Source organism: Pyxidicoccus sp. M15 (assembly GCF_056858435.1).
In genome coordinates this window covers 3944792-4002462 of the sequence record NZ_CM166495.1, presented here as the reverse complement: position 1 = coordinate 4002462, position 57671 = coordinate 3944792, and the positions used below count along the sequence as shown (strand labels likewise).

The window sequence follows — 57671 nt, the reverse complement described above, 5'->3', positions numbered from 1 at the left end:
CATCGCCGCCCAGCCCAGCCCGCTGTCGCCGTAGAGCGGCACGCCCAGCAGCACCCCGCCGCCAATGGCGTGGGGAGGCGGGCGGGGAAGCGGGCCCGAGGCGGCCTGTCCCCTCACCTGCGGCGGTGGGAAGCCGGGCCGCGTCAGCTCCACGCGGTACTCCACGATGCCCAGCCGGAAGGTGGCCGACAGCTGCCCCAGGTCGCCGTACGTGGCGCCGGGCAGGGACACCCTGTCCTCCACGGACAGGGAGGCGCTACCCGTGCCTCGCTCGGCCAGGTCGGTGAAGGGCAGTGGTCCTTGGGTGAAGAAGCCGTCCGGCCGCTCGGTCCTCGCGCTGGCCTCTCGGCCCTCGAACGTGAACCCGCCTGGCGCGGAAGCCAGGAAACCGGACAGAAGAAACGTGGTGAAGGGTCCCGCCATCGACGCTGCCTCCTTGTCTCACAAGGTAGGCAGCGGAGCGGGGAACGGCAGTCCCCTCTCCTGAAGGCTAGATGAGGCCCCGGGCGCGGCGGATCTGCTCCACGGTCTTGTTGTACTCGATGTCGAAGGCGCTGGTGCCCTCCTGCAGGTGCTTCAGCCGGGAGCGGGCCTCCTTGTCGATTTCGTCGTCCACGTCCAGGTGCCGCTTCATCACCGCGAAGATCTTCTGACGCAGCACGTTGTCGGCGGCGTACACCTCTTCGACGTTCCGGCTGATGAGGAGGAACTCAATCATCTGGTTGATGACGTACTCGATGCCCTCGTCGCCCATCTTGAAGCCGCGGACGTCCGCCATCTCGCGCTTCACCTGGTTGAACTTCGAGTAGTCATATCCGCGACGCTCCAGCGCCTCACGCGTCGCCTGGTTCACACGTTCCTCGTTGGCGAGGTACTCGCGCATGATGGCGGACAGGTCCATCTCGGCGTCAGCCACGCGCATCGGCTCCACCTCGATGTCCCCGTCCTGCATGAGCTGCTGAATTCCCTCGCGCGAGATGATCGGGATCACCTTCGGATACAGCCTCATGTCGGTCCCTCGCCCTCTCTAAAACATGCTCGGAATCGTGAACCGCTATAAATCAGCGCCGAGCCCAGTCGCAATGAAAAACCCCGGGAACTTCGCGGTTCCAGCGCGCTTCCCCCTCGGTTCTGCAGCGGAAATTAATCACGCCGCACCGGGTGGCGACCCTCCTTGTGATTTTTCGTTCACCGGTTCGCTGGCGTCGTCCAGGGACGCCTGACGTACGGGGTCCTCCGCGTCCTCCTCCGGATTCCCGTGGAGGCCCGCGTGGACGCGCTCGGCCACGGCGGGCCCCACCACCTCCGCCAGCTCCTCGATGGTGGCATCACCCACCCGTTTGAGCGAACCAAAGTGGCGCAGCAACATCTTCCGCCGCGCCTCCCCCACCCCGGGAATGTCCTCCAGCGCCGAGCGCACCCGGCTCTTTCGCAGCACCTGCTTCTGGAAGGTGATTGCAAAGCGGTGCGCCTCGTCCCGCATCCGCGTGAGCATGAACATCTCCGCGGAGTTCTGCTGGAGGACGATGGGGTCCTTCCGCCCCACCGTGAAGACGCGCTCGGGGCTCTTCGCGCTCTCCGCGTCCCGGTCGAAGACCTCCAGATCACGACTCTTGGCGAGGCCCACCACGTCCACCGTGTCCACGCCCAGGTCCTTCATGGCCGCATGGGCGCTGGCGAGCTGGCCCTTGCCGCCGTCGATGACGAGCAGGTCCGGCAAATCGTTGTCCTCCAGCCCTCGCTTGAGCCGGCGCGTCACCACCTCGTACATGCTGGCGAAGTCGTCCTGCTTCTCCAGCGTCTTGATCTTGTACTTGCGGTAGCGCGACTTGTCCGTCTCGCCGTCCGTCACCGCCACCTGCGACGCGACGATGGCGGAGCCCTGGAAGTGCGAGATGTCGAAGCACTCCATGCGGCGCGGGAAGTTGCGCAGGCCCAGCCGCTGCTGGAGGCGGGAGAGCACGCCGTCCGTCTCGTCCTTGGTGCGGCGGCGCTCCAGGAAGGCCTGCTCGGCGTTCTTCGCCGCCATCAGCACCAGGTCGTGCTTCTCGCCGCGCTTGGGCACAGCGAGCCGCACGCGCTCGCCCTTGCGCTCGGTGAGCAGGGCCTCCAGGCCTTCGGTGCCGTCGTCGGGCTCCAGCGGCAGCAGCACCTCCTCCGGCACGAAGCTGCCCTGGTCGTAGTACATGTTCACGAACGAGGAGAGCAGCTCCGCGTCGGGGAACTCCTGGCTGCCGAAGGGGAAGGCCTGCCCGCCGTTGAGCCGGCCCTGCCGCACCCAGAGGACGTAGAACAGGATGCGGTCCCCCTCGCGGTGGAGGGCGAAGACGTCCTGGTCCTTGAAGTCGGTGGTGGCCACCTTCTGCCGCTCCAGGCTGCGCTCAATGGCGTTCAGCTGATCCCTCAGCCGCGCGGCCTCCTCGAACTTCAGCTCCTGGGACGCGCGCTTCATGCGCAGGCGCAGGCCCTCCACCAGCTCGCTGGCCTTGCCCTCGAGGAACATCGTCACCTCGTCCACGCTGCGGCGGTAGTCCTCCTCGGGGACGGGGTGCACACACGGCGCGGGGCAGCGGCCAATCTGATACAGCAGGCAGGGCCGTTTGCGATTGGCCAGCACGTGGTCCGTGCAGGTGCGCAGCCGGAAGTAGCGGTTGATGATGCGCAGCGTCTCGCGGATGGCGCCCGCGCTGGAGTACGGGCCGAAGTAGCGCGCGCCGTCCTTCTCGTACTTGCGCACCACCTCCAGGCGCGGGTACGCCTGCGTCCTGTCCAGCCTCAAGGAGATGAACTGCTTGTCGTCCTTGAGCATCACGTTGAAGCGCGGCTTGTGCTTCTTGATCAGCTCGTTCTCGAGGAGCAGCGCCTCCTTCTCGTTGTGGACGAGCACCGTCTCCAGGTCGCCCAGCAGCTGATCCAACAGTGACACGAAGACGCGCGTGTCCCCGGTGCGCGTGAAGTACGAGCGCACGCGGTTGCGCAGGTTCACCGCCTTGCCCACGTAGATGACCGTGCCCCGGCGGTCCTTCATCAGGTACACGCCGGGCTCGGTGGGAAGGGCGTCCAGCTTCTCCTGGAGCTTCACGTCCATGTTCGCGCGGTCTCCCGACGACTACCGACGGCCCCGAGCCCGTGCCCCGGCTCCACCGCCTCCGCGCCCCCGACCCTTGCCGCGGCCGCGCGCCGGCTCGTCCTCCGCCTTCTTCGCGGGCGCCTTCAAGAGCGAGCGCGAGGCGGGCTTGAGCCCCAGGTCCATGTCCTTGAGCAGCTGCACCCTGTCGCGGTACTCGGCGGCCTTCTCGAACTGCATCTCGTCCGCGGCGGCGAGCATGTCCTTGGTGAACTCCTCGATGAGCCGCTTGATCTCCTTCGGCTGGAGCAGGTCGTCCTCGCCCTCGGCGGCCATGGGCAGGGCGCCCGCGTCCCCCGCGTCGTAGGCAGAGTGCTCGGACAGGTCGGTGATGTTGCTCTTGACGGAGCGCGGGGTGACGCCGTGGTCCTGGTTGTACTTCTTCTGGATGTCGCGGCGGCGCGTCGTCTCGTCGAGCGCCTTCTTCATGGAGTCGGTGATGCTGTCCGAGTACATGATGACGCGGCCGTTGAGGTTTCGGGCCGCGCGGCCGATGGTCTGGATGAGCGACACGTGGCTGCGCAGGAAGCCCTCCTTGTCCGCGTCGAGGATGGCCACCAGTGACACCTCGGGGATGTCCAGGCCCTCGCGCAGCAGGTTGATGCCCACCAGCACGTCGAACTCGCCTTTGCGCAAATCCCGGATGATGGCCATGCGCTCGATGGCGTCGATGTCCGAGTGCAGGTAGCGCACGCGCACGCCCACGTCGGCGTAGTACTCGGTGAGGTCCTCCGCCATGCGCTTGGTGAGCGTCGTCACCAGGACGCGCTCGCTGCGGGCCACGCGCAGGCGCACCTCCTCCAGCAGGTCGTCCACCTGGTTGCCCACGGGACGCGTCTCCACCTCCGGGTCGATGAGGCCCGTGGGGCGGATGATCTGCTCCACCACCACGCCCTGGGACTTCTGCAGCTCGTACTCGGACGGCGTCGCGGAGACGAAGAGGACCTGGGGCACCAGCTCCTCGAACTCGCCGAACTTCAGCGGGCGGTTGTCCAGGGCGCTGGGCATGCGGAAGCCGAAGCTGACCAGCGTCTCCTTTCGCGCGCGGTCTCCCCGGTACATGGCGCCAATCTGCGGCACCGTCTGGTGGCTCTCGTCGATGAAGACCATCAGGTTGCGCGGGAAGTAGTCGATGAGGCACGGGGGCGGCTCACCCGGGGCCCGGCCGGAGAAGTGGCGCGAGTAGTTCTCGATGCCGCTGCAGTAGCCGACCTGTTCAATCATCTCGAGGTCGAACATCGTGCGCTGCTCCAGCCGCTGCGCCTCCAGCAGCTTGCCCTCCTTCTTGAAGAGCTGGAGCTGCTCGGTCAGCTCGTCGCGGATGGTCGTCAGGGCGCGCTTGCGCACGTCCTCGCCGGCCACGTAGTGGCTCGCGGGGAAGATGACGATCTTGTCCAGCGCGCCAATCGTCACGCCGCGCAGCGGGTCGAACTCGGTGATCTTCTCCACCTCGTCGCCGAAGAAGGAGACGCGCACGGCGCGCTCCTCCTCGTAGGCGGGGAACACCTCGACGGTGTCGCCGCGGGCGCGGAAGGTGCCGCGGTGGAAGTCGAGGTCATTGCGCTCGTACTGGGCTTCCACCAGCCGGCGCATGAAGGTGTCGCGGCCCATCTCCTCGCCCACGCCGGCGCGCACCGCCAGGTCCACGTAGCTGCGGGCCGCGCCGAGGCCGTAGATGCAGGACACGGAGGCGACGATGATGACGTCGTCGCGCGTGCGCAGCGAGTGGGTGGCCGAGTGGCGCATCCGCTCGATGTTGTCGTTGATGGACGAGTCCTTCTCGATGAAGGTGTCCGTCGACGGGACGTAGGCCTCGGGCTGGTAGTAGTCGTAGTACGAGACGAAGTACTCGACGGCGTTGTTCGGGAAGAGCGCCTTGAACTCGCCGTAGAGCTGGGCGGCCAGCGTCTTGTTGTGCGCGATGACCAGCGACGGGCGCTTCACGTTGGCGATGACGTTCGCCATGGTGAAGGTCTTGCCCGAACCCGTGACGCCCAGGAGGGTCTGGTAGCGGTCGCCCCGCAGGACGCCCTCCGTGAGCTCTCCAATGGCCCTCGGCTGGTCGCCCTCGGGCTTGTGGTCACTGACGATCTGGAAGTCCGGCATATCCGTGAGGTTTAACACCGCACGGAGGGGAAGGCCGCTCGTTCGTGCCTGCTCGTCGGACGGAGGACGAAGCGCGTGCCTACTTCGGCGCGCCGGGTTTCAACGCCTCCAGGGACTCCAGGCGGGCGGCTTCGAATTCGTCGCCCTTGTTCCAGCGCGGCAGCTCCGGAGCCCGGGCGACATGGGCGCCCAGCAGGAAGAAGAGGCGCACGTCCTCCACCGCGCCGGTGAGGTCCCACTCCGGGCGCAGCTCGTCGGAGGGCTGGTGGTAGTGCTTCGCCTCCCACGCCTCGCGCTGCTGCTTGCCCCACCCTTCCGGCCGCCCCACGAAGTCCATGCCGCTGCCGAAGTAGGCGGCGGGGATGCCCAGCTTGGCGAAGTTGAATTGGTCCGAGCGGTAGAAGAAGCCCCGGTCGGAGAGCTGGTCCGCCTTCACCACCCGCCCCTGCGTTTTCGCCAGGGCGGTGATGGTGGCGTCCAGGTTGGACTTGCCCAGGCCGATGACGGTGAGGTCCTTCGTGCGGCCGTGGATGTTGGCGCCGTCGATGTTGATGTTGGCGGCGACGCGGCCGGCCGGCACGGGCGGGTGCGCGGCGAGGTACTGCGAGCCCAGCAGGCCCTGCTCCTCCGCGGCCACGGCGGCGAAGAGGATGGAGCGGCGCGGAGGCTGCGGCAGCTCGCGGAAGGCCTTCGCCACCGACAGCATCGCCGCCACGCCGGCCGCGTTGTCGAGCGCGCCGTTGTAGATGGTGTCCTCGCCCGGCCGCCCGCCCTGCTTCACGCCCAGGTGGTCATGGTGCGCGCTGTAGAGCACCACCTGCTGGGCCAGCTTCGGGTCGCTGCCGGGCAGCATCGCCAGCACGTTGGCGGTGGGCCGGCGGAGCACCTCGCTGGTGAAGCGCGCGGACACCTTCACGCCGAGCGGCACCGGCTGGAAGTCGCGCTTCTGCGCGGCGGCCCGGAGCGCGTCCAAATCCCTGCCCACGAGCTGCAACACGCGGCGCGTGGCGGCCTCGGTGGTCCACGCCTTGACCTGCGTGCGCGGCCCGTCGGCGGCGGGCAGCTCGAACTGCTCGCCCGTCCACGACGCCTGCACCACCTGCCACGGATAGCCCGCGCTGGGGGTGGTGTGGATGATGATGGCGCCCGCCGCGCCCACCCTGGCGGCCTGCTCGTACTTGTAATCCCAGCGGCCGTACCAGAGCCGCGTGCGGCCGGCGAAGAGCTTGGGGTCGTCCTCGGGGTCGTTGTTGAGGATGAGCAGCGTCTTGCCGCGCAGGTCCATCCCCTTGAAGTCGTCCCACTCGTACTCGGGGGCCTGGATGCCGTAGCCCACGAAGACGAGCTCGGAGTCCTCCAGCTTCGCCTCGGGCGCCTGCACACCGGAGACGGCGATGAAGTCCTCGTGGAACTTCAGCTCCGCCGTGCCCTGCGGCGCGCGGAACGTCATGCCCTTCGGATGGCTGGTGATGCCCACCAGGTCGAACTGCTGGAAGTACGAGCCGTCCGTGCCCGCGGGCTGCAGGCCCAGCGCCTCGAACTGCGAGGCGATGTACGCCTGCCCCAGCGCGTCTCCGCGGGTGCCGGGGCCCCGGCCCTCGAGCAGGTCGTGAGCGAGGAAGCGCACGTGCGCGCGCAGCACGTCCGGGACGATGACCGCGGACGCGGCCTTCTCCGCGGGCGTGACGAGCGGCGTGCGCTGCGCGAGCGCGGGGACGGCACAGAGGGCGAGGAGCAGGGACACCAGGTGCTTCATGGTGCCCGGAGCCCTAACACGAAGCTCCGGGCCCATGCAGCAGCCACGTCAGCCCTGCGCCGGGGCCACCTTCCACGTCGTCCCGGCAGGCGTGTCCATGATCTCCACGCCCTTCTCCTTCAGCGTCCCGCGCACCCGGTCCGCCGCCGCGAAGTCCTTCGCGGCGCGCGCGGCGGTCCGCTCGCCGAGCAGGCGCTCGACTTCCGCCACGTCGATGCCCCGCTCGCGCACCGCCCTGTCACGGCGGCGCAGGAGCCACTGGCTCGCTTCGTCCTCGAAGATTCCGAGGATGCCGGACACCCGGCGCACGTCCTCGCGCAGGGCCTGGAGCGTGCGCCCCACCAGCGCCTTGTCCTTCACCGGCGGCTTGTCGACCAGTTCGTTCATCAGCACGAAGAGGCCGGACAGCACGCCGAGCGCACCCGCGCTGTTGAAGTCGTCGTCCATGGCGGACTCGAACTCGGTGAAGAAGCGGTGCGGCTCGCCGTGGAGCGGGCCCTTGCCGAAGTCCTTGCCCGCCACGCGGTCGTCCACCTTGCGCAGCGTTTCGTAGAAGTACTCCAGGCGCGCTTCGGCATCCGCCAGCGCCTTGTCGGCGAAGTTCAGCGGGTGGCGGTAGTGCGTGGAGAGGAAGAAGAAGCGCAGGGCCTCCGGGTCCACCTTGGCCAGGGCGTCGCGCAGGCGCACCACGTTGCCCAGCGACTTGGACATCTTCGCGCCTTCGAGGTCCAGGAAGCCGCAGTGCATCCAGTACTTCGCGAAGGGCTTGTTGTTGGCGGACTCGCTCTGGGCAATCTCGTTCTCGTGGTGGGGGAAGATGAGGTCCAGCGCCCCGCCATGGATGTCGAACGTCTCGCCCAGGTACTTCGCGCTCATCGCCGAGCACTCGATGTGCCAGCCCGGCCGTCCCGGCCCCCAGGGACTGTCCCAGGCGGGCTCGCCCGGCTTGGCGGCCTTCCACAGCGCGAAGTCCAACGGCTCGCGCTTCTGCTCGCCCGGCTGGACGCGCTCGCCCACGCACAGGTCGTCCAGGTTGCGCTTGGAGAGCTTCGCGTAGTCCGCGTCACTGCTCACCGAGAAGTACACGTCGCCCTGGGACGCGTACGCATGGCCGTTGTCGACGAGCTTCTGGATGATGCCGATGATTTCGGGGATGTGCTCGCTCACCTTCGGCGAGACGTCCGGCTCCAGCAGGTGCAGCCCCCGCGCGTCCTCGCGGAAGATCTCCACGTAGCGGTTCGACAATTCCACCGCCGTCTCGCCCGTCTCCGCGGCGGCCTTGATGATCTTGTCGTCCACGTCGGTGTAGTTGCGCACGTAGCGCACCTTGAACCCCCGGTGGCGGAGGTAGCGCACCACCACGTCGAAGGAGGTGAAGGTGCGCGCATTGCCGATGTGGATGTAGCTATACGTGGTAGGACCACACACATAGACCCCGACCTCGCCAGGGGTGGCGGGCTCCAGCAGCTCCTTCTGCATGGTCATCGTGTTGAAGAGCCGGATGGCTGGCGAGGTCACGTGCGGCAATCCTCCGTGTGTCCGTAGTCGTGGGTGTGGCCGTCACTCTAGGATCGCGGTCCCCAGACAGGCCAGCATTCACGGGGGATTCGCGGGTTTTGGGCGGCGTTGCGCAGTAGCGTGCACTGCCGCCGGGAAACTTCGGATGCTTGGAACGGACAACGCTTCACGCCGCCCCCAATCAGGGAGAATGGCCGTATGGCTCCACCCAATCCCAAGCGCCCGCCCCGCCCTCCCCGCCCGCCGGGTACGCAGGCGCCGAAGGACTCCGACGTGGAGCTGCCCTTCGATGATGACGAAGTAGACCCCCTGAGGGCTGACGACCCGCGCCCGCAGCGCGTGCCCCAGTATCCCGCCGGCTCCCGCCGCAGCCGCCGCCAGGGCAGCGGGCGCGAGAGCCATGACCGGGAGCTCGCGCCGCGGTTCGACTGGACGCACGAGTACTCGGACCCGGGCCATCCGCCCGCCTTCCTGTACGTCGAACGGGGGCCCGGCCTTGGCCAGCTCGTGCCGGTGAAGCAGGGGCCGCTGGTGATGGGGCGCTCGTCCTCGTCGGACCTGCGGCTGCAGCACCCGTCCATCAGCCGCCGCCACGCGCAGCTCACGCGGCGCGCGGACCGCTTCTACCTGAAGGACCTGAGCAGCCAGAACGGCACCTTCCTCAACCGGAACAGAGTCACCGCCGAGTCGGAAGTGATGCCGGGTGACGAGATTTCCATGGGCAACGCGCTGCTGCGGCTGCGCGGCCCGGGCAGCACGCCCGCCCTGGGCGTTCCCATCGTCACCGCCACCAACACCCTCCCGGACGGAGGCAAGAGGAAGGGCTTTGGCACCCTCGGCATCGCGCTCATCGCGGCGGCGCTGGGCTCGGCCGTGGCGGCGCTCGTCACCGTCATCGCGGTGAACTTCGGAGGCAGCGACACCGACCTTCCTCCCACGCCCGGCGGCCGCTCGAATCCCTCGACGCCCGTCACGCAGCTGGCCGGCATGGAGGCACGGCCGGAGACCAGCGGCACGGAGTTCCAGGCGAAGCGCGGCCTCGGCTCCGCAGCCACGGCGGCGGACCACGTCGCGGAGGCGTCCGGCGAGGCACCGCGAAACGGCGTCACCGGGGCAGAGGGACTGGCGGCGCGCGACGAGTCCCTTCGAAACGCCGCACCCGGGACCCAGGCTGCGACGGCTGGCGAGGCACCTCGAAACGCCGCCGGGGCCCAGGCCGCGACGGATGACGAGGCACCTCGAAACGCCGCTGCCGGGGCCCAGGCCGCGACGGCTGGCGAGGCACTTCGAAACGCCGCTCCCGGAGCTCGCACTCCAGCGTCCGGCGAGGCGCCTGGAAGCTCCGCGACCGAGGACGAGGAAATGGCGGAGCAGCCCATGGCTTCCGGGCGCCCGACCGCCGAGGCCCGCACTCCTGCGGTGCGCATCGAGGTGTCCCCCGGGCCCAGCGCCATGGACGTGGCGCGCGGACTGGCGGGCGCGTCGGCGGCGAAGCAGGGCGCCTCTTCCGCCCACGTGACGGCGGGAGGCACGAAGGGACGTACCGGCGCGGCCTCCCGAGCGGAGGCGGAGGTGCTGAAGCGCTACGAGGCGGGCGAGGTGTCCGCGGCGCACGAGCGGGCCCGGGCGGCGAAGCTCACGGCCCTGTCCAACCAGCTCGCCCGCTTCGAGCACGCCGAGGCCGAGTACCGCAAGGCGCTGTCGAAGCGCGATTTGCCGCGCGCCATCACCCACCTCACCACCGCGGTGACGGTGGACGAAACGCTCGCGTCGGGCCGGAGCCAGCACGGCCCGCAGCTGCGCAAGCAGCTGGCGGACCTGCACGTGAAGGCGGGCACCGAGCATGGCGCGGCGGGCCGGGTGGACGCGGCGCGCACCGCCTTCGAGCAGGCGCTGAAGTACGACGCCAACCACCGCGAGGCCCGCGAGCTGCTCGCACGGCTCAGCTCCGCCGCAGTCCCTTGACCAGCAGCACCGCGTTGAGGGCGATGAAGGCGACGAGCGCCAGGGACACCAGCACGAGTCCCCGGTCCGCTCCCGGCTGATCCCCTTCGATGAGCAGCCACAGCCGGCCTTCGTGGGGCTGCACCTCGCCCATGCTCCGCAGCAGGGCGAGCGCGTCGCGGTAGCGCGGCGCGTCCTCCTCCGACAGGAGCCTCCCGCGCACGGCGAAGGGCCGCTGGTCCGGCTGCGGCGGCGGCCGTCCCTCCGTCCACTGCTCCCCGTCCAGCGCGCCCCGGCGCACGACGAAGGGCGACTCGCGCAGCCCCACCAGCACGTAGAGGCCGCCGTCGGCGCGCTCGTAGGCGCCTCGCGCCGTGGGGATGCCGTGCACCTGGGCGTAGCGGTTGGAGGTGAGCGCCTCGTACCGGTACGCGCCCTCCGTGCCCAGCGTCAGCGGCGCCCTCGGGGAGAAGAAGTACGCCAGGTCCCGGCGCTGCATGGCCAGCAGCACGCCGGCCACGATGATGGCCAGCACCGCCGCCAGCGGCTTCACCCCCACGCGGCGGCGCGCCAGCCGCGCCTCCAGCTCGGCGATGCGGCGGTCCCGCTCCTCCTGCTCCGTCGATGTGGGCAGCGGCTCGCTCATGGCGTTGACATGAACATGGCGTGGAAAGACGAAGCCCCGAGCTCCCATCAAGGGAACCCGGGGCGGAGAGTCTCGGGCGTGGGCCCGACGGCTCAGGCGAGGTTGAAGATCTTCTTCAGGTCCGACTCGATCTCTTCCTCGGAGCAGTCCTTGGCCAGCGACAGCTCCTTGATGAGCAGCGAGCGCGCCGTGTCGAGCATCTTCCGCTCGCCGAAGGACAGGTCCTTGTCACCCTTGAGGAGGTAGAGGTCGCGCAGCACTTCGGCGATCTCGAAGACGGAGCCCGTCTTGATCTTCTCCATGTACTCCCGGTAGCGACGGTTCCACGTCGTGGAGTCGACCGAGATGTCCTTCTCCTTGAGGATGGAGTAGACCTGCTTGACGTCCTCCTCGCTGATGATCTCCCGGAGGCCGACCGACCCGACCTTGTTGATCGGGATCATGATCCGCATCCCGTTCTCGAGGATGCGCAGCACGTAGAAGGACTGGCGCTGCCCGGCCACCTCGGTGTGCTCGATACCCATTACCTCACCGACGCCCTGGCCCGGATAAACCGCCTTGTCACCAGTCTTGAAGCTGGTCTGCACTAACTGCCTCCTTGAAAGACTCGATGCCGGCCTTTCAGCCGGGCACTACTACCACAAACCACATCCACGGGCAACGATAACGCCTTGACCACCCCTTACGGCCCCGACTACGTTGTCGGTTTTCGTACGCGGTGTCGCCAGGTGTGCGAGCCCGCGTGGCGACGGTGGCGGGTGGGGGTCGGGTGGATCGTCATGCGTGGCGCGACCTGGGGACGCGTCCTCTCTTCTTTCCCGCGCTGAGCCTCACGCTCGGCGCCCTCTGCGCACCAGCAACACCGCTGGAGCCGCTGCCATTTCTGGTTTGCGCGGCTTTGCTGGGAGCGCTCGGACTGACGCTCGCTCGCCTGCCTGGTGCCCATCTGGCGGTGCTCGGGGCGCTGGGGGCGGCGGGAGCGGGGCTCGCCTGCTGGGAGGCGCGAGTCGAGGTGCCGGAGGGACTCGCGGCCGGCGGCCCGGTGGTGCTGGAGGGCGAGGCGGAGCGCGTGGAGCGCTTCGACGGGGCCAGCCGGGTGCGCCTGGCGGTGGCTCGCGCCGGGGCGCCGGACGGGCCGCTGGAGCCGGCGCGCTTCCGGGTGAGCCTGTCGCTGCGCGGTGCGCCCGTGGCCCTGCTGCCGGGGCAGCGCGTGCGGGTGGAGACGCGGCTCGCGCCGGATGCGCCGCCCGGCAACCCGGGGGAGAAGGACTTCGGCGGCGCGCGGCGGCGGCAGGGCGTGGCCTTCACCGGCGGGGCGGACGCGGGGCGCGTGCTGGTGCTCTCCCCTGCCCCGGGGTGGCGGAGCACGCTGGAGGAGACTCGCGCGCGGCTGGCGGTGGCGGTGCATGCGGTGGCGCCGTCGAAGGACGCGGCGGCGCTGTTCCTCACGCTGGCCGCGGGACAGCGCGCGGAGCTGGATGACGCCTGGGAGGACGCGTTCTCCCGCGCGGGGCTGGCGCACGTGCTGAGCGTCAGCGGGCTGCACGTGGCGGCGCTGGCGCTGATGACACTGGCGCTGCTGCGGCGTGGGCTGGTTCGCGCCGGAGCCCGGTGGCGGAAGCTGGATGCACGGCGGGTGGCGGCGCCCGCCGCGGTGCCCTTCGTCTGGGCCTATGTACTCTTCACCGGCAACCAGCCGCCCGCGGTGCGCTCGGCGGTGATGGCCACGGTGGTGCTGCTGGGGCTGGCCCTGTGGCGGCGCGCGGATGGGCTCAACGGGCTGGCCGCCGCGGCGGTGGTGCTGGTGGCCTGGGCGCCATCCAGCGTGATGGATTTGTCGCTGCGCCTGTCGTTCCTCGCGGTGCTGGGGCTGGTGCTGCTGTCACCTCCGCTGCGCGAGGCCCTGCCCCTGGCCCCGCCGGACCCGAGCGAGCCCCGGCGCGTGCTGCGGTGGTGGGGACAGGCGCGCGAGGCGGTGGCGCAGACCCTGAGCGCGAGCGCCGCCGCCACGCTGGCGGGACTGCCCGTGGTGGCCGCGGCCTTCGGGCGCGTGAGCCTGGCGGGGCTCGTGTCCAACGTCGTCGCCCTGCCCCTGTGCGGGCTGCTCACGGGCCTGGCCGCGGGTGGGGCCGCGCTCTTCGTGGTGGCGCCCTTCCTCGCCACGCCGGTGCTGTGGGCCGGCGCGTGGGCATCCGAGCTGCTGCTGGCCATCACCCGCCTCTTCGCCGCCGCGCCCCTGGCCGCTGTGGAGGTGCCCGCGCTGGGAGGGCTGGCGGCGGCGCTGTACGCCGTGGGGCTGCTGACGTGGTCGCTCGGCACGGGGCGGTGGCGGCTGGGCGGGTGGCTGGCGCCCGTGGCGCTCGTGGGGACGGTGCTGGCGCCAGGGCTTTTGCCGGAGCCGGGCCTGCGCGTCACCTTCCTCTCGGTGGGCCAGGGCGACGCGGTGGTGCTCAGCTCCCGGGGACACCATGCGTTGGTGGACGGCGGCGGCGTGCCCGGGGGCATGGACACCGGCGCGCGCTTCGTCGTGCCCTATCTCGAGCAGGCGGGCATCTCCCGGTTGGACCTGGCGGTGTTGTCCCATCCGCACCCGGACCATGCGCTGGGCCTGGCCTCGGCGCTGACGCAGGTGCCCACCGAGCGGCTGTGGATGCCCGCGGGGGATGGGGACGGCCCGCTGTCGCGGCAGGTGGTGGCCGCGGCGCGCGACGCACGCGTGGAGGAGGTGGAGGCCGGCCACCCGGCGCTTCACCTGGGAGAGGCGACGGTGGAGGTGCTGGGGCCGCCCGGGGCCCTGGAGCGCGAGCTGCTGGAAGGCGTGAATGACCGGAGCGTGGTGCTGCGGGTGCGGCATGGCGCCGTCACCGTGCTGCTCGCGGGCGACGTGGAGGAGGACGGCGAGGCCGCGCTGCTCGAGCAGGTCGGCGCGGTGACGGTGATGAAGGCGCCGCACCATGGCTCCCGGACCTCGTCCACGCAGGCCCTGCTCGCGAAGGCGCGGCCCCGGCACGTCGTCTTCTGCGTGGGACGGCGCAACCGCTATGGCTTCCCCCACCCCGAGGTGGAGGCGCGCTACCGGGCCATGGGCAGTGAGTGCTGGCGGACGGACCTGGACGGAGCCGTCACCGTGGAGAGCGATGGGCAGGACGTCCGGCTGGTCTCCTTCCTGCCGCGCAAGCCTCCGCCGGAGAAGCCCCGGGTTGCCGTCGGGAAGGAGCATCAACAACCTTCGGACGATGATTTCAGAGGATCTCGATCTCCAGCAGTTGACCGCCGAGCTGAAGCGGACGCTCGGCCCCGGTGAGCCCGTCGGCTATCTGCGCGGCAAGGCGCTCATGCGGGACGTGCTCGTGCACCTGAAGGGCTTCTCGGAGCTCGAGGCCGAGGAGCTCGTCGACACGTTGGAGCTTCGCGGCTTCCTGCGCTTCCTGGGCGACCCGTCCGAGCGTTCGGTGGCGGACGCCCACTGGGACATCACTCCGCACGCCTGAGCGCGGGCACCTTCGCTACTGGAAGGTCAGCCAGCCGAAGCGCGGCAGCGCGTGGAAGTCACCCACGTAGAGCGGTGAGAAGGCCTGCCCTTCCACCGAGCGGCGTCCGTGGTGCTCCAGCCGGTAGAGGTTGAAGCGCCAGCGGTCGCCCTTGCGCGGTGGCACCTGCGGGACTTCGGCCAGGCGCGCGAAGGGAATCTGCATCTCCACCGTCCAGCCCTGGTCCTTGTCGGACGCGTCGTCCAGCGTGCCGCGCACCTTCACCGCCGACTTCATCCCGGAGTCCCAGGTGCGGTCCATGCCCTGCCGGCGCGCGGGGAAATAGGCGTCGAAGATGACGTTGTGCGGGGACACCTGCAGCTCGTTGTACGTGCGCCCGTCCGCGTTGGCGTCGAGGAAGATTTCCACCACCTCCTCCTCGTAGATGGAGTCATCGCGGTTGCGCAGCGTGCCCCAGATGTCCGGGTCCTCGCTGTCGAAGGCCACGTACAGGTTGGCGTCGTCGTAGGCGAGGCGGGCCTCGGTGCGCAGCTGCGCGGGCCGCCCGTCGAAGCTGCCGCGCAGCACCACGGGCCGGGCGTCCTTCCACGCGGCGTCGTCGAGCACTCCGTCGATGGTGGGAGCCTTCGTCACGCGGCCGACGGTGTACTCCGGCAGCTCGGGAGCGGCGCCGCCGAGCTGCGGCCCCAGCATCCGCTGGGCGCCGTCCTGGGCGCGGGCGTCGTCCACGGGCAGGCGCTCGTCGCCGCGCCAGAAGCCGAGCACCACGCGCGCGGGCATGTTGGGCATGGGGACGGCGTGGACGTCCTCGATGACCTTGCCCACCGGCCACGACGCGAGCGGCGCGGCGCCGCCCTGCACCTCGTGGTCGGCGTTGAAGAGCATGCCCCCGCTGGCGACGTCCACCACGTGGACGAAGAAGCCGTAGCCCTTCGGCGGTGGGCGCGTGGCCTGGAAGTAGTGGGCGAGGCGCACCTGCTCGCCGGGCGCGGCGTTCTCCGGCGTCACCTTCGTCCCCAGGTACACCACCGTGCCGCCGGCGAAGGTGGCCCCGCTGCGGAAGGTGAGGTCCGAGGGCGCTGCGTCCAGGGCCCGCGCCTGGGCCGGCGCGGGCAGGCGGGGCGCGCGCTGGTGCGGGCCGGCCTGCTCGTCGCGGCAGGCGGCGAGGCACATGAGCGTCAGGAGCGGGAGGAGGACTTTGGGCGGGAGGCGCATCGGGGCCGGGCATCCTAGCGGGCTTCGCGAAGGTTGGGTCGGACTGCTGACGAGGCAGGCCCGTGCGGTGCGAAGCGCGGGGGCGGACGGGCCGGCAAGGGAGCAGCGCCGCGGGACGGGAACGAACAGCCTGGACGCTGCATCCCATCAGCCCTGGACACGGGTGCATCCGGCCGGGTTGGACGAGCGGACACGGCGCGCGCTACGACAGGTGCATGCGCCCCTTCCTGACGGCCACGTGGCGGTATCTCGTCATGCTCAACTACGAGGTGGACCCGGAGGTGCTTCGGCCTCTCGTACCTCGCGGGACGGAGCTGGACACGTGGCAGGGCAAGGCCTTCGCCAGCATGGTGGGCTTCCGCTTCCTGGACACGCGCGTGCGCGGCCTGCCCGTGCCGTTCCACCAGAACTTCGACGAGGTCAACCTGCGCTACTACGTGCGCCACCGCGGCCCCGAGGGCTGGCGGCGCGGCGTGGCGTTCGTGAAGGAAATCGTCCCGCGACTCGCCATCGCCACGGTGGCGCGCGTGCTCTACAACGAGCCGTACATCGCGCTGCCCATGCGGCACACGGTGGAGATGCACGGCGCGGAGCAGGGCACGCCGGGCCGGCTGGAATACGCGTGGAAGGCCGGTGGACGCTGGCAGCACCTGGCGGCGCGCACGCGCGGCGCGCCCCAGGCCAGCGCGCCCGGCTCGGAGGAGGAGTTCATCACCGAGCACTACTGGGGCTACACGCCACAGCGGGACGGTGGCTGCGCGGAGTACCGCGTGGAGCACCCGCGCTGGTCCGTGTGGCAGGCGGACGGCTTGGAGTTGGACTGCGACGTGCGCGGGCTGTACGGCGCGCGCTTCGAGCCCTTCCTGCGAGGAAGGCCGAGCTCGGCGTTCGTCGCGGATGGCTCGGAGGTGTCCGTCTACCCCGGCACGCGACTGCCGGCCGGAGCTCCGGACGCGGCGGCTCCCGGTGTCGACCAGGCGGCGTGAGCTCCGCCCTTCCGGGTGACCCGGGCTGACGAACGTCCCGGGGCATGGACGGCCTTCGCCGGGCGTGGACGGCCCCGTCGGGCAACCGCGCGGAAACCGGAGGCCTCTCGCCGGCCCGGCCGTTGCTCCAGCGCCGGCCCATGCGCTTCGAATTCGAGCACCTGGGCACCACCACGCCCTTCGAGCTGTCCGACGGACAGCACCTGCTGGGCGGCGGCTCCGAGGACCACGTCCGGCTGGACGGACTGCCCCCCAGGCTGCTGACCCTCCACATCGAAGCGCAGCGGCTCATGGTGGAGGCGGCGCGCACGTTCTCCGTGAATGGCGTCCTCGCCCCTCCCGGTGTTTCCCGGCTGGTGATGCCCGGAGAGGTGCTCGGCCTTCCGGAGGAGATGTGCCTGCGGGTCCTCCAGGAGTCCGCGACGGAGCGCGGCGTGGGCACGGTGGCCGTGCTCAAGGGCCTGCTCACCGGCGCGGAGGAACCGGGCCCGTCCCGCGCGGCCACCCTCACCTGCCTCACGGGCCTGGACGTGGGCCGCACGCATGCGCTCGCGGAGGCGTGCACGGAGCTGGGCCGGGGCAGCGAGGTGGCCCTCCGCCTGCGCGACCGGGCCGTGTCCCGGACCCATGCGCGCATCCTTCACGGCGAGGCGGGCTTCACGCTGGAGGACCTGGACAGCCCCAACGGGGTCTTCATCAACGGCCAGCGCGTGCACGGACGCGCCCCGCTGGCGGATGGAGATGTCATCGAGCTGGGACGCTCGCTGCTGCGCTTCCAGGCGCCCGTGGAGGAGCCGCCGCCCCCACCGCCGGACGCCATCCCCGCCCCCGAGGGAATCGGGGAGCAGGCACCAGGAGCCCCAGCTCCCGCCACCGCGGCGGAGACCGGGGCACAGGCGCCCTCCGGCCCGGACGGGGCCACGGCACAGCCACCGCCAACGAAGGCCCGGGGCGAATGGTGGCTCATCGGGCTCGGCGCCCTCGCGGCGCTTGCTGGCCTCGTCGTCACCTATGCCCTGGCGGGAAGTGGCTGAGTCGCTGGAACGCTCGCCGGCCCCGCCGTCACCTGCGTGCTGGCAGGAAGTCGCCGAGTCGCCGCGACACTCACGTGGCGCACCTCGTTGCCTTCACGCGGACCGGGAGTCAGCAGGCGCTCACGTCGGTGCGAGGCCGGCGCGCTCCACGAGAATCCGGGCGAGCCGCTGGTGGTGCTGGAAGAAGCTGGTGAAGTGGACGAAGCCCCACTGGCCGCGGATGGCGTAGACCGTCACGGGGCCGGGCAGCACGTCCAGCTTGCGGATGTCCGCGAACGAGAAATGCCGGGTGCGGACCATGCCCCGGTAGGTGATGCCCCCGGAGTCCACGACGATGCGTGTGCGCGCGTAGTAGGTGAGCGACACGCCGAAGAAGAGGACGAAGAACCCCGCTGAGAGGAAGGTCTTCAGCGGTACCCCGTCGAAACGGAACAGGTACAGCAGCACCCCCACCCAGAGCAGCCCCGCCACGGCCATCGAGGCCGCCAGCACCCTGCGGGGTCTGAAGACCTGCCCTCGGTCCACATCCGCGTCGCGCCCGGTCATACCTCCAAATTAATGCTTGGAGCTGACACGGTCCACCTGCCCCCCTGCCCCCCTGGCAGGCGGTCAACGCAGCTTCGCGGCCTTCTGTCGGGATTCCTCCTGGAGCTGCGACCGGACGTCGGTTGCGGACGAGGCCGCATAGCGCTCATAGAGGCCCCGCGCCTCCGCGTTGCGCCCCAGCGCCCGGTACGACTCGGCCAGCCCGTACAGCGGTGAGGCCGCGCCGGGCTCCAATTCCAGCGCGTACTGGTAGTCCGCCGCCGCCTCCGCGTAGCGCCGCAGTCCGATGTTCGCGCTGCCGCGCGCGGTGTAGGCGACCGCCAGCATCGGCTCCAACTGGATGGCCTGCGTGAGGCTGGTCAGCGCGCCGCCGTAGTCCCGGCTGCCGATGCGCTGCACGCCCTGCTCGTACGCGCGGCGGGCCTGCGCTCGCGTGGTGTCCCCCACCGGTCCGGAGCCCGGGGGCTGACCGGCCGCCTGGGGTGACGTCCCCGCCTGCGCCATCTTCGCCCGTGCCCGGGCCACATTGTCCTGCGCGCTCTGGCGGATGGCGGCGTCCTGGGTGAGCTTCGCCGCGCGCTCCCACTTCTCCACCGCCTGCCCGTAGTAGCCGAGCACCGCCATCGCATTGCCCAGCTTGAAGAGGGCCTCCACGTGGCCGGCGTCGGCGTGCGTCGCGTCCAGGAAGGCGAAGGCCGCCTCGCGGTAGCGGCGCTCCTTCATCAGCGCATCCCCGTCCCGGATGCGCGCCGCAGCGAGCGCCGGGTTCGGCGTGCGCTCCGGCTCGGCCGCCGGGGCGGCAGTCACCGGCCGGGACTCCGGGAACGGCGCCGGCTGCTCCACCACCGGAGCCGCGGCGGCCGACTGCGTGGAGGCGGAAGCCGCGGCCGGCACCGGCGCGGCGGCGGGCACGGGCTCGGCGCCCATGGCCGCGAGGTACTCACGGGCCTTGCGCACCCAGACCTGCTCGCCCGGGCGCTTCTCCCGCGCGATGTACGCCTGGTACGCGGGCACCGCCTTGTCCTTCTGGCCGAGCTGCCGATAGCTCTCTCCGAGCCCGTAGTAGCCGTCCGCGTCGCTCGGCTCGAGCTGCGTGTAGCGCTCGTACGCCTGGGCCGCGGTGGCGGCGTCGCCGGCCTTGCGCGCGGCGTAGCCCAGGTTGAAGAACGCCATCTTGAAGCCGGGGTCCGCCTGCGTGGCCTCGCGGAAGCGGGCGATGGCGTCGGCCACCTGGCCCTTGCGGAAGAGCACGCTGCCCAGCCCGTTGAGCGCCGCGGCGTACCCGGGCGTGGCGGCCAGGGCCTCGCGGTAGGCCGCGCCCGCCTCGTCCATCCTCCCGGCCGACAGCGCCGCCTCACCGCGCTCGAAGGCGGCGCGCGCCGGGGCCGAGGGCTCCGCGGCGCCCAGCAGCAACGTCGCGGACATGGCGATGACGAACCTGCGCACGACAACCATGACGGCCCCCTGGGGTGACGACCCGGATGCCGTAGCAGAAACCCCGGGCCCGTGTCAGCCCACCTCGGACGGGCCCGTGTCAGCCCACCTCGGGCGGGGCCCGCCAGGCCCCCGCCCCAGGGTCAGCTCCGGAACGGGTTCTGGAGGAGCACCGTCTCGCCGCGGTCCGCGCCCACGGAGACGCACACCACGGGGACGCCGCTGACCTCTTCCACCCGGCGCACGTAGCGCTTGGCGTTCTCCGGCAGCTCGTCGAAGGTCCGCACGCCGGCAATCTTCTCGTCCCAGCCCGGCAGCGACTCGTAGATGGGCTTGACGCGGGCAAGGTCCTCGTAGTCGCCGGGCAGCTCGGTGATCTTCTGGCCGTCCAGCTCGTACGCGGTGCAGATGCTCAGCGTCTTGAGGCCGCTCAGCACATCCAGCTTGGTGAGCGCCATGCCCCACAGGCCGTTGACGCGCGCGGCGTAGCGCAGCACCACGCCGTCCAGCCAGCCGCAGCGGCGAGGGCGGCCGGTGGTGGCGCCGAACTCGTCACCCACCTTGCGCAACTGCTCGCCCAGCGCGTCGTTCAGCTCGGTGGGGAACGGGCCGCCACCCACGCGGGTGGTGTACGCCTTGCTGATGCCCATCACCTTGTCGATGGCCGTGGGCCCCAGGCCCGAGCCCACCGCGGCGTTGCCCGCCACGCAGTTGGACGAGGTGACGAAGGGATAGGTGCCGTGGTCCACGTCCAGCAGCGTGCCCTGCGCGCCCTCGAAGAGGATGCGCGCGCCGCGGCGCACCTGCTCGGAGAGGAACAGCGAGGCGTCGTGCACGTAGGGCTTGAGCCGCTCGCCCAGGGCGGAGAACTCGGCCAGCACCTGCGGCACCTCGAGCTGCGGCACCGGGTCTCCGGCCTTCGCGCACAGCTCCCTCAGCTCCTCCAGTGCCTGCGGGAGGCGCTCCTCGATGCGCTTGCGCAGCCGCTCCGCGTTGAGCAAATCGCGCACGCGGATGCCGCGGCGGGCGACCTTGTCCTCGTAGGACGGGCCGATGCCCCGGCCCGTGGTGCCGATGGCGCTGCCGCCGCGCGCCTTCTCGCGGAAGCTGTCCAGCAGCTTGTGCCACGGGAAGATGACGTGGGCATTGTCGGAGATGATGAGCTGCGAGTCCTCCTTGAGGAAGCCGCGCGCCTTGAGCGCGTCGATTTCCCCGACGAGGACCGCGGGGTCCACCACCACTCCGTTGCCAATGACACACGTCTTGCCCGGGTGGAGGATGCCCGAGGGAATCAGGTGCAGCACCGTCTTCTGCCCGCCCACCACGAGCGTATGGCCCGCGTTGTTGCCGCCCTGGAAACGGACGACCAACTGGGCGTGCTCGGTAAGCAGGTCAACGACCTTGCCCTTACCCTCATCTCCCCACTGCGCTCCGATGACGACGACGTTCGGCATGGTGCCCGCCGCTTAGCACGCGCCGGGGGCCGGGTGACAGTGTTCCGAGAAGCCACAATGAAGAGCCTGGCAGGCCGCCCTCTCGCGGCCGGGCCAGTCGCCCCGGACCTCCCCCCGGGCCAGTGCCCTGACGGCCCCCGCCAGCCTCCCGGCGGCCGCCTCCAGCCCCTTCGCCCCGGACAGCCACTCCGGCTCCGGGTGTGGCTCTCCCAGGAAGACCACTCCCACCCGCACCGGCACCCCTTCACGCACCATCCGCCGGGCAACCAGGGCCAGCGCCGCCATTTCATGCGTGTAGGCCGCCGCGCCCACCGGGTGTCGCCCGCCGGACTTGAGGGACAGGACCACCGCCTCGCCCTCGGGTGACTCCCAGAGGATGTCCACCTCACCCTCCAGGGCAGCCCCGTCCTCCAGCGCGAGGTGGAAGGGCAGGCCCCGGTGGACGGCCTGCGCGGGCGACGCCGCCATGCGCCGGGCCAGCTCCGTGCCGAGGAAGCGCTCCACCGCGCCCAGCACCCCCTCCATGCCCTCGTCGTCCGGGAGCGCGCCCGCGTCGCGCAGCAGCGCCTCCAGGTGGGCACGCCGCTCGGCGGGCTCCACGTCCGGGGCCGCGGCGAGCCGCAGGTCCACGCTTCGCAGCAGGCGCAGCGTCAGCCCCTCCGGGCTCTCGGCGGGCAGCCATCCGTCGGGCTCCACCAGCGGCGGAGCGCCCCGGGGAGCGACCTCCCAGGGCCACGCCGCGCCGCGAAGGCCCAGCCGGTGCAGGTAGTGGAAGCGCCGGGGGCAGGCCAGGAAGTCCTGCACCGCGCCCACGGAGGCCACCGCCGTGCCCTGTGCCTCACCGTCCTCCGCGAGCCCACCGCGCACGCGCAGCAGCGCGGCCTCCACGCGGGCCGCCGCGCGCGCCATCGCCTCCGGGCCCGGCGGCTCGGGGTCCGCGGGCGGCGGGAGCGAGTCCACGTCCAGGTCGTCCACCAGCGCGCGCAGCTCCGCGTCGACGTCCAGGCGCGCGTCGATGAGGTGCCACCACGAGTCCTTGCCCCCGCGAGGCTCCGCGCCGCCCGACAGCACCAGCATGTCCCGGGCGCGGGTGAGGGCCACGTAGAGCAGGCGGCGGTACTCGGCGTCCTCGCGCGCCTTCAGCTCCGCCCTCACCGCGTCGAAGCGCGTGGAGGTGTAGTCGTCGTCCAGCGAGTCCGGCACCCAGGGGCGCAGGGAGATGCCGTGCGAGCGCTCGAAGTGGGCGCGGCCGCTGGTGGAGCGCCGCCGCCCGCCGAGGGCCGGCACCACGACGATGGGCCACTCCAGGCCCTTGGCGCGGTGGATGGTGAGCAGCTGCACCGCGCGCGGGTCTCCCGCGTCCAGCAGGTCCGCCTGCGCCTCGGTGGGGTCGTTCTCCGCCAGCATGCGCAGCTCGCGCGCGAAGGCCACGCACCCGCCCGTGCCGCGCTCGTCCCGCCGCGACGCCAGCGCCAGCAACTTCTCCACGTTGGCGCTCGCCTGCTCCGCGTAGGGCGAGCCCGCCAGCGCCTCGCGGTAGCCCGTCACGTCCAGCGCGGACAGCAACAGTTCCCGCACACCCAGCCGGTCCCGCTCGCGCCGCAGCGCGGGCAGCGCGCCCAGGAAGCGCTCCAGCCGCAGCCGCTCGCGCTCGGGGATGTCCTCCAGCACCTTCGGGTCCGTCAGCCGCGGCGACGCCAGCGACAGCGGCTGGTCCCCCGCGAGGAGGAACAGCGACGCGTCCGACAGGCCCACCAGCGGCGAGCGCAGCACCGCCGCGAAGCCGAGCGAGTCCTCCGCGTCCGCCAGCAGCGCCAGCAGCGAGGCCAGGTCCAGCACCTCCTGCGCGCCGTAGAAGCCCCGCCCGCGCAGCACCCGGTGCGGCACCCCGTGGCGGATGAGCGCCTGCCGGTACACCTCCAGGTGCGTGAACGTCCGGAAGAGCATGGCCACGTCGCCACCGCGCGCCGGGCGCAGCCCCTCGCCGTCCTCGCGCTCCACGGTGGCGGGGGCGCCGGGCGCCAGCAGGCACCGCAGCCGCCGGGCCACCGAGTCCGCGTCCAGCCAGCGCAGGTCCGCCGCCGTGTCCGCCTCGTCCAGCTGAAGCCGCTCCACCACCGGCGACTCGGTGAGGGACGGGCGCACCGCGGCCAGGTCGTCCTCCTCGGGGACGTAGACCACCTCGAAGGGGCGCGGCGCCTGCGCATCCGCGGCGACGAGCACGCCGGCGAACGTCCGGTTGAAGAAGGACAGCAGCCCCGGCACCGAGCGGCGGTTGTGCTGGAGGAAGCCGCGCGTGCCGCCCTCGTCTTCAATCTTCTTCGCCAGCACGGAGAAGACGGAGACGTCCGCGCCGCGGAACTCGTAGATGGACTGCTTGCGGTCTCCCACCGCGCAGAGGAAGGCGGGCTCCAGCGGCAGCGCCGACGCCAGGTCCGCGTCCTTCGGCAGCTCGCGCGGGCCGCCCTCGCGCGCTTCCGCGAGCAGCAGCACCAGCTCCAGCTGGAGGCGGTTGGTATCCTGGAACTCGTCCACCAGCAGCGCGCCGATGCGCTCCTGCACCTGGCGGCGGAACTCCGGGAAGTCTCGCAGCAAGTCACGCGACTTCACGAGCAGCGAGGTGAAGTCGAACACGTTGCGCCGGGACAGCTCCGTGTCGTGGCGCTCCTCCACCTGCGTGAGCAAGTCCCGGAAGGTGGCCTCGAAGGGGGCGGTGCGCCACGCGGCCCAGGCGTCGTCGATGCGCGGCACGGAGCGGTCGCTCTTGCCGAAGACGCGCCAGTACACCTCGCGGATGGGGGCCGCGGCGCCCTTGCTCAGCCGCGCGTGGTTGCGGCCGTCCGCCTTGAAGCAGGCGCGCATCCACGGGAAGCGCTCGCCCGTGCCGAAGTTCTCCGCCGTCATCCCGTTGAGCGCGCGCTCCAGCCCGCCGAGCAGCCGGCTCCACTCGCCCTTCACGTCCAGCCCCCGCGCCTCGGCGCACAGCTGGACGCACTTCTGGATGGACGCCTCCAGCTCCACGCGGGCCTCGGCCGCGTCCCCCACGGCGGCGGTGGCGGCGCGCAGGCCCTCCTCGCGCAGCTTGCGGTAGACGGACACCAGCGCGGCCACCAGCCCGTCGGAGAAGCCCGAGCCGGAGAAGCCCAGCTCCTGGCACAGCTCGCGCACCTGCGCGTCGCCCTCCTCCAGCGCATCCAGCACCACGCGCTCGCACACGTCCTGCACCAGGCCCGTGGCCTCCAGCTCGTCCAGCACCTCGAAGTTCGGGTCGATGCCCACCGCCGGAGGCGCGCGGCGCAAGAGCTGCCCGCAGAGCGAGTGGAAGGTGCCCACCGTGGCCCCGCCCAATTCCTCGCGCAATTGCCGCCACGCGTCCGGCAGCGGGAAGGGCTTGTCCACCCGCGCCAGCGACGCGCGCAGCTCCGTCTCCTGGTCCTGCCGCGTGTCCCCCTGCGCCAGCCCGTCCAGGCGCTGCCGCACGCGCGAGCGCATCTCCGCGGCGGCCTTGTCCGTGAAGGTGAGCATGCACAGGCGCGACGGGCGCACCGCGGCGCCGGCCTCGCGCGCGCCCGCCAGCAGGTGCAGCGTCATCGTCACCAGGCTGTACGTCTTGCCCGCGCCCGCGCCGGCCATCAGGGCCAGGTTGCGCTCCAGCGCGAAGAGGGACGGCGTGTCGCTCATCCGCCCTCCTCCGCCATCTGTCGATCCGTAATCCGGCACACGGAGCGGAAGCCACACGCGCCACAGTCCTGGGGCCGCGCGGCGAACTGCCCATCCCGCAGGGTCTTCACCAGCGACTCCACCGCATTGGGAAGATTGAGGCCGTCCTTCTCGGCAACCCTGGCGCGCACCTCCGGGTCCGTGGACAGCATTTCGTCCATCTCCTGCGCGGAGACGACCTCGGAGAGGTGGATGGTGGCGCCGGTGCGCAGCGAGAACCACGCCGCCTGCTTCGCCTCCTTGTGGCCGCTCTCCCGCGCCGCGTAGAGGTACAGCGGGAGCTGGAAGTCCGACGTGAGCAGCTTCTCCTTCAGCGCGCGCTTGTCCAGCCGGCCGGACTTGTAGTCGATGACGCCCACGTCACCGCCCGCCATGTCGAGCCTGTCTATCTTCCCCTCGAAGACGATGGCGTCGCCGCCGATGGGGAGGATGACGTTGCGCCACTTGTCGTCCACGGCGGCGGGGCCGAACTGGAGCTCGAAGCCCTGCGGCACCATCTTGTCGAAGGGCAGCCCGCGCCGCTCGTCCACGAGGATGCGGCGGGCCATGGCGCGGGCGCGCTCGTGCGCCAGCTTCCACAGCGCGGGGTGGCCCACGTGGTGGAACTTCTCGAAGTGCTTGATGGCGGACTTGAGCGCCGCGTCCAGCACCTCTTCCGGCACGTCCTCGGGCGCCTTGCCCAGCAGGTCGCGCTCCTTGAGCGACTTGAACACCTCCTCCACCACGCGGTGCCAGAAGGTGCCGCGGCCCCGCGCGTCGAACTCCTCGCCCGGCACGTCGGGCTCCGACACCTTCAGCCCGTACGTGAGGAAGCCCTGGAAGCCGCAGTTGCCGAAGCGCGCCAGCGCGGACGCGGACAGCGGGCGCGTGAGGTCGAAGCGGAACGTCTCCCGCAGCGACTCGCGCAGCGTGTTGGCATCCACCGAGCCGGAGTACTTCCCGGGAGACGTGTTCGGGTAGGTGAAGAAGAGCAGCCGCTCCCGTTCGACCTCCGCCAGGTCCTTCGCGCCCGTGAACCAGGCTTCCTTCTCGAACTGGCGCCTGAGCAGCGGGGCCGCCGCGTCCGGCTCGGTGACGCGCAGCTTCGGGTGGGCCAGCGCCTCCAGCGCGACGCAGTGTCGCAGCTCGGCCTCGGTAAGCACCTCGTCCAGGGGAGGAATGGGCGGCAGCGAGCGCGGCGTCCACTTCAGCGCGGTGAGCCGGCGCACCTCCTCCAGGAAGGCGGACGGCACCTGCTCCTGCCCGCCCGCGGCCTCCATGGCGAAGGACAGGCTCAGCGTTTCCTCCGCGACGGCCAGCGCGCTGGCGAACAGCAGCCGGTCCTCGGTGAGGCGCCACGCCGCGCGGTCCTCGAACTCGCCGCCGGTGAGGCGGAACACGTCGCGGCCCAGGTGCTGGTTGAGCGCCGAGCGCTCCGCGTCCCCCAGCAGCGGATTGGGCGCGTCCCGTCCGGGGAAGCGGCCCTCCGTCAGGCCCGCGAGGAAGAGGTGGCGGAAGGTGCGGCCCGGCAGCTCCGCCACGTCGAGCACCTCCACCGCGCCGCCGCGAGGCCCGCGCGGCGGCAGGTGCGCGTCCGCCATGGCGTCGCGCAGCCACCGGCCGAAGGTGCGCCGCCGCAGCTTCGGCCCGCCGCCCACGGCCTTCATCGTCCGCAGCAGGCCCTGCACGCGCTGGCGGAGCGCCTCGCGCGCGGCCTCGTCCCGCGCCCGCGCGTCCACGGACCGGGCGCCCAGGCCGCCTTCCTCGCGCGACTCCAGCGGCCCTTCCGTGTCCACCAGGCCCAGCCGCTCCACCGCGTGCCACCATGCGGTGAGCAGCTCCCCGGCGGTGCCCTCCTCGGGAATGCGGCGGCAGAAGTCCATCAGCAGCATGCAGCGCTCGCGCAGCACCTGCACGGCGTGGACGCGGTTGCCGGCTTCCTTCTTCTGCGCCCCGTAGAGCGCGAGCAACCGCCGGGCGAGCCCCTCCAGGCGCACGTCATACGCGCCGCGGTTTCGCAGCGCGCCCAGCTTGTCGTCGCGCACGGCGGCGAGGGCGAATAGGCTCGCGGGCGCGTCCGGGCCTCCGCGCGACAGCGTGGGCGCGTAGCGGCTGCCCACCAGCTCCGCGACGCGCTCGGAGGGGAAGCCGTCCTCCACCAGCGTCGGCAGCTCCAGCGCGAGCCGCACCGGGCCGGCCAGGGCCAGCGGCTCGCCCCAGGGCAGGCGCACCGGCACGCCCAGCTCGCCCAGCGTCTCCGCGAGCCACCCGGCCTCCGGCCCCGGCTCGCGCCAGGCAATGGCGATGTCCCCGGGCGAGACGCCTTCCGCGACGAGCCGCCGCACGTCGCGGGCCACGAGGCGCGCTTCCTCACGGGCCGTGGCCGCGCTCCACACGCGCAGGGCGGGCACGGCGTCCTTCAGCACGTCGCGCGGGGAGCGCGGCGAGAAGAGGTGGCGGCCCAGGTCGATGAAGGGCCGGCCCTCGAAGGTGACGTCCGCTTTGAAGAGGTCCACGTGCGGCAGCGTCTCGCCGCGGTTCTCGAAGGCGCGGAAGAGGGCCGCCAGCGCCGCGTCCGCCGCGGGCGAGCCTCCCACCGGCGTCTCCACCCGCAGCGTCACCCGCCGCGACTCGCACGCCGCCACCAGCGCCAGCAGCAGCTCCAGGCCGGAGGGCCGCACGTCGTAGATGCCGTGCAGCACGAGCGCGCCCACGCCCTCCCAGCCCACCGGCCAGGCGCCCCGGGCCAGGGCCTCGCGAGCCCCGCGCATCACGTCCTCGCGGTCCGCCAGCCCCAGCTCCGCCATCTTCTGCTCGTACAGGTGATACAGGCGGGCGAGCACCCGGCCCCTCTTCTGCCTGTCTGGCGGCAGCACCTCCACCGCGTCCTGCAGCTCGCGCGCGGTGAGGCGGCCGGCCTTCAGGTCTAGCACCATGTCCAGCGCGGCGCGGGCGAAGGCGGGCTCGCGCACGTACTCGCCGAAGGGCGTGGGCCCCAGGGCGGGCCCCAGCGAGGCCACCACCGTGCGCGCGGCCACCGCCGGGCACGGGCGCCGGTTCAGCTCACGCGCGCCCCCCAGGGCGTGCAGCAGCTCGTCCCAGGTGAGCAGGTGTGCCCCCACCGACAGCCCGCTCGCATCCCCCCCGGCACGCAGCGCTGCCTGGCGCCGGCCGGCATCGGGGTACACGTGGAGGGTGCGGCCAGGACGGGGGGGCATTCGAGAGCGGATTGTAGAACGACCGGGCGGGTGGCTTTCATGCTCCTTTACGAGCCCGCCGCCCAGGTTCTTTCAACGCTCGCCCGTCTGCCCTGCTCGGGAAGAAGACTTCCCGGACTCCTGACACACCTGGAAGAATGTCGGCATGACGAGAGCGCGGCGATTCCTTCTGGGTATTCCGGTGGGAGCCCTCCTGCTGATGCTCGTGTGGGCTGTCCCGGGACGGCGTTCGAGCCAGCTCGTGCTGGGAGACCTCGCCGTCGCGGCGGAGCCGGGAGAGGAGCTCTCGGGGGGAGCCACGACGGTGGCGACCGCGGGGAATCTCGCGTTCGGGCGCCCGCTCATGAACATGTACCGGGCGCGATGGCCCTACTTCCACAAGGGCAAGGGCGTGTTCGACCGTGACTGGCTCGACCCGCGGTTCGCGCCCGTCCGGGTGGGCCCGCTCTTCAGCGCCGACTCCTGCACGACGTGTCACGAGAGGGATGGGCGCGGGCGCCCTCCCGCCTCGCCGGAGGAGGCGTCCGTCTCGCTGGTCTTCCAGCTGAGCGGTGCGGAAGGGCAAGGAGCGCATCCGCTGTACGGCGTGCAGCTCGACCCGCGAGGCGTGGAGGGGACGCCGGCGGAGGGTCAGGTCGCGGTGACCTACGACGAGGTGCCTGGCGAGTTCGCGGATGGAGCACCGTTCGCCCTGCTGCGACCGCGCTACACGTTCAAGGAGCTGTCGCGGGGACCGCTGGGTGACGGGGCTCGTTACTCTCCGCGGGTATCTCCAGCGGCCTTCGGGCTGGGATTGCTCGAGGCGATACCGGAGCAGACCCTCCTCGCCCTGGCGGATCCGGAGGACGTGAATCAAGACGGAATCTCGGGACGGGCCAACTTCGTCGAGGACAACGTGGACCGCCGCCCGAGGCTGGGCCGCTTCGGGTGGAAGGCCAACCAGCCTTCCATCCACCAGCAGGTGGTGCACGCGCTCTTCGCGGACATGGGGCTGACCACGCGCCTGCTGCGGGACGGGCCCGGGGAGCCCGAGCTGAGCCAGGAAGAGCTGGATGCGCTGGTGTTCTACATGCGGCTGCTCGCCGTGCCGAAGCGGAGGAACTGGGACGCGCCCCAGGTCCTGCGGGGCAAGGCGGTCTTCCGCGCCATCGGGTGCACCGGATGCCACGTCTCCGGGCCGCTGGAGACCGGAGACGTGCCCGAGTTCCCGGAGCTGTCTCGGCAGAACATCTACCCGTACACGGACCTGCTGCTGCACGACCTGGGCGAGGGGCTCGCGGACGGCCGTCCGGACGGGCTCGCCAGCGGGAGGGAGTGGCGCACGCCGCCCCTGTGGGGAATCGGGCTGGTGGAGGTCGTGAACGGACACTCACGCTTCCTGCACGACGGGCGGGCACGGAACCTCGAAGAGGCGGTGCTGTGGCACGGAGGTGAGGCCGCGCCCGCGCAGGAGCGCTACGTGCGACTGACCCTCGAGGACCGCCAGGCGCTGCTCGCGTTCCTCCAGTCGCTCTGAGGCGCGCAAGCGGTGAGGCTCATCCCGGCCCGTGACGATGAATTTATTCATTGAACTGGCAATGAATTTCTCAATTTCTGATTTTCTGGCTTATTCACATCAGTCTCGGTTGCTACGGTTCGCCTGGCCTCACCGGCGTGGGCCTCCGGGAGAGTGAGGCGCGGTTGGCGGAGGCCTCCCACCCCCAACCCAGAGGAGCAGATGAGAACGAACATCCTGAAGTGGATGACGCTGGCGGCGTGCTTCAGCGGCACGGTGGCCACGGCACGAGACTCCACCGAGGTCTACGTCTGGCATTCGCTCAACGGTCCGGCGGAGCAGGCCTTCGTGGAGGCGGTAGACGCGTACCAGGGCAACACCGGCAACGCGGTGGTGGTCTCCCAGTTCCCCTCCCAGCAGGAGCTCTACGAGGCGCTGGCGGTGGCGCGCGGTTCCGGCACGCTCCCGGACGTGCTGCTGGGCAACCACACCATGGTGCCCGGGCTGCTGGAGGACGGGCTCATCAACGCCTACTGCCTGCCGGGCGAGTGCCCCGAGTGCGAGTCGGACAACCCGCCGCGCTGGTGCGCCTATGCCTCCAACGGCTTCTACGGCGACTACGAGGGGAGCTTCGAGGCGACGATGATTCCCGAGCTGGAGATGTCGTCCGAGCGCTGCCTGGAGGACGGGTGCGGCGAGTGCGAGCGAGGGGACATCTTCCGCCCGTCGTACTGCGACTACGCGATGGAGAGCGGCGGTGCGCGGCTCGACATGATCCAGGCGAGCTTCTCCATGTGGCACCACGGGTGGCGGTGGCCCTTCCCGCTGGGCATCCCCTGGTGGTGGGAGTACCTCTCGGTGGGCTTTGACCGCCACCGCCTGGAAATGAACGGCTGGGAGCTCCCCACCCACGTCACCGCGGCGCAGGAAATCCTGTCCATCAATCAGGCCGGCTATCTGATGGACTACGACGGTGAATTCTGCGGCACGCCTCCGCGCCGCATCAAGGTGCCCGGCTGGGTGAACGAGGTGATGGGCTCCTCGCCCGACCCCATCCCCGCGCATGAGGCGGATCTCTTCGTCGTCCCCTCGTCCCAGCTCGCTTCGCTGCTGAACGAGGTGCCGGGACTGGAGGTCGCCGCCCTCGAAGACCACCGTCCGGAAATCATCGTGGATGGCGCGTTCGTGCTGTCCACGACGGAGAACCGGAGTGCCGCGCTCGACTTCGCATACGAGCTGGCCAACCCGGAGTTCCAGCTCCGCGGCATCGAAGGGACCAGCCTCCTGCCCGCGCACGGCCAGGCCTTCGGCGCGACGGAGGGCCTGGTGCCCGGGCTTCGCGAGGCGGCCCTGACGGGCGCGCTCGCCCCGACGTACCGCCAGGAGCAGTAGCTCGCGGCGGACCTCCGCCCCGCCGTCTCCGCACGGCTCCGGGGCGGAGGTCCCTGGCGATGCTCGGATTCTGGGCGGTTCAGGCGGGACTCAGCCGTGGGCGGGCGCCGCGGCGTCCACGTAGAACAGCATCCGCGTGACGAACCGGAAGCCGACGCGCTCGTAGAGGCGGCCGGCCTCCTCGGTGATGGTGCTCAGGAACAGCACCTCCACGCCTCGCGAGAAGGCCTCCTCGGCCGCGCGCGAGACGAGCGCCGCGCCGATGCCGCGTCCCCGCCACTCCTGGAGCGTCGCCACGCCCGCGAGCTCGGAGGTGCCTTGATGGGGTGAGGAGAACTGCCCGCCCGACACCGGGCGCCCGTCCATCCTCGCGAGGAACGCGCGGCCGTCCTTCAGGTCCTCGAGCGTCTTCGAGACCTCGTCGTCGCCCACCGTCACCGTCTCACCCGGGCCGAAGCCCTGGCGCGTGGTGACGCAGAAGTCGCGGACCTCCTCGCGAGGCGAGTCCGGCGAGAGCACCGTGAGCGTGAGCCCCTCCGGCCCCTTGAACGGGACGTAGGTGTCTCGCGTGCAGACCATCAGCCGGGCCTCGGCCTCCTGGCGGTAGCCGGCATCGCGCAGCATGCCGGCCAGCTCGGGGGCCAGCGCGTCGACGTACTCGAAGCGGGGCACGCGCTGGCGTGCCTCGAACTCCGTGCGGAGCTTGCGCAGCGCCTCGCGCGTGTCACCTGTCACCGGCCCGTCGGGGATGGCGTAGTTCAGGTAGACCATCGCGTCGAACGGATGGAAGTAGGCGGTGAAGGGCGGAAAGGGGACGGAGGTGTAGCGCTCCCTCGCGGCGTGGCGCATCGACTCCTGCAGGCGTTCGATGAGGTTCATGGCCGCGCACCGTAACAGGGCGGTGGCGAGCCCACGCTACGGATTGAAGCGATGGACGAGCTCCCATTGTGAGAGCGCCGGATGCGCGAATCCCTCGCCGAGGAAGAAGCGGTCGCACAGGCCCTCCGGGATGATGGCGCTCGCCGCGAGGGGCCTGCCCGGCCACGCCGCCGCCAGCGCGCGAAGCAGCCTGCGTCCGTACCCCTTCCCCCGCGACTCCGGTTCCACGGCGATGGCGCGCAGCGCGAGCGTGGGCGCGGAGACATCCCCGAGCACCGCCACCGCCGGCCCCAGCCGGAACGCCCGCGCGGGAAGCGCCAGCCCCGCCACGGTGGCCGGCGCCATCTGCCAGGGCACGTCATCGGGAAGCAGCCGCGCACAGTCCAGGGGCTCGACCTCCTCCAGGGCGGCCGGCTCCGCTGACGGCGTCCCCACGAAGCCCACCAGCCGGCGCACGCGCTGGAAGCCCAGGCGCTCGTAGAGCTTCACCGCGGGAGCGTTCTGCTCGATGACCTCCAGCACCATCCGCGTGTCACCGCGGGCGCGGGCCTCCTCCAGCAGCGGCAACAGCATGGACGCGCCCAGCTTGCGCTGGCGGTGCGCGGGCACGATGCCCATGCCGGCGACGCGGCTCACCCTGCCCCGCCGGGCCATCAGCACCAGGCCCACCGGCTCGCCGTCCACCCGCGCGACGCGGCTGTCCGCCAGCGAGATGTGCTCGGTCCGCACGCGCGCGTCGAACAGCGCGGGCGCATCGGGGACGGTGACGAAGTAGCCCTCGAACGAGCGGGCGAAGAGCGTGGAGAGGGCGCGCGGCGAGAGGTCCGAAGCGGGACTGAGGTCCATGAAGTCCTTCCGGGCGTGAGGCAGCGGGTGTCTATCAAATCCTCACGCCCCCGAGCGACGCGTCCCCATCCGCTCCCACGGAGGCGTGCCCGCGTAGCGCTCCGCGAGGAAGGAGACGAAGGCCTTCACCTTCGACGGCACCAATCGCCCCGGCGGGTGCACCGCGAAGATGCCGGTGTCCGGCACCGACCAGCCCTCCAGCACCCTCACGAGCCGCCCGGCGCGCAGGTCCTCCGCGATGAGGAACGTGGCGAGCATGGTGACGCCACAGCCCGCCACCGCCGCCAGCCGCAGCGCCTCGGCGTTGTCCGCGACGAGCACCGGACGGCCTCGCGCCGACACCTTCTCCTCCCCCCGGTGGAGGTTCCACACCTGCCCGTCCGAGAGCGGGCTGAAGTAGAGGCAGGGATGGTGGGCGAGGTCCTCGGGCTTCGCCAGCGGCCGGCGGCCCCGGAGGTAGGACGGGGCCGCGCAGAGGAGGCGGTGGTTCGTCGCGAGCCGGCGCACGACGAGGCTCGAATCCGTGAGCGCGCCGATGCGGATGGCCACGTCGAAGCCCTCCTGCACGAGGTCCACGTAGCGGTCCATGAACGAGAACTCCAGCCCGATGCGCGGGTAGCGGCGCAAGAAGTCCGGCAGCAGCGGGGCCACCTGGAGCTGGCCGAACAGGTTGGGCACGGCCACGCGCAGCCGGCCCCGGGGCTCGCCCGCCAGACCCGACACGAGCGCCTCCGCGTCCTCGACGCGGGTGAGCACGTCGCCGCACCGCTCCAGGTACAGCATCCCCGCCTCCGTCAGCGACACCTGGCGCGTGGTGCGCCGCAGGAGCGCGGTGCCCAGCGCGTCCTCCAGCCTCGCGATGCGCCGGCTCAAGGCGGAGGCGCTGATGCCGAGCTCCCGCGCCGCCGCCGCGAAGCTCAAGGCCCGCGCCACCGCCGTGAAGCTGAGCATGTCCTCCAGCCGGTCCCTCAGTGCCGCGCGCTCCATCCCCTGCCCTCCGCATTGTTGCGTGCCATGCATGAGTGTAGTGCGGCGTCCCCCGATGATGGGGACCCGCGTCGTGGGCTACTGATGCACGGCACGCACCGGAAGCACGAGGGCCCTTCGAGGCCCCTCCCATCCCCACGGCCCGCCATGACCTGCCTTCCCCTTCTCGCCGCCCTCGCAACGGCCCTTCTCGCCGCCACACCCGAGGGAGCGCCCCCAGCCCCCGAGCGCCTGTCCCTGCCCCCGGGCTTCACGTACCCCAACGGCATCACCCACGCGGAGGACGGGACGCTCTACGTGGGCTCGGTGTCGAGCGGGCGCATCCTGCGCCGGACTCCGGGAGCCGGATGGACGGTGCTGTTCCCCGGCTCCGAGGAGGTCTTCGCCGTGACGAGCCTGCGGCTGGATGCGCCGCGTGGCCTGCTCTGGGGGACTTCTCCCGACGTCATGGGGCTGATGCGCCCGGATGGCTCGCTGGGGAGGCGTGCGCACCGGCTCTTCGCGGTGGATGCACGCACCGGCGCGGTGCGACGCATCATCCCCGTGCCCGAGGGAGGCCTGGGCAATGACCTCACCGTCGCACCGGATGGCGGGCTGTTCGTGACGGACAGCACGCGAGCCGCCGTCCTCTACCTGCGGCCCGGAGGCGAGCACCTGGAGACGTACGTGTCCGACGCGCGCTTCGCGTCGAAGGCCCCGGGGCTCTCCGGCATCGGGCCCGCGGGCATCGCCCTGGCGAGAGATGGGAAGACGCTCGCCATCAACACGTATGGGCCCGGCCGGCTCTACCTCGTGCGCCCGGGAGCAGAAGGGGCACCTCCCGTCGTGAGCGAGGTGGAGCTGCCGCGCAGGCTGGAGAATCCGGATGGAATGCGCTTCGCACCGGATGGCCGGCTGCTCGTGCTGGAGGGGGCGGCCCAGAGCGGCGATGGACGCGTGGTCCGCATCGACGTGCTCGGGAAGTCCTCCGGTCCGAGGCGCCTCGAGGTGCTGGCCTCCGGAATGGAGTCCCCCGTCAACCTCACGGTGGAAGCGAACGGCCGCGTCTGGGTCACCGAGGCCCGGCTGCGTGAGCGGTTGCTGAAGGGAGCGGCGGCGAAGGTGCCGGACGCGTTCTGGGTGACGGCGCTGTCGCCCGGGAACTGAGCGGCGTCCGTGCTCACGCGGCCTGGCTGTCTCCGGCCGCGCGCGCCACCGTGAAGAGTCGCATCGGCTCCGCGACACCCTTGAGGGTGACGGCCTCCACCTCCCGCACGTCGAGCCTCCCCGCGAGCCGGCGGGCGACTTCGTCGCTGAAGAGGAGCGCGGGCCGCGGCTCGCGGGCATGGCTCTCGATGCGGGCGGCCACGTTGACGGCGTGGCCGATGACGGTGAACTCCAGCCGCTCCGCGCTGCCGAGATATCCCGCGACGACCTCGCCCGCGTGCACGCCGATGCCCGACCTCAAGCACAGCCCGCGTGCGGCGAGCCGCGCGTTGTAGTCCGCCAGCCGCTGGTGCATCTCCCGCGCGGCGGACACGGCGGCGGCGGCCGGGTTGTCCGTGCCCTCGGTGAGGCCGAAGACCGCGAGCACCGCGTCGCCGATGAACTTGTCCACCATGCCCCCGTGCTTCTGGATGGCGGCCACCATCTCCCCGAAGTAGCCGTTGAGCACCTCGATGAGGTCCTCGGGGGAGAGCGACTCGGACAGCGGGGTGAAGTCGCGCAAGTCGCTGAAGAGGAGGACCACGTCACGCCGGCGACCTCCCAGCTCGGCGGTGCGTCCCGGGCGGGCGTATTTCTCGATGAACTCGTTGGCCACCTGCGGTGAGACGAAGCGGCCGAAGGCCTCGCGGATGCGCTCACGGAGGCGGAGCCCGTCGGCCATGTCGTTGATGCCCAGGGCGACGAGCCCCAATTCGTCGGGGCGGCTCGTGGAGGCGGCGGGATGGAGGTCCCCGCTGCCAACGCGGCGCACCGCCTCCAGCAGTCGCTCCGAGTCGCGCCGCAGGCTCCGCCCGTAGGCCATGGCCGCGACGAGCGCGGCGGAGGTGATGAGGGCGGCGAGGAGCGCGGCTTCAATCAGGGACTGCTGGGTGCCGTGGAACTCGCCCACCATGCGCACCAGGACGAGCATCAGCACCAGCACGGGGATGGTGGTGAAGATGGCGTAGCCCTCCATGAGGCGGTGGCCCAACCGCTCGCGCAACTGCGCCGCGGGCGAGGACGTGGAGGGGTGGAGCTGCTCGAAGAGGAGGTACTCCACCTGGGCGACGATGCCGCCGCCGAGCAGCCAGTACCCGACGGCGAGCTTCACGTGGCTGAGGAACGGGAAGTCCGAGTAGCGCACGAGGTGCCACGTGAAGGCCACGAAGCCCATCACCACCCAGGTGCCAACCGAGAGCAGATAGGCATGGCGGGCCGGGGTGCGGCTCCCATCCGGCTCGGGTGCGAACCGGAACACCGCCTCCCGAAGAACCATGTGGACCGCGGAGAGCCCGAGCACGGTGCGCAGCAGCGCGGGAGGTGACAGGGAACAGAGATAGGTGCAGACGAGCCGCGCGTAGAGATACGTGAACGCGCCCACCAGGAGCGTGCCTCCGTGCAGCGCGAGGCGGGCCTTGAGCGGGAACCGGGTGGCGAAGGAGGTCTTCATGTCGTGTTCGCCTCGAGACTCTAGGTCATCCATCGCCGGAGCGTTCATCTCGGCCCGGCTCCAGCGAGCGGGCAGGCAGGAGGGCCCCACGGGAGGATGCGTCACGCCCCCGGCGCCAAGGGCCTGAAGTTCAAGGAGGGACAAGCCGCCGGAAGGTGGCACGGTGACGTGGGAGCCCCCTATGCTCCGCTCCGTGCGCCCTGCTCCCACCGCCGTCGTGTTTGCCCTCCTGCTGGCCCTCGCACCACTCTCTCCCGCCTCCGCGCAGGAGGACTCGGACCCCCAGCTCAACGAGCTTCGCTTCGACTGGACCCGCGACGCCATCATCACCGGCACCGCTGGCGCGCTCTGGATTTCCAGCGAGGCCTTCTTCAAGGACGACCTCGCTCCCGCGCAGTGCCGCTGGTGCGACCGCGCCCCCGACGGCACCGACACCCTCAACCGGCTGGACCGCTGGGGACGCGGGCTCGCGGGCGAAACAGAGCAGTCCCGCCAGCGCGCCAACACCTGGAGCAACATCCTCGGCTTCGCCGTGGTGCCCGCCAGCGTCCTCGGCGTCCAGTACGCCGTGGGCCGCGGCTCCGGCATGCCCGATCGCTTCTTCGCCGAGGACGCCACCATCATCATCCAGAGCGCCGTGCTCGCGTCCGTGGCCAACCAGACGGTGAAGTTCATCGTCGGCCGCGAGCGCCCCTTCGTTCACCAGCTCCCCGAAGACCAGAAGGGCCTCACCGCCCACCCGAGCGACAACAACCTCTCCTTCTACAGCGGCCACACCAACCTCATGTTCTCCATGGTGGTGTCCGCGGGCACCGTGGCCGCGCTGCGCGGCTATGAGCACAAGGGATGGATATGGGCCGTGGGCCTGCCGCTCGCCACCTCCGTGGGCCTGCTGCGCATGGGCGCCGACAAGCACTACCTCACCGACGTCGTCACCGGCGCCGTGCTGGGCTCGGCCTTCGGCGTCGCCGTCCCCCTGCTGCTGCACAAGCGCACCGGAGCCACCACCAGCCCGGACCGTCCGGGCGCCGTGCGGATGATGCCCATGGCCGGCGCGCACATGGCGGGAGTCTCGGGCACCTTCTGATGCACACGCGCGCGCTCCAGGCCTGGCTGCTCGCGCTGTCCGTCCTCACCGGCTGCCAGGCGGCCACACCCGCGCCCGTGGTCCGTCCCCTGCTGGCACCGATGCCCGCGAGCACCGCGCCCGCGCTCTGGGGCCCGCTCCGCATGGGCCCCCATGGCGTGGGACTGCGCGTGCTGGCCATCCCCGCCGGCAAGGACACCGCCGACGCGCGCACGCTCCAGCTCACCGTCTGGTATCCCGCGCGCGCCGCGGCCTCCGCCGCACGCCTGCACTACCGCGACTACGTGGGCCTCACCGGCTCCGAGCAGCATCCGGAGTCCTGGGAGGACCTGGCCCTCTCCGGGGCCGCGGTGGCGCGCTACCAGCAAGGCGTCACGGAAATGGGCCTGCCCGAAGCGGACGTGTCGGCCTGGCTGGGCACGGAGGTCGCCGCCGTGCGCGGAGCCACGCCGGCCCCGGGCCGCTACCCGCTGGTGCTCGTGGCGCAGGGGCGCTTCCACTCCGCGCACCACCAGGCGGTGCTGGCCGAGTTCCTCGCGAGCCACGGCTACGTCGTGGCCACCACGCCCTTCCCCGCGCACCTCGCGCCCCCGTCGGAGGACGAGGACGTCCTCGCCATCGCACGGGGACAGGCGCGGGAGCTCGCTCGCGCGTTCGAGGTCATGAAGGCGGACGCGAGCGTGGCCCCCTCCCACGTGGCCCTGGTGGCGCACAGCTTCGGGGCCCGCGCCGCGTTCCTCTTCGCGCGCGAGCACCCGGAGACCGCGGCCCTCGTCAGCCTGGACGGCGGCATCGCCAACCGCCTGGGCCGGGAGTGGCTCACCAGCCTCCCCGACTTCCGCCCGGAAGACTTCCACGTGCCGCTGCTCCACCTCTACCAGGAGGGCGACGCGGTGGTGGTGCCCGACTTCGACCTCGTGCGCTCGCTGCGCGGCGTGGACCGGTGGCTCGTGCGCGTCGCGGGGCTGCGACACCTCGACTTCACCAGCGTCGGCGCGGCCTCCGCCGTGGCCCCGGCCCTGGCGCCCGAGGGCCGCTCCACCGCCACGTCCCGAGGCTGGGCCGCCTGTGCCCATGCCACGCGCCTCTTCCTGGACGCGAAGGTCCGCCAGCAGGCGCACGCACTCGACTCGCTCGCCCGGCCACCGGGCCCGTCCGGCGGCACGCCCGCGCTCACCGTGACGCACCTGGAACCGGGCCAGCCCTGAGGACACCGGGCCCTTCGCCCGCACCGGAGCCTCGGGACGCGCAAGGCCCACGCGCGCCGCACCCGGGCCGCCGCGTCGTGAATCAGTACCCCGCGCCCGCCGGAGCGCCTTCTCCGTCACCGGCCTGTGGTGGCAGCGAGGACAAATCCCAGCGCTGCCCGGACTCCCATGACACGTCGCCGGACGTGCCCCAGCCCGCGCGCACCGCCTCGCGCCCCTGGTACTCCAGCCAGAAGACGGACTCCTGGGCCCGGGCCGCCTGGTCCAGGCAGGCAATGCGCGTGGCGGGCCGGCCCGGCCCCTCCAGCGTCACCGCGAAGGCCTTGTGCGAGTGGCCGCACAGCACCCACCGCGGATGCAGCGTGTCCACCAGCCGCCGCGTCACCGGGTTGCCAATCCAGTACGAGGGCAGCGGCCTGGGCGGGAGGGGATTCTCCTCGCGCGCCCGCTGAACGATGCCTCGCGGCCACTCGTGGACCAGCAGCAGGTCCACGTCCCGCAGCGCGGACACCTGCTCCACCTCCGCCGTGCGGAAGTAGCCGGCCTGCTTCATCGTGTCCTGCGTGGTGGGCCGCTTCAGCGGCTGCTCGATGAAGCGCGGCGCGTGGATGCCCGACAGGTACGCCACCCGCAGCCCGTGCAGCTCCCGCAGGCCCGCGCGCCCCAGGTAGCAGACGCCCGGGGCCAGCTCGCCGCCGGCCTGCAAGTCGTGCAGCGCCTCGAAGTCCTCGTTGTTGCCGCCAATGAAGTACAGCGGCCGCTTCACCCGGCGCACGCCGTCCGCGTACTCCGCGAACTCCGCCGGCATGGTGCGCTTGGCCGCCTTGCGCCGGTGGTCGTCCGCGCGGCGGAAGGCCTCCACGTCCCCCACCGCCAGCACCAGGTCCACGCGGCGGCCACGCGCCTGCTCCAGCGCGTCCAGCCACGTTTCCACGCGGTGGAAGCGGCCGTGGATGTCACCCAGGGCGGCGACAAGAAGGGATTCCGGCATCTCGCCCGGAAGGCTGCACGCCCCTGCCCCGCCCTGTCGAGTCATCTTTGTCACCTGGGGGTCAATGGCTGACAGATAGCCACCGGGCCCGGGGCGGGACAAAGCACAGGGGCGCCCCCACCTCGCGGTGGGAGCGCCCCGGAAACAATCAGGAATTCCCGCGTCGGCTAGTTGCAACCCAGCGGGTACGTCACTTCCACCATGGCGCCGGGGGCGGGGGCCGCGTCGCGCTCGAAGAGGATGGAGTTGGTGCCGGCGTCGTACTGCCAGCCCTCCGTCACCTGGACGCCATCCACCTCGACGACGATGCGCTCCGGGTCCGCCGGCTCCTCGGTCAGCTTGAAGCGGCGGTTGGGGCCGAAGGCGCTGTTGGACAGCTTCTCCAGGGACGCGGCCCAGTTGGGCGTGCAGATGCTCTCCACCGCGCCGCCCGTGGCCTGGGCCAGCTGGATGTAGCGGCTGCCGGAGCTGCTGGAGGTGGGGCAGGTGCCCAGGTCCGCCGGCCCGACGATGGCGTTGATGCTCAGCTTCGTCTTGTCATTGCCCTTGAGCGCCAGGAAGTACGTCTCGTAGAAGGACACCGGCTGCGAGCTGAAGTCCTCCTCGTCCGACAGGAAGATGATGGCCAGCTTCGCATCCTCGCGCAGGAAGCCGCCGTTGCCGTCGTTGACCAGCGGAGTGCGCGGGTCGTCCTCCTGGTAGAGCAGCGGGTCCGACAGCGCGCGGTGGGCCGCGTCCAGGCCCTGCTCGTTCCAGTGGCACACGCCCACGCGGGTGTTGTTGGCGAAGACAGTCGCCGCGTTGGGCGTGGCAGGGGTGATGATGCGCGGCCGCGAGCCATCCACCGGGAACAGGCGACCGTTCTCACCGCCCTGCGCGCCACCCGGGCACTCGGACCAGCCGCCCGGAGACGGGTCCAGGCCCGTGGTGGTGACGCCGATGCGGTAGTCCACCGCCGCCTGGTTCGCCGCACTCAGGAAGGCCGCGAAGTTCTGCCCCAGGCTCTGCTGCTCCTCCATCATGGAGCCGGAGTTATCCACCACGAAGAGCACGTCCACCTTCGCCTCGGACTCCTGGAAGAAGCGGTCGGTCTGCTCCGCCTTCGTCACCCCGCGGCCGATGAAGCCCGCGGTGAATACGGACCCGTCATCCAGCGTGAAGCGCAGCGCCGCCGTGTCGTCGCCGTCATCCTCCGGCGTGTAGGTGGCGAGCACCCGCACCCGGCCGCCCTGGGGCAGCGAGTGGGGGAAGGGCGTCAGGGAGGCCACGCTGAACTCATTGCCCACCTGCTCCAGCGCCATGCCGGCCAGCTGCACCTGGCCCAGGCAGTTGTTGATGGCGAGCACCTCGCGGACGCGGGGCCCGCAGGACAGCTTGGCGATGCCGAAGTCCACCGTGGTGGGCTGCACCGCGAAGCAGTGCTTCACGCCCTCGCCGGTGATTTGCACCAGCGGGTGGCCCGCCGTCGGGTGGTTCACCCACGCCTCGGCCATGCCGGAGAAGACGCCCTCCGACTCCGGCTTGAAGCTCACCACCAGCGTCGCCTTCTGACCCGGCGCCAGCACGCGGTTCTCCACCTGCAGCGAGCTGAAGGCCTCGTCCGAGCCCTGCGCCAGCTGCATGGAGGCCAGGTAGCACGCCTCCGCGCCGGTGTTGCGCACCGACACGCCCAGCGCCACCGACGCGCCCACCGGCACCTTCCCGAAGCTCAGGGTCTGCGGCATGTCGTACTGGCAGGGCTTGAAGACGCGGCCCTCGCCCGTCAGCGTCACCGACTCCGTGGCGGAGGTGGTGCTGGTGCGCACCGTCACCGCGAGCTGCCCGGCGCTGGCGGCCGTCAGGCCCACGCGCGGGCTGAACGTCACCCCGACCTTCGCCGTCTCACCGGCCGGCACCGTCACGCTCGCGGGCGCCTGCGCCAGGGTGAAGTAGCCGCCCTGGGCCGTGTCCAGCTGCAGGTTGCTCACCAGCACGTTGTCCCGGCAGCGGTTGATGATCTGCACCTCCCGCGTGGCCGTCATGCCCTCGGCCACCACGCCGAAGTCCACCTTGCGCGGCAGCACCGTGACGCACGAGGCGCCGCCCTCGCCCGCCAGCGACACCTTGGGACCCGGCGCGCTCGAGCCCTGGTTGCGCACGCCAATCTCCACCCGGCCGTCGCGCACGCGCCCCAGCGCCACCGGCGTGAAGGCCACGCGCAGCTCCACCGTCGCGCCCGCGGCCAGCACCCCGCCGCCCACCAGCGGCTCATTCACCACCTTGAAGACGCCGCCCGGGTTGTCCAGCAGCTGCACTCCGGAATAGCTCAGCGGCTCCGTGCCCTGGTTGCGCACGGTGATGGACTGCTCCGCCGTGGCGCCCAGCGCCACGCGGCCGAAGTCCAGGCGCAGCGGCGTCACCTCCAGCTTGGAGGCGATGCCCAGGCCGTGCAGCGGAATCACCGCCGGCTCGCAGCCCTCGCACACCACCACGTGCAGCGCGGCCTCCGCCGAGCCCAGGCGGCCGGGCGAGAAGGCCACCGGCACCACGCGCTCCTCGCCCGCCGCCAGCGTCTGGGACTGGCCGGAGCCGGCCGTGAACTGGTCCGCGTCCGAGCCCTGGAGGGTCAGCACCAGCGGGCTCTCCACGTCGGAGGGATTGCGCACCGTCACCTCGCGCATCTCCACCATGCCCATGGCCACGTTGCCGAAGTCGAGCGCCGTCTCCGGCACCTCGACGAAGGCCTTCACGCCGCGGCCGTTGACGGGCACCAGCCCCTCCGACTCGGCGTCGCTGATGATTTCCACCATGCCCTGCACCACGCCCTCCACCTGCGGCGTGAAGCGGACCTCAATCTCCTGCTCGCCGCCGGCGGACAGGACGAAGGGCTCGAAGGGAGGAATCTCCACGTTGGGCACGCTGGAGACGGCGCCCTCCACGCGGTACGAGGCGCGGCCCCCGTTGGCGATCTTCAGCTTGAAGCTCTTGGTGCGTCCCAGCGCCGCGGGGCCGAACTCAATCGTCTCCGGGCGAACCAGGAAGGCGCTCTTCGCCTTCTGGGACGACGGCTGCTCACATCCCACCCCCACCAACACCGCCGCCGCCACCCACGCCACCCACAGCGCCCTTCTCATAACGACCTCCCGCCACGCCCTGGGACCACGAATTTCGCGAGCCGCGGTGATCCACGGCTCCGGCGGAGGGCTCTCTGCAACCCGGGTGCCCAGGCGCTACAGGGGGAAGACGTCGGCAGGCCGACGCGGCAAACCTCTGGCCTCTATGGGAAAGGACCCGCACCGCGCGTGGAACAACATTTCCCATTCGGGCCGGAGGACTGAAATTCCTTCAGGAAATGCGATTACCACACGGACGAATCCAACGTCCGGGAGGGGCTGCCGGGTTCAGCGGGCGACGTTTCAGCCCGTGGGACGGGATGCCGGTGCCAGCAGCCGACCCACCACGCCGGTGCCCCACAACACGCCGCCCACGCACACCAGCGCGCCGGTGACGGCGATGGGCGACACGGGCTCGCCCAGGAGCAGCGCGCCCATCACCCACGAGAAGGCCGGCGTCAGCTGCGTGGCCACGCCGCCCGCCACCGCGGTGACGTAGCCAAAGGCATACGTGAAGGTCATCTGCGCGGCGACGGAGGTGAGCCCCACGCCCAGCAGCGGCAGCACCACGTCCCACCCCAGCGGCCGCCAGTCCTGGAGCGCGAAGGGCAGGCTGAACAGGAGGCCGAAGAGGCAGAAGGAGAAGAAGACGGTGGCCGAGTCCGTGTCATGCCGCAGCGCGCGCACCACCACCACCGCCGCGCCGCCCAGCACCGCCGAGCCCATGCCCGCCCACGCCCCCAGGCCCAGCGACAGCGACGCGCCGCCCGCCATGCTGCTCCACATCACCAGGCCCGCCCCCAGCGTGGTGAGCGCCAGCCCGCCGAGGAGCGAGCCCGTGACGCGCTCGCGCAGGAAGAACCAGCCGATGATGGCCGCGTAGATGGGCCAGCACGCGTTGAGCAGCACCGCCGGCCCCATCGTCATCCGGTCGATGGCGATGAAGTACAGGTAGACGGCCGCCCCGCCGAAGATGCCGCGCAGCACCCACAAGGGCAGCCGCCCGTAGCGCGGCTTGCGCCCCAACATGGGGAAGTAGATGGCCAGGAACACCAGCCCGATGAGGAAGCGGCCGGACGCCACCTGCCCGGGGGACAGCCGGCCCGCCAACATCCGCGTGCACAGCGCCATCACCGCGAAGAGGAAGCTCGAGAAGACGAGCAGGGGGATGCCGCGGTAGCGCTCGGGGAGGACCCAGCCGTTCATGGACGCGCGCACCCTACAGGGAAACCCGTACGGCGGCAGCCGGCCCTGCCCGCCCGGCCGGGGACCTGGCACATGTGGGATGGGCATTGAAACCCGGCGCGTTGGCCGTCATTCACTCCACCCGTGCGAGTTTCCTCGCACCGGAACACCCATTCAGTGGTAAACGCCCGCCCATCATGTCCGAGCCCGACGTCATCTCCCTCCGAGGCGCCAAGGAGCACAACCTCAAGAACGTCTCCCTGGACATCCCCAAGAAGAAGCTCGTCGTCTTCACGGGGGTTTCGGGGTCCGGCAAGAGCTCGCTCGCCTTCGACACGCTCTATGCGGAAGGCCAGCGCCGCTACGTGGAGAGCCTCTCCGCCTATGCCCGCCAGTTCCTCGGGCAGATGGAGAAGCCGAAGTACGACACCATCCGCGGCCTGTCGCCCACCATCTCCATCGAGCAGAAGGCGGCCAGCAACAACCCGCGCTCCACGGTGGGCACCGTCACCGAGGTGCACGACTACCTGCGCGTGCTCTACGCCACCATCGGCGTGCAGCACTGCCCCAACTGCGGGCGCAAGGTGGGCAAGCAGAGCGCGCAGCAGATTGTCGACGAAATCCTGAAGATGCCCGCGGGCAGCAAGATTCAAGTGCTCGCGCCGCTCGTCACCAGCCGCAAGGGCGAGCACAAGGATTTGCTCACCGAGGCGCAGAAGCGCGGCTTCTCTCGCGCGCGCATCGACGGGGCGCTCAAGAGCCTGGAGGAGCGCATCGAGCTGGACAAGAAGTCCAAGCACGACATCGCGCTCGTCATCGACCGGCTCGTGCTCAAGCCCGACCTCAAGACGCGCCTCACGGACTCCGTGGAGACGGCGCTGCGCGAGGGCAAGGGCACCCTCATCGTCACCGACGAGAAGGGTACCCCGGCCTCGGACCGTGTGATGTCCGAGCTCAACGCGTGCCCCACCTGCGGCCTGTCCTTCGGCGACCTCACGCCCGCGTCCTTCTCCTTCAACAACCCGCTGGGCATGTGCACGGACTGCAACGGCCTGGGCACCAAGCCGGAGATGGACCCGGACCTCATCGTCCCGGACCCGTCCCGCAGCATCCGCGACGGCGCGATTGAGCCATGGGCCACCGGCATGAATCGCGGCGAGGGCTGGACGGCGGACTTCGTGGAGAGCCTGGCCAAGGCGTTCAAGATCGACCTCGACGTGCCCTACGCGAAGCTGTCCAAGCGCGAGAAGGACACGCTGATGTACGGCTCGAACGGCAAGAGCTTCACCGTCGAGTGGGGCGAGGGCGGCCAGTACAAGATGGAGTGGGAGGGCCTGGTCGAGCGCATGATGCGCAACTTCAAGACCACCACCTCCGAGGCCCGCCGCACCGAGCTGCAGAAGTACTTCAGCAGCAAGCCCTGCCCCTCCTGCAAGGGCGAGCGCCTGAAGCCGGAGAGCCGCGCGGTGAAGGTCCACGGCCAGACGATTGTGCAGCTGAGCCGGCTGACCATCTCCGACGCGCTGGGCTTCCTCGGGGAGATGGGCCTGTCCGCGCACGAGCGGAAGATCGCCACCGAGCTGTTGAAGGAGATTCGCAGCCGCCTGTCCTTCCTGGTGGACGTGGGCCTGGGCTACCTGATGCTGGACCGCACCGCGTCCACGCTGTCCGGCGGCGAGAGCCAGCGCATCCGCCTGGCGTCGCAGATGGGCAGCGAGCTGACGGGCGTCATCTACATCCTGGACGAGCCCTCCATCGGCCTGCACCAGCGCGACAACGGCAAGCTGCTGACGACGCTCAAGCGCCTGCGGGATCTGGGCAACTCCGTCCTCGTGGTGGAGCACGACGAGGAGACGATGGAGGAGGCGGACTGGCTGGTGGACTTCGGCCCGGGCGCGGGGGAGCTGGGCGGCCAGGTGGTGGCCCAGGGCACGCCCGCGCAGGTGATGGCGAACGAGGACAGCGAGACGGGCGCGTACCTCTCCGGGCGCAAGGAGATTGAAATCCCCCAGACGCGCCGCAAGCCGGACCCCAAGAAGAAGCTCGTCATCCAGGGCGCGACGGAGAACAACCTCAAGAACGTGGACGCGGAGATTCCGCTCGGCGTCTTCAGCGCGATTACCGGCGTGTCCGGCGCGGGCAAGTCCACGCTCATCAACGAAATCCTCTACCCCGCCCTGGCGCGGCACCTCTACGAGAGCCGCGAGTCGCCCGGCAAGCACAAGTCCATTCAGGGCTTCGAGCACCTGGACAAGGTCATCGACATCGACCAGCGCCCCATCGGCCGCACCCCGCGCAGCAACCCGGCCACGTACACCAAGCTGTTCGACAACATCCGCGAGGTGTTCGCGATGACGCCGGAGGCGCGCGCCTTCGGCTACGGGCCGGGCCGCTTCAGCTTCAACATCAAGGGCGGCCGCTGCGAGTCGTGCGAGGGCGACGGCGTGAAGCTGGTGGAGATGCACTTCCTGGCGGACGTGTACGTGCCCTGCGAGGTGTGCGCCGGCAAGCGCTTCAACGAGGCCACGCTGCGCGTGCGCTACAAGGGGAAGAACATCGCCGAGGTGCTCGACATGAGCGTGCGCGAGGCGATGGAGCACTTCGGCGCGCACAAGGACATCATGCGCGTGCTGCAGACGCTGCATGACGTGGGCCTGAGCTACATCCGCCTGGGCCAGCCCTCCCCCACCCTGTCCGGCGGAGAGGCCCAGCGCATCAAGCTGGCGCGTGAGTTGGCGCGCGTGGCCACCGGCCGCACGCTCTACATCCTCGACGAGCCCACCACGGGCCTGCACTTCGAGGACATCCGCAAGCTGCTGTCCGTGCTCAACCGGCTGGTGGAGGCGGGCAACAGCGTGCTCGTCATCGAGCACAACCTGGATGTCATCAAGAGCGCGGACTGGGTGATTGACCTGGGCCCCGAGGGCGGCGCGGGCGGCGGCAGGATTCTGGCCACCGGCACGCCCGAGCAGGTGGCGCGCGTGGAGGGCAGTCACACCGGCCGCTACCTGGGGCACGTGCTGTCCAAGGCGCGCCGGGCCCGCGTGGGCAAGCGGGTGGACGGCCCCGCGGTCACCTTGCAGGAAGCCAGCTGACGTCCCACCGCACCGGCCGCCGCTTCCGTGACAATGGAGCGGGGGGCGGGGGTGCCTTCATTCACCCCCAACCCCCCGTCCACCTTGGAGGAATGGTGTCACGGGAGGGGTGTGGTTCAAGAAGTGAGACGGACTGCGAGTCACATGATAGGGAGGTCTCAATCCCTGTCAAACGCGACACAACTAATCGAGTTGTATCGTGAAACAGCATCTGTATCGGAATTGCACGCCCATACTCGCGGGAGAATTCCGGTGGGAGTGCGGCCGGGCGGTGCCGGGGCGCCCCTCGGGCGGGCGGGGTGAGGCGGGCTCGTAGCGGTCGCCCGGTGGAGTCCGGGCCCCGCGTTGGGTAGGGTGGGCCTCTCGCTTTCTTGGAACCCCCACCTTTCGCCACGAGGGAGCACCCCGTCGCATGGCCCCGACTGTCGCCGCGCAGAACAACCGGTTCCCGCCGCAAATCCCCTTCATCATTGGCAACGAGGCGTGTGAGCGCTTCAGCTTCTACGGGATGCGGAACATCCTCACGGTGTTCCTCATCGACTACCTGCTGCGCAACGCGGTGCCGGAGAACGGCCTGCGGGAGGCGGAAGCCAAGAGCCTGATGCACACCTTCATGGCGGGCGTGTACTTCTTCCCGCTCATCGGTGGCTACCTCGCGGACCGCTTCTTCGGGAAGTACCGCATCATCCTCGGGCTGAGCCTCGTGTACTGCGTGGGGCACGCGTGCCTGGCGCTGTTCGAGAACAACGCCACCGGCTTCTTCACGGGCCTGGCGCTCATCGCCATTGGCAGTGGCGGCATCAAGCCGTGCGTGGCGGCCATGGTGGGAGACCAGTTCAACGAGACGAACAGCCACCTGGTGAAGAAGGTCTTCGCCATCTTCTACTGGACCATCAACTTCGGCTCGTTCTTCGCGTCGCTCTTCATCCCGCTCATCCTCAAGCACTACGGCCCGGCGTGGGCGTTCGGCATCCCCGGGGTGCTGATGTTCATCGCGACCGTCATCTTCTGGGCGGGCCGCAACAAGTACGTCCGGGTGCCGCCCACGGGGGCCAACCCGCACTCGTTCTTCAAGGTGGTGGGCAGCGCGCTGCGCAACCGCGGGCAGGGCGGCGGCTGGCTGGAGGGCGCGAAGCGCGAGCACCCGGCGGAGGCGGTGGAGGGCGTCAAGGCGGTGTTCCGCGTCAGCACGCTGCTGCTGCCCTTCGTCCCCTTCTTCTGGATGCTGTTCGACCAGAAGGCGTCCACGTGGGTGGTGCAGGCGCGCTCCATGGACCCGAATGTCGGCGGGTTCGTCTTCCAGCCCAGCCAGATGCAGTTCGTGAACCCGATGCTGGTGATGCTCCTCATCCCGCTGCTGACGGCCGTCGTCTACCCGGCGTTCCAGCGCGGGGGCTGGGAGCTGACGCCGCTGCGGCGCATGCCGCTGGGCCTGGCCATTGGCGCCATGTCCTTCATCATCGCCGGCGTCTTCCAGGTGCGGATGGAGGGCGGCACGACGATGAACATCGCCTGGCAGCTGCTGCCGTACGTCGTGCTGACGCTGGCGGAAATCCTGGTGTCCACCACGGGCCTGGAGTTCGCGTACACGCAGGCGCCGCGTGAGATGAAGGGCACCATCCAGAGCCTCTGGCTGCTGACGACGACGCTGGCGAACGTGGCGGTGGCCATCGCCTCCAAGCTCAACGTCTTCTCCGGCTCCGGCCAGTTCTTCTTCTACGCCGGCTTCGCGCTGGTGGCCGCCGTGGGCATGGCCCTGGTGGCGCGCCGCTACGTGGTGCGCGACTACTACCAGACGTCGGCGCCCATCCCCACCGAGGAGCGCACCGCGGCCGGGGTGACGGCGAAGACGGCGTAGTCCCCGTTCGGCCTCCCCGCCCCCCGGAAACGAGGAGCGGGTGGCGCCGGGCCGCTGACGCACGGACGCCCGAAAAGAGAAACGCCGGAGCCCCCTCGCGGGTGCTCCGGCGTTTTCATTTGCGCCCGAAAAGAGAAACGCCGGAGCCCCTCGCGGGTGCTCCGGCGTTTTCGTTTCAACGGGGAGGCGGAGCGCCTGGCGCCCCACTCCTCAGGCATGGCTCAGGCCGCGGCCACGGAGCCACCCTGCGACGTGGTGGGGGGCGCGGCGGGCTTCACCTCGTCCGTGCCGTGCATCATCTTCTTCAGGATGGGGGCCACGCCCAGGAGGATGACGCCGGCGATGCCGGTGCCGACGGTGATGTAGAGGAACACGTCGAACTCGCCCATCTTCTCCGAGTAGCCGCCGATGACGCCGGACAGCTTGTTGGCCGCCGCGTTCGCCAGGAACCACACGCCCATCATCGCCGAGACGATGCGCGCGGGGGCCACCTTGGTCACCATGGAGAGACCCACCGGCGACAGGCACAGCTCGCCCATGGTGTGGAACAGGTAGGCCATGATGACCCACCACGCGGCCGCCTTGCCCATGGACGCGCTCTCCTTGGACGCGCCCAGCATGAAGAGGAAGCCGATGGAGAGGAACAGGAGCCCCAGGCCCATCTTCACCGGGATGCTCGGGTCCTTGCCGCGCGCCGCGAGGAAGCCCCACAGCCCGGCGAACACCGGCGCCAGCAGGACGATGAACGCCGAGTTGAAGTTCTGGAACCAGGTGGTGGGCACCTCCCAGCCGAACATGCCGCGGTCCACCTTCTGGTCCGTGTAGAGGTTCATCAGGCCGCCGGCCTGCTCGAAGCCCGTCCAGAACGCGACGACGAAGAGGGCGATGATGAAGATGACGACGATGCGGTCGATTTCGTCGCGGCTGAAGCCCTTCTTCTCGCCGGACTCCTGCGCCACCATGGCGCTGCTCGCCGCGGGCTTCACGGGCGTCAGGCCCACCTTGCCCAGCAGCTTGCCCGACAGCGCCAGGAAGGCGACGAGGCCCAGGAACATGCCCACGCCCGCGGCGCCGAAGCCGTAGTGCCAGCCCACCCGCTCACCCAGGGTGCCGCAGATGAAGTTGCCCAGCACCGCGCCCAGGTTGATGCCCATGTAGAAGATGGTGAAGGCGCCGTCGCGGCGGCCGTCACCCGGCTCGTACAGGCCGCCCACCATGGTGGAGATGTTGGGCTTGAAGAAGCCGTTGCCGATGATGAGGAAGCCCAGGCCCGCGTAGAACATCGCCACCGTGGGGACGGCCAATAGCAGGTGGCCAATCATCATCAGGGTGCCGCCGAGCACCACCGCCTTGCGCTGCCCGATGAACCGGTCCGCGATGTACCCGCCGAGGATGGGCGTCAGGTACACGAGGCCGGTGTACGTGCCGTAGAGGCTGAGCGCGTCACTCGTGGACCAGCCGAAGCCGCCGGCAGTCTTGCTGGTGAGGAAGAGCACCAGCAGGCCGCGCATGCCGTAATAGGACATGCGCTCCCACATCTCGGTGAAGAACAGGAGGTAGAGCCCTCGGGGGTGGCCCTTGCGGGCGGCGCCCGCGGCGTCGGTGGCTTGCATGCCGTGGTTTCCTTGAAAGGAGGGGTGTAACGGAAAAGAGGCGTGACTGTAGCAGACACGCCGGCCGTGCCCAGGAGGACACCTGGGGGCACGGAGAATTCCCTACTCACTGAATGGGCAGTCCTACTCCGAGTCCTGGCGGACGGGCGGGGCCTGGCGCGTGAAAAGGGCTCAGCCCAGGCGCCCGACGCGGGGCTCCGGGGGCGGCTCGGCGTGCCCGCTCGGAGCGACGGACGGGGGACGCAGCGGCAGGCGGACCTCCACCTGGGTGCCCTCTCCGGGCACGCTGGTGAGGGAGATGTGCCCGCCATGACGCAGGATGATGCGGCGGCTGAGCGCCAGCCCCAGGCCGGTGCCCTCCCCCGCCGCGCGGGTGGAGAAGAAGGGCTGGAAGAGGCGCTCCATGTCCTCCTTGCGGATGCCTACCCCGTCGTCGCTGATGATGACGACCGCCTCGTCGCCGCGGCACGCCGTGGACACCTTCACCCGGCCCCGCTCGCCCACGGCCTTCAGGGCGTTGTCGAGCAGGTTGAGCCACACCTGGTTGAGGGTGCCCGGGTCTCCCAGCAGCATCTCCGTGCACTGGTAGGCGCGCTCCACCGTCACGCCGGAGGGCACCTTCCACGCCAGCACGCTCAGCGTGGACTCCAGCGACGCGTCCAGGGACAGCGCCACCGGCGTGTCGCTGGTGCGGGTGAAGGAGAGCAGGGACTCGGCCAGGTGGCGGATGCGCTGGCCGCACTCCTCCACCACCTCCAGCATGGCCTTGCCCAGGTCCGCTTCCGCGGGCGCGCCGGCCATCATGTCCTTGAGCGGCTGCAGCGCGTTCATCAGCCCGTTGAGCGGGTTGCGCACCTCGTGCGCGAAGCCGGAGGTGAGCAGGCCGATGGCCGCCAGCCGCTCGTTCTCCGCGGCGCGCACCGCCGCCTCGCGCAGGCGCAACTGGGTGTCGATGCGCGCCAGCAACTCGCGCGGGCTGAAGGGCTTGCCCAGGTAGTCGTTGGCGCCGGTGCCCAGGGCCTCCACCTTCGCGGACACCTCCTGCCGCGCGGTGAGCAGGATGATGGGGATGTCCACCGTGCGCGAGTCGGCGCGCAGCGCCACCAGCATCTGCAGGCCGGAGAGCACGGGCATCATCACGTCGGACACGATGAGGTGCGGCCGCTCCGTCAGCGCGCGCTGCCGGCCCTCCTCGCCGTTGACGGCCTCCAGCACCTGGTAGTGCTGGGACAGCAGGCCGGTGACGAAGCGGCGGATTTCGGCGTCGTCCTCCACCACCAGCACGCGGGGCGCGTCGGGCCGGGGGCCCGCGTGGTCTCTTCCGGGCGCGGACGCGGAGACGGTGCCGGCCGGGCCGCCCGTCTCCAGCGCGGGGAAGGCCCCGGACGTGCGGCGGTCCCTTCGCACCGGGACGACGGCATCCGCCCGGCGCCGCTCGCGCAAATCCTCGCGGATGTGGGCCGAGCCCTTGGGCAGCCGGACGTGGAAGGTGGAGCCCTTGCCCAGCTCGCTCTTCACGGTGATGCCGCCCGAGTGCAGCTCCAGCGTCTCCTTCACCAGCGCCAGGCCGATGCCGGTGCCGCCGAAGCGCCGGGTGCCGCTGTTGTCCGCCTGGGCGAAGCGGTCGAAGATGACGGCGCAGTCCTGCGGGGAGATGCCCTGGCCGGTGTCCTCCACCTCCACGTGCACGTCCGACGCGTCCTCGCTCACGCGCACCGTCACCCCGCCCTTCTGGGTGAACTTGAGCGCGTTGGACAGCAGGTTCTGGAAGACGATGTCGATGCGCTCGTGGTCCACCTGGACGGGCGTCAGCGCCTGGCCCTCCAGCCTCAGCCACACGCCCTGCCGCTCCGCCATGGTGAAGAAGGGCGGCAGCACCGAGCTCAAGAAGCCGTGCAGCTCCAGCGGCTGGTAGCGCAGCCGCGCCTTGCCGGACTCCAGCTGGGCCAGGTCCAGCAGGTTGTTGATGAGGCGCAAGAGGCGCTGGGCGCTGCGCTCCATGGTGGACACGTGCTGCTCCACCACCGCCGGCAGCCCCTCCGCGCGCTTCTCCAGCGACTCCAGCGTCAGCAGGATGAGGGTGAGCGGCGTGCGCAGCTCATGGCTGACGTTGTCGAAGAACTCGCTCTTGAGCCGGTCCAGCTCCTGCTGCCGGGACAGCGACAGCTCCAGCTTGGCGTTGGCCTCGGACAGCGCCTGGGTGCGCTCGGCGACGCGGTCCTCCAGGGCCACGTTGGCGCGGAAGATCTCCTCGTTGCGCCGCTGCAGGTCTTCCAGCGAGGTGCGCAGGCCCTGGTGCTGCTCGGACAGCAGCGCGTCCTTGCGCAGGAGCGCTCCGCGCGTGTCCAGCCACATCCCCACGGCGACGCCCGCCATGCCCAGGGCGGAGACGGCGAAGACGGGCGGCGCCCAGTCCAGCGCCCCGCAGGCCAGGCCGCCCAGCATCCCCACCAGGCCGCCCGCGGCGAAGCGCCAGGCCAGCGGCGGCAGGTTCTGCCAGTGGCACTCGTACTCGCAGCAGGGCGCCCCCTCCACCTGGCACTGGAGCTCCTTCACGTCCGCGAGGGGCAGGTTCCAGACGGTGGGGAACGCGGCGAGGTTGGCCTGGCGGGTGCGGCAGAGGTTGCGGTTGCTCTCGCGGATGCGGCTGGAGTACTGCACCTTCACCCACGAGTCGGCCATGTGCAGGATGCGGAAGCCGCCCACGCGGTTGTAGGTGTGGTCCAGCTCCAGCGCGCGCTCGTAGACGCTGCGCGGGGTGGCCACCGCCCGCATCATGTAGAAGAGGAAGCCCACCGCCTCCGGGCTGGCGATGCGGCGGCCCGCCTTGGTGATGAAGTCCGGGTCCCCCGAGTCCTTGTCCAGCACGTCGAAGAGGCGCTCGGTGAAGTCCAGCGAGACGAAGTTGGTGAGCGTCTCCACGTAATCCAGCGACAGCGGCAGTCCCTCGCGGCGCCAGACGCGCTGCAGCCGCTCGCGCCCGTACGTCCGCTCGTAGTGCAGCAGCAGGGCGCGGAACGTCCTGACGCTGATCTCGGGCGTGTCGGGGGCTGGCGGTGCGCTCGCCAGGTCCGCGGGGACGGTCAACGCTTCACTCCTTCCGTGGTCAACACCATCGCATATTTGAGGGTGTCGGGGTCGTCCAGGAGGGCGAGGAAGCGCTGGCAGAAGGAGTCATACGCCTGTGCGCCGCCGAAGAACCGCTCCGCCAGCGGGCGCAGGGTGCGGAAGCGGATGACCCAGTCCTCGTGCAGCCGCGCGTCCACCGGGCCCGCCGCCACGTAGAAGGGCGAGACATGGACGCGCAGGTCCGCCAGCCCCGCCTTGCGGAAGAGGTGGAACATCTTCCGCCCGGCGTGCAGGTCGAAGCGGGCCTCGCGCAGCGCCAGGAGCAGCTTCTGGCTCTCCTGTTCCAGGTCTTCCGGGTAAGGCCAGTTCCACAGCCCCACCCCGTCGATGTCGGCCACCACCACCCGGCCGCCGGGCCTGGCCACCCGAATCAGCTCCTCCAGGGCGGGCATGGGCTCGTGCAGGTACTCGAAGACGTACTGGCACCAGACGTAGTCGAAGTGGTTGGAGGGCAGCTTCGTGTCCGGCAGCGCGCCCTGGAGCACCTCCACGTTGGGGCGACCCGTGAGTAGCGCGCGCGCCGCCTCGAAGTGCGCGGCGAGCGGCTCCATGGCCACCACCCGCCCGGAGGGGCCCACCACGTCCAGCATCTGCGCGGTGATGATGCCCGGGCCGCAGCCGGCGTCGAGCGCCACCTGCCCCTCCCCCAGTCCCGTCAGCCGCAGCCGGTCCGTATAGGAGTTGGCGCTCGCCTGGGCCTCCAGGCGCCGCACCTCCTCGTCCGACTGCATGAGGTAGGTCATGCCGCGATGTCCTTGTCGTCCAGCTTCACGGTGCCGCGGGGGTTGGCGGCCAGCCGCTCGAAGACGGCGAGCAGGTAGGCGTTCCAGTCGCGCACCAGCCGGCGGTGCGCGGTGAACTCCATCACCTTGCCGAGGTTGTGGAAGCCCATTGCGTCCAGCGCGGGCAGGTCCGCGTCCGTGGCCAGGCACTCCGCCGTGGAGCGGCCGCGCCGGGCCGAGTCCGCCACCGCGTGCGTCACCAGGGCGCGGCGCACCGCGTCCGCCTCCTGGGCGTCCTTCTCCACCATGACGAGCGAGAAGGCGTTGTACCACTCGGCCCAGAACAGGCCCGGCGTGGAGTCCTCCATGAGGACGAAGCCCTGGGGGCCCTCGCGGCCTTCCACCATGGCGATGGAGCGCGAGCGGCGCAGGCCCGCGTCGGTGTAGCGGCCGCCGAGCGTGCCCAGCGACATCTCCCCCTCCACCAGGTCCGAGCTGCGCAGGCGCACCACGTCCTCCGTCTCGCGCAGGTGCTGCTCCAGCCAGCGCAAATCGGAGGTGCTCGCCGGGCGCACCCGGAGGTCCTCTCGCGGCGGCGGCAGCGCCGCGTCCACCGGCAGGCGGCAGGGAGTGAAGGCGTGCAGGCAGCTCAGACCCGGGCGCTCCAGCCGGCTGGCGATGGCGCCGTAGATGCGCGACGTCCACCGGTTGCGGCAGCGCCAGAGGGCCCGCAGGTATTCCACATCCTCCAGGCTTTCCGCGTAGTCAGCCGCCAGGGCCACCAGCTCCTGGGAGATGGACTCGTGGCGGTGGTAGCCCGGGCGCACCACCAGGTGCTGCGACAGCCAGGTGCGCGAGTAGATGCGCAGGCCGGAGATGTGGCCATAGAGCCGGCCCTCGCGCTGGTAGACGATGGCCTTGGACAGCCCGTGGGTGCCGTTGCCCAGCGCCTTGTGGGACGACAGCAGCGCCTCCTGCGGCGGGCCGTCATGGTACGGGTAGTCCGGGAAGCGCACCTCGGCCGCGCGGAACAAATCCCAGATGTCCGGGAAGTCCAGCTCCGAGCCGTCGCGTGCGTCGGGGCAGCGCGCCTGGATGAAGGCGTCCAGGATGGCGGTGCGCGCCTCCGGGGCCAGCTCGAGGATGCGCACGCCGCAGCGGCGGGGGCGGCTCATGCCGCCATTCTCGTCGGTGACGGTGAGCTGTCCGGTGTCCTGCACCTGGGCGCGGCAGCGCGAGCGCGAGCCGTCCGGCAGGTGCAGCGTCACCTCGTCCAGCACCAGCCCGGGCGGGAAGACCTCGTGGCCGGCGTCGAAGGGGAAGGCGAAGCCGCCGGTGTGCAAATCCAGCAGCGGACGGTAGAGCGACTCCCCGGTGAAGGGCGAGTCGAAGGACACCGCGAAGGGCCGCTCCGCGGTGGAACGGAAGCGCAGGCTGTTGCGGCGGTGGTGCAGGCTCAGCGAGCGCGGCAGGGCCACCTCCACGTGGTGCTCCTCCACGGCGAGCACCGCCGTGGTGCCCACGTGGCAGACGCCGCCGAAGTCCAGGCACAGCTGCACCACGTCCCCGGGGTGGAACAGCCCGCCGGGCCGCGTCTGCTCGCGCAGCACCAGCCGCGACGCCTCCGGGTGCACCTCCGCGCTGGCGAAGTCCACCAGCCGGTTGCCCTCGTGCGTGCGCAGGCCGAAGCCCACGCCCGCGCGCACCGCCCGGCGCAGCAGGCCGCGGATGCGCACCGCGTCCTGGAGCAGCGGCGCGGGCGAGGTGCGCGTGTGCTCCATGGGCTTCTCCAGGGACACGCCCAGCTGGAAGCCGCCGCCCTCCTGCGCCCGCAGCGGCCGCACCATGCGCACCGTGGCGTGGCCGGCGCGCAGCACCAGCGCGCTGCCCCGGAACACCTGGAGGCCCTCCAGCTCGGTGCCCGGCGTCAGGCGCTCAATCCGGACGCTGGGCTCCAGCCGCAGGCCGAGGCCGCCGGTGGCCACGTCGAGCAGCTCGGCGCGGAAGGCGGTGCCGTCCGCCACGAAGCGCGCCTCCAGGGTGCCCTGCGGCACGCGGCGCTCGGACCCGCGCAGCTCCAGAAGCTCCAGCACGGCGCGGCGCAGCGCGGGCGAGGGCTCGTCGTCGAGGGTGAAGAACATGTGGCCCGCGGCCGCCACGTCCACGAGGCTGTGGTGGGTGCGGACGTTGTCCCGGGGACACAGCACGGCGCGGATGGCCCGGGGCGCGTGGCGCTCCAGGTCCTTCAGCAGCCGGGGGAAGGGGTCCGGATGGGTGAGCACCAGCACAGGTGTGCTCTTCTTGAGGAATTCGACCGCTTCCTCGCGGTTGGAGGCCTCGAGCATCTCGTAGCCCGCCAGCACGGACCGAAGCTGCGTACGACGCTCCGCTTCCGGGTGCACGACCAGCACTGCGCGCGTCGTCACGGTCATATGTCCTCCTCCACCGGGCGTCATCAGACTGTCTCGCGGAAAAGCGACCTCTCAGGTCCGGGGATGGGAATTGCTCACTGCGACCCCGTCGGGATCCCGACGGCGCCCGCTCACATCCCCCGCTTTCCGAAAGCCCCAGTCGCAGTGGCGTGAAGCCCATGCGATGCGTCCGGCTCAGGCGGCCATCTTAACGAACCTCTCAGGGAAGGGAGTGCCCTGCATGAGGACAGGGGCGATGTTCGATAAGGGCCGGCAGCCTGCGTCACGACCGCCCGGCCATTCGGGGAGTGGGGTAAACCGCACCCTGGCCTGCCTTCGCGGACCCGGTTAAATGTCAGGTCCAGGGAGGTGCCATGCGCGCCGAGGTGGACTACGCGAAGGAAATCCAGGAGTTCAAGCGTTCCATGAACGCGGTCATCCTGGCGCATTACTACCAGGAGAGTGAGGTCCAGGACCTGGCGGACTTCGTGGGGGACAGCCTCGCGTTGGCGCAGGCGGCCGCGACGACGCAGGCGGACGTCATCGTCTTCTGCGGCGTGCACTTCATGGCGGAGACGGCCAAAATCCTCAACCCAGCGCGTCAGGTGCTGCTCCCGGACCTGAAGGCCGGCTGCTCGCTGTCCGACCGGTGCCCGCCGGCGGCCTTCAAGGCCTTCAAGGACAAGCACCCGGGCGCCTTCGTGGTGAGCTACGTGAACAGCTCCGCGGCGGTGAAGGCGATGAGCGACGTCATCTGCACGTCCTCCAACGCGGTGAAAATCGTCAACCAGGTGCCGAAGGACCGGCAGGTGCTCTTCGCGCCGGACCAGCACCTGGGGCGCTACGTGATGAAACAGACCGGTCGCGACATG

General features: G+C 70.9%; 38 protein-coding genes (2 of these 38 running past the window's edge). 13 read left to right on the top strand and 25 right to left on the bottom strand.

The annotated features are described in order from the left end of the window. From ACX9TP_RS14945 to cysS, 6 genes are all read right to left on the bottom strand, one after another. Positions 1–423, bottom strand: the beginning of a protein-coding gene (locus tag ACX9TP_RS14945) for a hypothetical protein (RefSeq protein WP_482980400.1). It extends 1437 nt beyond the left edge of the window; only the first 423 of its 1860 coding nucleotides appear in the window; it begins with the start codon at positions 421–423; its stop codon lies beyond the left edge, outside the window. 67 nt (positions 424–490) lie between these two features. Beyond that, positions 491–1009: a DUF507 family protein gene (locus tag ACX9TP_RS14940; RefSeq protein WP_163996900.1), complete on the bottom strand. Its 519-nt coding sequence runs from the start codon at positions 1007–1009 to the stop codon at positions 491–493. 138 nt (positions 1010–1147) lie between these two features. Next, positions 1148–3088, bottom strand: coding sequence for an excinuclease ABC subunit UvrC (gene uvrC, locus ACX9TP_RS14935; RefSeq protein WP_482980399.1), 1941 nt, complete (start codon positions 3086–3088; stop codon positions 1148–1150). Positions 3089–3109: 21 nt separating this feature from the next. Next, on the bottom strand, positions 3110–5233 hold the full coding sequence (gene uvrB / locus ACX9TP_RS14930; RefSeq protein ID WP_482980398.1) for an excinuclease ABC subunit UvrB: 2124 nt from the start codon (positions 5231–5233) through the stop codon (positions 3110–3112). A gap of 79 nt (positions 5234–5312) precedes the next feature. Further along, positions 5313–6989 carry a M28 family metallopeptidase gene (locus ACX9TP_RS14925; RefSeq protein ID WP_482980397.1) on the bottom strand — a complete coding sequence of 559 codons (1677 nt, stop codon included), beginning with the start codon at positions 6987–6989 and terminating at the stop codon, positions 5313–5315. A gap of 48 nt (positions 6990–7037) precedes the next feature. Then, complete coding sequence (cysS, locus tag ACX9TP_RS14920; RefSeq protein ID WP_482982170.1) at positions 7038–8474, bottom strand: cysteine--tRNA ligase; 1437 nt, start codon at positions 8472–8474, stop codon at positions 7038–7040. 231 nt (positions 8475–8705) lie between these two features. Here cysS and ACX9TP_RS14915 point away from each other — a divergent pair, with 231 nt between their 5' ends. Further along, positions 8706–10472, top strand: a complete 1767-nt coding sequence (locus ACX9TP_RS14915) for an FHA domain-containing protein (RefSeq protein WP_482980396.1) — start codon at positions 8706–8708, stop codon at positions 10470–10472. On the opposite strand, the gene ACX9TP_RS14910 is transcribed toward ACX9TP_RS14915, so the two are convergent. After that, positions 10450–11097: a hypothetical protein gene (locus ACX9TP_RS14910; protein WP_482980395.1), complete on the bottom strand. Its 648-nt coding sequence runs from the start codon at positions 11095–11097 to the stop codon at positions 10450–10452. The two genes, ACX9TP_RS14915 and ACX9TP_RS14910, sit on opposite strands and share 23 nt — an antisense overlap. A gap of 92 nt (positions 11098–11189) precedes the next feature. After that, positions 11190–11684, bottom strand: coding sequence for a CarD family transcriptional regulator (locus tag ACX9TP_RS14905; protein WP_013939202.1), 495 nt, complete (start codon positions 11682–11684; stop codon positions 11190–11192). A gap of 182 nt (positions 11685–11866) precedes the next feature. On the opposite strand from ACX9TP_RS14905, the gene ACX9TP_RS14900 reads away from it, so the two are divergent. Both ACX9TP_RS14900 and ACX9TP_RS14895 read left to right on the top strand, forming a co-directional pair. Beyond that, the gene (locus ACX9TP_RS14900) at positions 11867–14401 is read left to right on the top strand and encodes a DNA internalization-related competence protein ComEC/Rec2 (protein ID WP_482980394.1); all 2535 of its coding nucleotides are present in this window, start codon (positions 11867–11869) and stop codon (positions 14399–14401) included. Beyond that, positions 14334–14588 (top strand): hypothetical protein, encoded by a 255-nt coding sequence (locus tag ACX9TP_RS14895; protein WP_482980393.1) that lies wholly within the window; start codon positions 14334–14336, stop codon positions 14586–14588. Before ACX9TP_RS14900 ends, ACX9TP_RS14895 begins: the two co-directional genes overlap by 68 nt. Positions 14589–14603: 15 nt before the next feature. Here ACX9TP_RS14895 and ACX9TP_RS14890 read toward each other — a convergent pair whose 3' ends face one another. Further along, entirely contained in the window at positions 14604–15803 is a 1200-nt protein-coding gene (locus ACX9TP_RS14890; protein WP_482980392.1) for a carbohydrate-binding family 9-like protein, read from the bottom strand. A gap of 215 nt (positions 15804–16018) precedes the next feature. On the opposite strand from ACX9TP_RS14890, the gene ACX9TP_RS14885 reads away from it, so the two are divergent. Both ACX9TP_RS14885 and ACX9TP_RS14880 read left to right on the top strand, forming a co-directional pair. Continuing rightward, positions 16019–16789 carry a YqjF family protein gene (locus ACX9TP_RS14885; RefSeq protein WP_482980391.1) on the top strand — a complete coding sequence of 257 codons (771 nt, stop codon included), beginning with the start codon at positions 16019–16021 and terminating at the stop codon, positions 16787–16789. 140 nt (positions 16790–16929) lie between these two features. Then, the gene (locus ACX9TP_RS14880; RefSeq protein ID WP_482982169.1) at positions 16930–17823 is read left to right on the top strand and encodes an FHA domain-containing protein; all 894 of its coding nucleotides are present in this window, start codon (positions 16930–16932) and stop codon (positions 17821–17823) included. A gap of 120 nt (positions 17824–17943) precedes the next feature. Here ACX9TP_RS14880 and ACX9TP_RS14875 read toward each other — a convergent pair whose 3' ends face one another. From ACX9TP_RS14875 to ACX9TP_RS14855, 5 genes are all read right to left on the bottom strand, one after another. After that, a complete protein-coding gene (locus ACX9TP_RS14875; protein ID WP_482980390.1) occupies positions 17944–18369 on the bottom strand; it encodes a PH domain-containing protein in 426 nt (141 codons plus the stop codon). 63 nt (positions 18370–18432) lie between these two features. Further along, positions 18433–19824: a tetratricopeptide repeat protein gene (locus tag ACX9TP_RS14870; protein ID WP_482980389.1), complete on the bottom strand. Its 1392-nt coding sequence runs from the start codon at positions 19822–19824 to the stop codon at positions 18433–18435. 122 nt (positions 19825–19946) lie between these two features. After that, positions 19947–21257, bottom strand: a complete 1311-nt coding sequence (locus tag ACX9TP_RS14865) for an adenylosuccinate synthase (protein WP_482980388.1) — start codon at positions 21255–21257, stop codon at positions 19947–19949. A gap of 12 nt (positions 21258–21269) precedes the next feature. Next, positions 21270–24938, bottom strand: coding sequence for a UvrD-helicase domain-containing protein (locus tag ACX9TP_RS14860; RefSeq protein ID WP_482980387.1), 3669 nt, complete (start codon positions 24936–24938; stop codon positions 21270–21272). Continuing rightward, positions 24935–28174, bottom strand: a complete 3240-nt coding sequence (locus tag ACX9TP_RS14855; protein WP_482980386.1) for a PD-(D/E)XK nuclease family protein — start codon at positions 28172–28174, stop codon at positions 24935–24937. The genes ACX9TP_RS14860 and ACX9TP_RS14855 overlap by 4 nt, the downstream gene beginning before the upstream one ends. A gap of 199 nt (positions 28175–28373) precedes the next feature. On the opposite strand from ACX9TP_RS14855, the gene ACX9TP_RS14850 reads away from it, so the two are divergent. Together ACX9TP_RS14850 and ACX9TP_RS14845 are read left to right on the top strand one after the other, a co-directional pair. Further along, a complete protein-coding gene (locus tag ACX9TP_RS14850) occupies positions 28374–29690 on the top strand; it encodes a di-heme oxidoreductase family protein (protein WP_482980385.1) in 1317 nt (438 codons plus the stop codon). A gap of 201 nt (positions 29691–29891) precedes the next feature. Continuing rightward, positions 29892–31061 carry a hypothetical protein gene (locus ACX9TP_RS14845; RefSeq protein WP_482980384.1) on the top strand — a complete coding sequence of 390 codons (1170 nt, stop codon included), beginning with the start codon at positions 29892–29894 and terminating at the stop codon, positions 31059–31061. 90 nt (positions 31062–31151) lie between these two features. Here the strand turns inward: ACX9TP_RS14845 and ACX9TP_RS14840 are convergent, their stop codons facing one another. Genes ACX9TP_RS14840 through ACX9TP_RS14830 form a run of 3 tightly spaced genes read right to left on the bottom strand, consistent with a single transcriptional unit; the run spans position 31152 to position 33773 of the window. Beyond that, positions 31152–31940 carry a GNAT family N-acetyltransferase gene (locus tag ACX9TP_RS14840; protein ID WP_482980383.1) on the bottom strand — a complete coding sequence of 263 codons (789 nt, stop codon included), beginning with the start codon at positions 31938–31940 and terminating at the stop codon, positions 31152–31154. A 36-nt stretch (positions 31941–31976) separates the two neighbouring features. After that, the gene (locus tag ACX9TP_RS14835; protein ID WP_482980382.1) at positions 31977–32786 is read right to left on the bottom strand and encodes a GNAT family N-acetyltransferase; all 810 of its coding nucleotides are present in this window, start codon (positions 32784–32786) and stop codon (positions 31977–31979) included. Between the two features lie 42 nt (positions 32787–32828). Then, entirely contained in the window at positions 32829–33773 is a 945-nt protein-coding gene (locus ACX9TP_RS14830) for a LysR substrate-binding domain-containing protein (protein ID WP_482980381.1), read from the bottom strand. A 147-nt stretch (positions 33774–33920) separates the two neighbouring features. On the opposite strand from ACX9TP_RS14830, the gene ACX9TP_RS14825 reads away from it, so the two are divergent. Beyond that, a complete protein-coding gene (locus ACX9TP_RS14825; protein WP_482980380.1) occupies positions 33921–34919 on the top strand; it encodes an SMP-30/gluconolactonase/LRE family protein in 999 nt (332 codons plus the stop codon). A gap of 13 nt (positions 34920–34932) precedes the next feature. On the opposite strand, the gene ACX9TP_RS14820 is transcribed toward ACX9TP_RS14825, so the two are convergent. Then, positions 34933–36408, bottom strand: coding sequence for an adenylate/guanylate cyclase domain-containing protein (locus tag ACX9TP_RS14820; protein ID WP_482980379.1), 1476 nt, complete (start codon positions 36406–36408; stop codon positions 34933–34935). Between the two features lie 181 nt (positions 36409–36589). Here ACX9TP_RS14820 and ACX9TP_RS14815 point away from each other — a divergent pair, with 181 nt between their 5' ends. Continuing rightward, a complete protein-coding gene (locus ACX9TP_RS14815; RefSeq protein WP_482980378.1) occupies positions 36590–37495 on the top strand; it encodes a phosphatase PAP2 family protein in 906 nt (301 codons plus the stop codon). Next, positions 37495–38703, top strand: coding sequence for a dienelactone hydrolase family protein (locus ACX9TP_RS14810; protein ID WP_482980377.1), 1209 nt, complete (start codon positions 37495–37497; stop codon positions 38701–38703). Before ACX9TP_RS14815 ends, ACX9TP_RS14810 begins: the two co-directional genes overlap by 1 nt. Positions 38704–38785: 82 nt before the next feature. Here ACX9TP_RS14810 and ACX9TP_RS14805 read toward each other — a convergent pair whose 3' ends face one another. From ACX9TP_RS14805 to ACX9TP_RS14795, 3 genes are all read right to left on the bottom strand, one after another. After that, positions 38786–39694, bottom strand: coding sequence for a metallophosphoesterase family protein (locus ACX9TP_RS14805; protein ID WP_482980376.1), 909 nt, complete (start codon positions 39692–39694; stop codon positions 38786–38788). Positions 39695–39861: 167 nt separating this feature from the next. Then, on the bottom strand, positions 39862–42807 hold the full coding sequence (locus ACX9TP_RS14800) for a choice-of-anchor D domain-containing protein (RefSeq protein ID WP_482980375.1): 2946 nt from the start codon (positions 42805–42807) through the stop codon (positions 39862–39864). 282 nt (positions 42808–43089) lie between these two features. Next, positions 43090–43992 (bottom strand): DMT family transporter, encoded by a 903-nt coding sequence (locus ACX9TP_RS14795; protein ID WP_482980374.1) that lies wholly within the window; start codon positions 43990–43992, stop codon positions 43090–43092. 176 nt (positions 43993–44168) lie between these two features. On the opposite strand from ACX9TP_RS14795, the gene uvrA reads away from it, so the two are divergent. Then, a complete protein-coding gene (uvrA, locus tag ACX9TP_RS14790) occupies positions 44169–47066 on the top strand; it encodes an excinuclease ABC subunit UvrA (RefSeq protein WP_482980373.1) in 2898 nt (965 codons plus the stop codon). A gap of 412 nt (positions 47067–47478) precedes the next feature. Further along, complete coding sequence (locus ACX9TP_RS14785; protein WP_482980372.1) at positions 47479–48924, top strand: POT family MFS transporter; 1446 nt, start codon at positions 47479–47481, stop codon at positions 48922–48924. 221 nt (positions 48925–49145) lie between these two features. Here the strand turns inward: ACX9TP_RS14785 and ACX9TP_RS14780 are convergent, their stop codons facing one another. From ACX9TP_RS14780 to ACX9TP_RS14765, 4 genes are all read right to left on the bottom strand, one after another. Then, complete coding sequence (locus ACX9TP_RS14780) at positions 49146–50537, bottom strand: peptide MFS transporter (protein ID WP_482980371.1); 1392 nt, start codon at positions 50535–50537, stop codon at positions 49146–49148. A gap of 171 nt (positions 50538–50708) precedes the next feature. Continuing rightward, the gene (locus ACX9TP_RS14775) at positions 50709–53624 is read right to left on the bottom strand and encodes an ATP-binding protein (RefSeq protein ID WP_482980370.1); all 2916 of its coding nucleotides are present in this window, start codon (positions 53622–53624) and stop codon (positions 50709–50711) included. After that, positions 53621–54409: a methyltransferase domain-containing protein gene (locus tag ACX9TP_RS14770; RefSeq protein WP_482980369.1), complete on the bottom strand. Its 789-nt coding sequence runs from the start codon at positions 54407–54409 to the stop codon at positions 53621–53623. Before ACX9TP_RS14770 ends, ACX9TP_RS14775 begins: the two co-directional genes overlap by 4 nt. Next, positions 54406–56820, bottom strand: coding sequence for a PilZ domain-containing protein (locus ACX9TP_RS14765; protein WP_482980368.1), 2415 nt, complete (start codon positions 56818–56820; stop codon positions 54406–54408). Before ACX9TP_RS14765 ends, ACX9TP_RS14770 begins: the two co-directional genes overlap by 4 nt. Positions 56821–57173: 353 nt before the next feature. On the opposite strand from ACX9TP_RS14765, the gene nadA reads away from it, so the two are divergent. Continuing rightward, on the top strand, positions 57174–57671 hold the 5' portion of the coding sequence (gene nadA, locus ACX9TP_RS14760) for a quinolinate synthase NadA (RefSeq protein WP_482980367.1). 435 nt of this gene lie beyond the right edge of the window; the window shows 498 of its 933 coding nt (coding positions 1–498); the start codon lies at positions 57174–57176; its stop codon lies beyond the right edge, outside the window.

Coding starts and splice junctions, on each gene's coding strand:
- ACX9TP_RS14805 (WP_482980376.1), bottom strand. CDS start 39,694: ATGCCGGAATCCCTTCTTGTCGCCGCCCTGGGTGACATCCACGGCCGC.
- ACX9TP_RS14800 (WP_482980375.1), bottom strand. CDS start 42,807: ATGAGAAGGGCGCTGTGGGTGGCGTGGGTGGCGGCGGCGGTGTTGGTG.
- ACX9TP_RS14885 (WP_482980391.1), top strand. CDS start 16,019: ATGCGCCCCTTCCTGACGGCCACGTGGCGGTATCTCGTCATGCTCAAC.
- ACX9TP_RS14825 (WP_482980380.1), top strand. CDS start 33,921: ATGACCTGCCTTCCCCTTCTCGCCGCCCTCGCAACGGCCCTTCTCGCC.
- uvrC (WP_482980399.1), bottom strand. CDS start 3,088: ATGGACGTGAAGCTCCAGGAGAAGCTGGACGCCCTTCCCACCGAGCCC.
- uvrA (WP_482980373.1), top strand. CDS start 44,169: ATGTCCGAGCCCGACGTCATCTCCCTCCGAGGCGCCAAGGAGCACAAC.
- ACX9TP_RS14810 (WP_482980377.1), top strand. CDS start 37,495: ATGCACACGCGCGCGCTCCAGGCCTGGCTGCTCGCGCTGTCCGTCCTC.
- ACX9TP_RS14780 (WP_482980371.1), bottom strand. CDS start 50,537: ATGCAAGCCACCGACGCCGCGGGCGCCGCCCGCAAGGGCCACCCCCGA.
- ACX9TP_RS14875 (WP_482980390.1), bottom strand. CDS start 18,369: ATGACCGGGCGCGACGCGGATGTGGACCGAGGGCAGGTCTTCAGACCC.
- ACX9TP_RS14870 (WP_482980389.1), bottom strand. CDS start 19,824: ATGGTTGTCGTGCGCAGGTTCGTCATCGCCATGTCCGCGACGTTGCTG.
- ACX9TP_RS14910 (WP_482980395.1), bottom strand. CDS start 11,097: ATGAGCGAGCCGCTGCCCACATCGACGGAGCAGGAGGAGCGGGACCGC.
- ACX9TP_RS14890 (WP_482980392.1), bottom strand. CDS start 15,803: ATGCGCCTCCCGCCCAAAGTCCTCCTCCCGCTCCTGACGCTCATGTGC.
- ACX9TP_RS14820 (WP_482980379.1), bottom strand. CDS start 36,408: ATGAAGACCTCCTTCGCCACCCGGTTCCCGCTCAAGGCCCGCCTCGCG.
- ACX9TP_RS14795 (WP_482980374.1), bottom strand. CDS start 43,992: ATGAACGGCTGGGTCCTCCCCGAGCGCTACCGCGGCATCCCCCTGCTC.
- ACX9TP_RS14835 (WP_482980382.1), bottom strand. CDS start 32,786: ATGGACCTCAGTCCCGCTTCGGACCTCTCGCCGCGCGCCCTCTCCACG.
- ACX9TP_RS14925 (WP_482980397.1), bottom strand. CDS start 6,989: ATGAAGCACCTGGTGTCCCTGCTCCTCGCCCTCTGTGCCGTCCCCGCG.
- ACX9TP_RS14915 (WP_482980396.1), top strand. CDS start 8,706: ATGGCTCCACCCAATCCCAAGCGCCCGCCCCGCCCTCCCCGCCCGCCG.
- ACX9TP_RS14840 (WP_482980383.1), bottom strand. CDS start 31,940: ATGAACCTCATCGAACGCCTGCAGGAGTCGATGCGCCACGCCGCGAGG.
- ACX9TP_RS14855 (WP_482980386.1), bottom strand. CDS start 28,174: ATGCCCCCCCGTCCTGGCCGCACCCTCCACGTGTACCCCGATGCCGGC.
- ACX9TP_RS14880 (WP_482982169.1), top strand. CDS start 16,930: ATGCGCTTCGAATTCGAGCACCTGGGCACCACCACGCCCTTCGAGCTG.
- ACX9TP_RS14770 (WP_482980369.1), bottom strand. CDS start 54,409: ATGACCTACCTCATGCAGTCGGACGAGGAGGTGCGGCGCCTGGAGGCC.
- ACX9TP_RS14845 (WP_482980384.1), top strand. CDS start 29,892: ATGAGAACGAACATCCTGAAGTGGATGACGCTGGCGGCGTGCTTCAGC.
- ACX9TP_RS14895 (WP_482980393.1), top strand. CDS start 14,334: ATGATTTCAGAGGATCTCGATCTCCAGCAGTTGACCGCCGAGCTGAAG.
- ACX9TP_RS14850 (WP_482980385.1), top strand. CDS start 28,374: ATGCTCGTGTGGGCTGTCCCGGGACGGCGTTCGAGCCAGCTCGTGCTG.
- ACX9TP_RS14765 (WP_482980368.1), bottom strand. CDS start 56,820: ATGACCGTGACGACGCGCGCAGTGCTGGTCGTGCACCCGGAAGCGGAG.
- cysS (WP_482982170.1), bottom strand. CDS start 8,474: ATGACCATGCAGAAGGAGCTGCTGGAGCCCGCCACCCCTGGCGAGGTC.
- ACX9TP_RS14860 (WP_482980387.1), bottom strand. CDS start 24,938: ATGAGCGACACGCCGTCCCTCTTCGCGCTGGAGCGCAACCTGGCCCTG.
- ACX9TP_RS14865 (WP_482980388.1), bottom strand. CDS start 21,257: ATGCCGAACGTCGTCGTCATCGGAGCGCAGTGGGGAGATGAGGGTAAG.
- uvrB (WP_482980398.1), bottom strand. CDS start 5,233: ATGCCGGACTTCCAGATCGTCAGTGACCACAAGCCCGAGGGCGACCAG.
- ACX9TP_RS14815 (WP_482980378.1), top strand. CDS start 36,590: ATGCTCCGCTCCGTGCGCCCTGCTCCCACCGCCGTCGTGTTTGCCCTC.
- ACX9TP_RS14940 (WP_163996900.1), bottom strand. CDS start 1,009: ATGAGGCTGTATCCGAAGGTGATCCCGATCATCTCGCGCGAGGGAATT.
- ACX9TP_RS14830 (WP_482980381.1), bottom strand. CDS start 33,773: ATGGAGCGCGCGGCACTGAGGGACCGGCTGGAGGACATGCTCAGCTTC.
- ACX9TP_RS14785 (WP_482980372.1), top strand. CDS start 47,479: ATGGCCCCGACTGTCGCCGCGCAGAACAACCGGTTCCCGCCGCAAATC.